The sequence below is a fragment of the Pseudomonas sp. MWU16-30322 genome (assembly GCF_020515535.1).
Taxonomy (GTDB): domain Bacteria; phylum Pseudomonadota; class Gammaproteobacteria; order Pseudomonadales; family Pseudomonadaceae; genus Aquipseudomonas; species Aquipseudomonas fluorescens_H.
In genome coordinates this window covers 453843-510705 of sequence record NZ_JAIWYL010000004.1, presented here as the reverse complement: position 1 = coordinate 510705, position 56863 = coordinate 453843, and the positions used below count along the sequence as shown (strand labels likewise).

The window sequence follows — 56863 nt, the reverse complement described above, 5'->3', positions numbered from 1 at the left end:
CCGTGGTACGAACACCTTTTGGTTGGTGAGACCGACGACACATCCATGCCTAAAGTCGGGCGTGTGGTTGTGTCGTTGACTCATAGCCCGACTGGAAGTGTGCCCCCGTGAATCCTGTTTCCCTCATATTCCTCGCTCTGGCCATGTCCACGGACGCGTTCGCCGCGGCCATCGGCAAAGGCTCCAGCCTGCACAAACCACGTCTGACCGAAGCACTGCGCACCGGCCTGATCTTCGGCGTGATCGAAGCCATCACCCCGATCATCGGCTGGCTGATCGGTCAGGCCGCCACCCGTTGGGTCGCCGAATGGGACCACTGGATCGCCTTCACCCTGCTGCTGATCCTCGGCCTGCACATGATCTACAACGGCCTGAAACACGAAGACGAGGAAGAAGAAAAACCCGGTCAGCACTCGTTCCTGATTCTGGCGGTCACCGCGTTCGCCACCAGCATTGACGCGCTCGCGGTCGGCGTCGGTCTGGCGTTTGTCGACGTGAATATCTGGGTGGCGGCAGCGGCCATCGGCGTGGCAACCATGACCATGGTGACCATCGGCGTGATGCTTGGCCGGGTACTCGGAGCGGTGGTCGGCAAGCGTGCGGAAATCGTCGGTGGTGTGGTGCTGATGATCGTCGGCGCGACCATTCTGTACGAGCACTTGTCAGCCTGATTCAGGCGCGGATAAGCGCCGCCAGTGTCATCGCGTTGCCCAACGCGGCGCCACTGGCGGTGTTGTCGAAAATGCACCAGACGCTGGCGCCTTCAGCAGCGCAGAGCCGCATGTTCTGCGCAAGCTGCTGCAGATAAGGCAGCTCATAAGCACTGTGATAAATCCGTGGCGCGCCATGCAGTCGCCAATAGCGCACACCCGCCCAGCCCTGCGCCGAGCCATCGCTACTGATTCGCGATGGATCGACCATGACCTGGGCGATACGATAAGCGTGCAGCATCGGCGCCGCCGTCACCCACGATTCATGCCGTGGCTCCAACACCACATCACCCGCGAATCGTTGGCGCAACGCCACGAAAAACGCCTCTGCGTGTGCCGGCTCAAAGGCCAGCGACGGTGGCAGTTGCACCAGCAAGCATCCCAGCCGATCGGCCAGGCCCTCGCACTGCCCGAGGAACTCATCCAGCGCCTGATCACAGTTCTGCAAACGCAATTGATGGGTGATCTGCTTAGGCACTTTCACCGAAAAACGAAACCCCGGTGGCACCGATTCCGCCCAGCGTGCATACGTCTCGCGCCGATGCGGGCGATAGAACGAGCTGTTGATTTCCACGCAGTCGAACCGTGCCGCATAACGCTGCAGATGCGTGCCCTCCTCCGGAAACTGCGGCCAATACTCACGCCCCAGACTCCAGCCTGCGCAACCAATGAACATCAAAAAAGCACCTTCGCCGCTTCACGCATGAAAATCTCCACGGTCTTCGTTCACAAATTTGGGGGATGACGAAATACCTGTGGGAGCTGGCTTGCCAGCGAAGGCGTCGACACATCCACAACTTCTGCACCTGACACAGCGCTTTCGCGAGCAAGCCCGCTCCCACAGGTTTCAGCGGCGTTCACAGAGTTGGGGGACGACGAAATACCTGTGGGAGCTGGCTTGCCAGCGAAGGCGTCGACACATCCACAATCGCGGCGCCTGACACACCGCCTTCGCGAGCAAGCCCGCTCCCACAGTTTCGGCGGCGTTCATAAATTTGGGGTACGACAAAATACCTGTGGGAGCTGGCTTGCCAGCGAAGGCGTCGACACATCCACAATCGCGGCGCCTGACACACCGCCTTCGCGAGCAAGCCCGCTCCCACAATTTCGGCGGTGTTCACAAATTTGGGGTACGACAAAATACCTGTGGGAGCTGGCTTGCCAGCGAAGGCGTCAACACATCCACAATCGCTGCGCCTGACACACCGCCTTCGCGAGCAAGCCCGCTCCCACAATTTCGGCGGCGTTCACAAATTTGGGGTACGACGAAATACCTGTGGGAGCTGGCTTGCCAGCGAAGGCGTCGACACATCCACAATCGCTGCGCCTGACACACCGCCTTCGCGAGCAAGCCCGCTCCCACAGGTTTCAGCGGCGTTCACAGATTTGGGGCACGGCGAAGCTCCTATGCGGTTATTTTTTGCCGGGGAGGACGCTGGCCAGGACCTGCTTGGCGGCTTGCACGATGACGCCCGCCTCGTCCGGGTCGCCCTTGAGCAGGGTCGTGGCAAATTTCTTCGCCTGTTGGAGCGTGATGTGCGGCGGCAACGGCGGTACGTTGGGATCAGTCTTGAACTCGATCAGCACCGGCACCTCCGAAGCCAATGCCTGTTCCCAGGCGGCGGCAACGTCCTCTTCGCGGTCGACGAAAATCCCTTTCAGGCCGATGGAAATGGCAAACAGGTGATACGGCACGTCGGGGATGCTTTGCGAGGCTTCGAACTTCGGATCGCCCTCCATCACTCGTTGCTCCCAAGTGACCTGATTCAGATCCTCGTTGTTGAACACCGCGCAGATCCACTTCGGACTGGCCCACTGGCGCCAATATTTGGCGACGGTGATCAGCTCGGCCATGTTGTTCATCTGCATCGCGCCATCCCCCACCAGGGCAATCACCGCGCGCTCGGGGTGGGCGAACTTGGCGGCAATCGCGTACGGCACGGCAGCCCCCATCGAAGCCAGTCCGCCGGACAGCGAACACTGCATGCCCCGGCGAATTTTCAGGTCACGGGCGTACCAGTTGGCGCAGGAGCCCGAATCGCTGGTGATGATTGCCTGATCCGGCAGGCGCGGTGACAGTTCATACACCACCCGCTGTGGATTGATCGGTGTGGCTTTGGCCATAGCACGCTTTTCCAGGGTCTTTTCCCAGCTGCCGCGCCAGCCTTCGATCTTTTTTCGCCACTTGCGCGAGGTCTTCTGTTCGAGCAATGGCAGCAAAGCGGCAAGGGTTTCGGCGGAGTCGCCAACCAGATTGACCTCCATCGGATAACGCAGGCTGAGCATGTCGGGTTGCAGGTCGATCTGCACGCCGCGCGCCTGACCTTCCTTGGGCAGAAATTCCGCATAGGGGAAACCCGAGCCAATCATCAGCAAGGTGTCGCATTCATTCATCATCTTGTAGCTCGGTTCGGTACCCAGCAGACCAATGCTGCCGGTGACCCACGGCAAATCGTCCGGCAGCGCAGCCTTGCCGAGCAACGCCTTGGCGACGCCAGCACCGAGTTTTTCCGCGATGGCGATCACTTCATCCGTCGCCTGCAACGCGCCAGCGCCGACCAGAATCGCAACCTTTTCACCGCTGTTCAGAACGTCGGCGGCGCGCTGCAGATCCGCCTCGTAGGGCAGCACTTTCGGCTTGGTGTAACCGACGCCAGAGTGCGCGGTGCCATGCGCCCGCGCCGGTGGCTCGTATTCAAGATCCTGCAAATCATTGGGCAGGATGATCGCTGTCACCCGCCGCTCGCCAACCGCTGTGCGCACGGCGCGGTCGAGCAGATGTCGTACTTGCGACGGCGCCGACGCCTGCTGCACAAAAGCCCCGGCCACATCCTTGAACATCGAGACCAGGTCCAGCTCCTGTTGGTAATGGCTGCCGAGTGCGGTGCGCGCCTGCTGACCAACAATCGCCAGCACCGGTTGGTGATCCATACGGGCGTCGTACAGCCCGGTAATCAAGTGCGTAGCGCCGGGGCCTGAAGTGGCGATGCACACACCTAATTCGCCGGTGAACTTGGCGTGGGCCGAAGCCATGAACGCGGCCATTTCTTCGTGCCGGGCCTGAACGAATTCGATCTTGCCATTGGCTCGGGCGAGCGCGCCGAACACGCCATTGATGCCGTCTCCCGGATAACCAAAAATCCGCGTGACGCCCCATTGACTGAGCCGCTCAACCAGAAAATCTCCCACTGTCGTCGTCATCTCGTTCCTCGCCTGTCACCGATGCATGAAGCCTTCCCGGCGAAACATCCACCGGGAAGTACAAAGGTCTGGACAGCCGGGAAGAGCGCGAAGTTTCGATTGTTTTTGCCATTAGCCAGTGGCGACGGGTACAGCCTGCGCCCACTCGACCTCATCGATTTGGGCAAGGCTCAGGTGCGCCGTCTCCTTCAGAAGAAACGAGCATAGCGCCACGATACCCAGCGCAACCGCGCCGTAAACCGCCACCCCGAACGCGTTGTGGTTGTTCGCGATCAAGATCGCCGTCGCTGCACTGGAAGCGGTCCCGCCGCCCAGCGCCGCACCGATCTGGTACGCCGCCGACATTCCCGAATAGCGCATGTGCCGCGGAAACTGTTCAGCCAGAAACGCCGGAATAGGCCCCTGCGTCGCGCCCATGAACGCACCGATGGCGATATAGGCAGCGGTAGAAATCAGCAGACTCTTGAGGCCGACCAGCGGGAAAAAAGCAAAGAAGCCGAGAGCCATGATCAGCGCGCCGAGGATCATCACCTGGCGGCGGCCGATCCGGTCGGACAGCAAGGCAAACAACGGCGCGGTGATCACGATGGCGATCGACAGCGACAAGTCGAATACCAGCGCGTCGGTACTGCCATAGCCCAATTGCGTGGCATACGACAGAAAGAACGTACTGCCGATGTAGGCGATGGTCACGTAACCGAAAGCGATGCCGGTGCACAACAGCATGGCTCTGGGCCGCGCGCGCAGCGCTTCAAGCAGCGGCATGCGCACGTGGGCCTGCGGTTCGGCAGGTTGTTCAAGCGGTTTGTGCAGGCGCGCATACAAACCGATCAGCACCAGCACGCCACCGAGCCAGAATGGAATGCGCCAGGCAAATCCGGCCAGGTCATCGTGTGACGCGACACTGACAATCGCGAACACCCCGGCCCCGAGAATCCCGCCGATACCGATGCCCATGCTGGTGAAACTGCCCCACAGACCACGACGCCCGGGCGGCGCCGACTCGATACCGAACAACGCCGCGCCACCCCACTCGCCACCGGCGGCAAAGCCCTGCACCAGCCTCAGCAGCACCAACAACACCGGTGCGCCAGCGCCGAGGGTGGCATAGCCCGGCAGGCACCCGATCAACAGCGTGCTCAAACCCATCAGCAGCAGCGTGATCACCAGCATTTTCTGCCGGCCGAGTTTGTCACCGTAATGCCCGAACACCATGCCGCCAAGGGGCCGGGCGAAGAACCCGGCGCCAAAGGCGCCGAACGCCACCAGCGTCGCGGTCAGCGGATCCATCTGCGGAAAAAACACTTGGGGAAACACCAGCGCGGCGGCGGTGCCGTATATCACGAAGTCATAGAACTCCAGGGCGGTGCCCATGCCGGAGACGAAAAACGTCCTCAGCGCTGACGGGGAACCGCTCTTGCGATCAATCTCGGTAGCCATGTGCATTGCTCGTTTTGTTTTTATTGGAGGCCGCGATTCAGAAACGCAGATAGCCGTTTCGGGCGAGCTGTTTGGGGTTGCCGGCGGCGTATTCGAGGACGCTGTTCTCGGTGTCGATGCCGATGGTCAGCAGAGTCTCCCAGCGTTCGGTCGCCGGCATGCTCAGATCCGGGTGGAAGCAGATCGGCGCGTCTTCACCCGCCTCGCCGCACATGGCGTCTGCCCGATGGCTCAGGTTGCCGCTGGCCATGTTTTGCAGCGCCGCGTTGACGTGATCGAAACGGGCGTACGTCGTCGAGGCATCCGGTGTGCGCTCGCCGAGGCTCAGTTCGGGATCGAGGAAATGGTTGGTGTGGCTGATCCAGCCCTCGGCATCGGGCCGTACCACTGCAGTGAATGCGGGCGACATTTCAATGCTCACCGCACGCGGGCTTGAGTCCTCGCGGGAGAACACGGTCAGCACCGTGGAGGCGCTGACCCGCGCTGAACGCGCCAGCGCAATCGCTTCGTCAACGCTGCTGGCTTCTTCAAGGATGCGCCGGGCAATCGCATGCACCGGCACCCCGGCAGATCCATTGTCGCTGGCGTGATGCAGAATGTTGAAGTGCAAGCCCAGCCCGGCGCTGTTGACGCCGATCTTGCCGAGCATGCCGAACTCGGTGAACAGTTTGACCGTCATGCCCTTGGCCGTGGTCAGTTGCAGAATCAACCCGTTAGGCACCAGCGAATCGTGCCAGTCCCAGGTCTGGATGCTGCGCGGCGGCAATGCGCCGTTGGGGGCGAACACGGCGGTCGAACACTCGCCTTCAGTGGACGCCGGCATCACCGCGAGAATCTCGGTACGGGCATTCAGGCTGGCGAGCTGCCAAAGCGGCACCCCGGCACCTTCAGCAGTGGCGACGAGCTCTTCGGCGAGGCTCGGGCACCAGCCTTGGAGGGTTTGCAGACTGGCTTCACCGATGGCCTGCACCTGTGCCTGGGGAACACCGACCTGATTGAAGAAATCCAGATAGAGCGCCACCGTCTGGCGGATCTGCGCGGCCCAGGTGGTGCCAATCTGCTGCCCGCGAATCTGCGGATCCCGGGTGTCGGTGACGAAGCAATGAACATTCACGAAAAGATTTCCTTGTTGTCGTTTTGAAAGGCTGCCGTCACGGTTTACGGCGGTAGATTTCGCGACCGGCGAACCAGGTGTTGAGCACCTGGGTGTCGCGCAGAGCGGCGGGCTCGACCGTGAACACATCGCGGTCGAGGACGATCATGTCGGCCTGCTTGCCGGGCTTGAGCGAACCGATCTGGTCTTCAAGGCGCAGCACCTTGGCCGCGTTGAGGGTGTAGGCCTGGAACATGACCTGACGGTCGATGTCTTCGGCGGCGTTGAGCACGCCTTTCGGGCCTTTGCGGCTGACGGCCTGATAGATCGCCTTCCACGGCTCCGGGGTGGTGATCGGCCAGTCGCTGGCACCGGCGATGGTCGCGCCGTTCTTCAACAGCGAGCGCGCCGGATAGGTGTACATGAAGGCCATCGCGCTGACGTAAGGCTTGACCAGGTCCATGCTCGACTCGTCGGCGGCAGCCCAGAACATCTGCATCGAGGCGATGACATTCAGCGCCTTGAAACGAGCGAACTCCTTGGGATTGACCATTTGCAGGTGAGTGATCGAATGGGCGATGCCACTCTGACGATCCTTGCGTGCCTGCTCGATGCCGTTAAGCGACTCACGCACCGCGCGGTCACCGATGGCGTGGATGTGCACCAGCCAGCCGCGCGCATCGGCAGCGCTGACCAGCTCGCCGAAGTGCGCCGGGTCGATCAGCAGCTCACCGGTCTTTTTCGAGTTGCGGTACGGCTCGATCATCGCCGCGCTTTGCGCCGGCACTTCGGCCACGCCGTCAGCGAAAATCTTGATCCCCGGCAAGGTCAGATTGCTGACTCCGAGGAACTGTTGGCGCACCTTGTCCAGCTCATCGAGGTCGGCCGGTCTGGCCTTGGAATCCGCCATCAACAGTGCCGCGACGTGGGCGGTGAGTTCGCCGTTTTCCGAGAGTTTTTTGTAGGTCGGCAACACGCCGAGCGAGGTGTTGGTAACGTCACTGCCCGGGACTTCGTTGGCGAGCGGGTCCATCCATCCGGTGATCCCCAGGCTCTTGTAATAGTTCAATGCCGCGCGCCCAGCGGCCAGTAAGGTGTCAGCGGTCGGCGGCGGCAGCAAGGCCTGCACCGGGTACAGTCCGGCATCGACGAGGAAGCCATCCGGGCTGCCGTCGGAGTGATGGCCGATGGTTGCCTGCTCTTCGCCCTTGAGCGTTTTAACTTTCTCTGCCGTGACGCCGGCGCGTTCAAGCATCGCCCGATTGGCCCAGCCGGTGTGCAGATCCCAGCCCAGCAGGAGGATCGGCTGGTTCGCCCATTCGCCCTGATTGAAACACTGCTCGAGGGCGGCGATGTCGCTCCAGTAGGTCGACGGCAACCCGCCGACACTGAGGAAATCCCCACGCTGCGCCTTGCCGTCCTGACGCCATTGGCGCAGGCGTTGTTCCAGTTGATCAAGCGGCAACAGTTGCCCGTCGAGGTTGGCCTGCAACATCTGCAGACCGCCCTTGATCGTGTGGGAATGCGAGTCGATGAATCCCGGCATCAGCACTTTACCGTGCAGGTCGATCACTTGCGTGGCCGGCGTCTTCAGGCGCATCACCTGCGCATCCGTGCCCACGGCGAGGATCTTGCCGTTCTCCACCGCGACCGCTTGCTGCAAGGGCTGGCCGGGTTCGGCGGTGTAGACCTTGGCGTCGTGCAGGATCAGATCGGCGGACGCCAGACTTTCCAGTGAGGCACAGGCCAGTGCCGATGACACCATCAGGCTCAGTAGCTGCTTCATGAGGCTTCTCGTTATTTTTGTTAGGCTGCGAGCAAGCCTATCCAAGCCTTGGCGATAACTGAATGCCACCTCGCGCACAACTTCTGTGCCCAGCAGGAATAGATCAATGGACAAGATGAGTGCTCTGACGATGTTCGTCGCCACCGCCGAACACGGCAATTTCAGCCGCGCCGCCGAGGTGCTCGGCAAGACTCCGTCAGCCCTGACCAAAGCCGTGGCGCAACTGGAAGAAGAGCTCGGCACGCGGCTGTTCGACCGGACGACCAGACGTATGGCGTTGACCGAGGCCGGGCGGATTTATCTGGATGGCGCGCGGCAGGCGCTGATGCAACTGCAACTGGCCTGCGAGGGTGTCGAACAGCTCAGGCACGAATTGAGCGGCGGCCTGCGCATCACCGCACCGCCCTCCTTCGCCCCGGCGTTTCTCAACGACGTCTGCTGCCGCTTTCTCGACGCCCACCCACAGGTGCATCTGGAAGTCGACTTGAGTGACAGCTATGACGATCCGGTGGATGGCGGTTACGATCTGGCGCTGCGTGACGGCCCGATCGATCTGCCGGGCGTGATCGCCCAACCCATCGTCGAGAATCAGGTGGTGCTGTGCGCCAGCCCGACGTATCTGGCGCGCAAGGGTCAAGAGGTGTCACTGGACAACTATCAGCAGCACGACTGGCTGATCTTTCGTCACCCGCTGCTCAACCGGCATTTCTGGTGGGTCAAACAAGGTGACCGGAGGATTCGCCTGACCCAGCCGAGTCCACGCGTGGCCAGCGACAATTACGACTTCCTGCTGGCCTGCCTGCTGAAGGGTCAGGGCCTGCAGTTTCTGCCGCAATGGAGCGCCGCGCCGTATCTGGCTAGCGGCGAACTGGTGGAAGTGATGCCCGAGTACTGGCGCGAGCCAAGCGCATTCGGCCCGTGGATTTACGTGTTGTATCTGGCCCACCGGCGCAACACGCGCAAGGTCAAAGTGTTTATCGAATTCTTGAAGGCGCACTGGCGCCCACTGTCACAAGGGACGAATGAAAATGGATCTGCCACAGACATGGCGCCAGCGTTTCGCTGACACCCGCTACGAACAGCAAACCATCGGCGAATCCCGAGCCGATGTGTTCCGCCTGACGCCCGCCGGATCAGCGCCGCTGTTCGTCAAATCGGAACCGCGAATCAGCTTCTCCGAATTGCCTGGCGAAGTGCAGCGCCTGCGCTGGCTGGCTGAGCAGGATCTGCCGGCGGCGCGCGTGCTCGACAGCGTCGAAGAAAGCGAGCGCTTCTGGTTGCTGATGACCGCTGTACCGGGACGCGACCTCGCCAGCAGTGAACATCTCACGCCGCAGCAAATCGTCTCGCTGGCGGCGAATGCCTTGCGCACGCTGCATGCAATCGACATTGAAGACTGCCCATTCGATCATCGCCTCGACGCGAAAATCGCCCTGGCCCGAGAGCACCTGTTGGCCGGTTTGATCGACGAAGAAGATTTCGACGACTCGCGCCTCGGCCAAAGCGCCGAAGCGGTGTTCGAGCAGATGCTGGCCGCACGCCCGGACAGCGAAGACCTGGTGGTGACTCACGGCGACGCGTGCCTGCCCAACCTGCTCGTCGACCACGGACGCTTCAGCGGTTTCGTCGACTGCGGGCGGCTGGGCGTTTCCGACCGTTTCCAGGACCTTGCACTGACAGCCCACAGCATCGCCTACAACCTCGGCGAGCAATGGGTGCCGGCATTTTTCGAGGCTTATGGGGTACAACCGGATCTGCGGAAAATCGCCTTCTATCAGTTGCTCGACGAGTTTTTCTGAGGCACGCATCAACGATGCGGATGCACCGTCAGCGCTACCAGTTTGATCACAATCGGCCGCACCACGAGGATGCACAGAAAGGCCACCGGCATTGCCAGCTTGTAAGCGTGCAACGCATTACTCAGGTAGTCGTTATCAATCCCGGAATTGGCGGCGGTGATCACCAGCGACATCAGGAACGCCATGATCGTCGCCATGTACAACGCAAACACATAGGGCGTCGCCCGCGGCGACAGCTTGCGCCGGCTGAGATACAAGGCATCGGTGGTGGTTCTTTGATTCATAGGGCTTTTCCATCCGTTGACAGGGAGTCGGCACCTTAGCAAAGCCCCCCTGCGCGCAACTAGACGGCCCGCCACAGGTACTTTATAAAGCAGAACTTACGAATCAAACCCACGCGGCGGGACACGGATGAATCTGTTGGCGGCGATTGCCAGTTTTATCAAAGTGGTCGAAGCCGGCTCCATCGTCGGCGCCGCCAAGACGCTGGGTGTCAGTGCGGCCGCGGTGAGCCAGACCCTTAATCGCCTCGAAACGCACCTCGGTGTTCGACTGCTGCAGCGCACCACCCGCCGCATGGCCCTCACCGAAAATGGTGCGCTGTATTACGAAAAGGTGCGACGCATCGCGGCTGATCTGGAGTCGGCGCAAAGTGCGATCGTCAGCGATGAAAGCGAACTGCAAGGGCGTTTGAGCATCGCCTCCACCAGCGCATTCGGCCGCCACGTCCTGGCGCCGTTACTCGCCGGTTTCGCCGCGCTGCATCCGCGCCTGCTGGTCGAGCTGTCGACCACCAACGGCAAGATCAATCACATCCAGGACGGCATCGACCTGAGCTTGCGGATCAAGCCGCAACTGGAAGACGGCATCGTCGCGCGCCGGATTGTTTCCCTGCCGTTCATCTTCTGCGCCGCCCCCGCCTACCTCGAACGCGCCGGCATGCCGCAATTACCGCAAGACCTGCAACACCATGCCTGTCTGGCGTTCCGTTATCCATTGGACGGGCGTTTTCTGCGCTGGGGTTTCCTCCGCAACGGCGAGCACTACGACGCCCCGATCAACGCCACCGCCATCAGCGACGACATCGATGTTCTGACGCAAATGGCAGTCAACGGCGCGGGCGTTACGCGCCTGGCCGAATTCGTCGCCGCGCCCTATCTTGAAAGCGGTCAACTGGTGCCGCTGTTTGAAAATCTCCCGGGTGAAAGCCACGCCTATGTCGAACCGATGGACATCTATGCATGCGTGCAGGAGCGAGCGGCGATGACGCCGAAGGTCAGAGCTTTCATGGATTATCTAACTGAACACCTGAACAGACGCTGGCCGATGCAAGCGCCTTGAGCCGCGGCGCATACCGGCGTGCCGATCTGCTTAACTGGCTCATTGCAGCCTCTCAACTCAGGAGATCGGTAATGAAGCTCACCACTCCGCTCGCAGCAATACTGATAGTAACCGCCCTTGCCGGATGCGCCGGTTCATCCGGCTCCAGCGTGAACCTGCCGTTGACCGCCACCCGTCAAAACACCGGGCAGATCGGCAATGTCACGCTGTCTGACTGGGGCCAGCAAACCAACTTCAGTTTCTTCATCAGCGGCGCGCCGAGCGGTGCCTCACTGCCCTTGCGCCTTTATGCCTTCATCAACAAGGGCAGTTGCCAGCAACCCGGAGCGGTGGCCTATGCGTTGAACGACAGGGTCAATACCGAACGACAGGCGATTCGTGGCTGGACGTTTTCCCGGAGCGCGCCGGTGGCCCTGTCGCCGTTGCTGTCCGGCGATTACTCCGTGGTAGTGCGCACGGCGGCGACCGATGGCAGCGTGGATATTTTTTGCGCGGACCTGCGTCAGGGCAGCATCACTAAATAGCGCCGGGCGAATCATCAGCCCCCTCAAACTGCCGGCTACAGGCGCTCATCTGCTGGGTGATCCACTCGCGGAAAACCATGGCATTGGAGCTCTGCTCAAAGGGTTGCGGCGATAACAGGCAATAACTCGAGCCGTCGCGAATGAAGCCGAATGGCGCGATCAATTGGCCGGATTTGAGCTCGTCCTGAACCATCAGAAACGACGCCATGGCGATCCCTTGCCCCGCTAACGCCGCTTGAATGCACAGATAGAAGTGTTCGTAGTCGACTCGACTGACCTGCACCGTGGTCATGTCGGCCAGTCGAAGCCAGTTATCCCACGCCTGTGGGCGCGTCTTGCTGCGCAGCATGCAGGCACCGCGCAAATGATCGCTTGCAGGACGACTGGACGGCACGCAGACCGGGCCGATCCACTCCTCACAAAGGGTCACCCCATGCACGGTCTCGTCCCAATGAAAATCGTCGCGCCGGATCGCCAGATCCACGCCTGAACGAGCGAAGTCGATCGGTCCGCCGGCCGTCAGCAATTGCACCTGCAACTGTGGATGCGCGCTACGGAAGTCAGGCAAACGCGGGATCAACCACTTCATGGCGATGGTTGGCTCGCAGGACACCACCAGCACGTCATCGTGGACTTCGCGTTGCAGACGATAAACAGCGCTTTCCAACTGTTCGAACATCGGCGCGGTGACATTGAACAGCAAGCGCCCGGCGTGGTTGAGAAAGATCGCCCGATTGCGCCGCTCGAACAATTCCACGCCGATCGCCTCCTCCAGCAAGCGCACCTGGCGGCTGACCGCACCGTGAGTAACGTGCAGCAGCTCGGCAGCTTTTACAAAACTCTGGGTCTGGGCGGCGGTATTGAAGAAGCGAAAGGCAGCCAATGGAGGAAGGTTCATATAGGCGATGATTTCTCACAGATTTTCGCGACTATAAATCGTTTTTTTTGCCGAAGATACTTCTCCATCATGGCGCCGCTCAAGGCCGCTAGAGCAGATTCCCATCAACCACTGTTGGTCGTTGGTACAGATCGAAGCTCGACATCTGTGAATTCGAGTAGCGCAAATATCGTCATGGGGAGAGCAGGAATGAACGAGTTGTTTTTGGTAATCGCGATCACCATCCTGGCCGTGATCAGTCCCGGGCCGGACTTTGCCATGGTCACCCGCAACAGTTACGCCTATGGCCGGCGAAGCGGTTTGCTGGCTGCGCTGGGCATTGCCTGCGGCGTGCAGGTTCATGTGTTCTACACCGTGTTCGGGGTGGCGCTGATCATTACTCAATCGCCGGTACTGTTCTGGATGATGAAGCTGCTGGGTGCCGGTTACCTGGTCTATCTGGGCATCAAATCCTTTACCAATAAATCGGTGCTGATATTTGCCGATGCGAGCGCTTCGGCACCCCGCGCCTGGAAAGTGTTCTGCTCAGGCTTTCTGACCAATGCACTGAATCCGAAAACCATGCTGTTCGTGGTGGCGGCGTACAGCCAGGTGGTGGAGCCAGGCAGTTCCCTGACAGCAAACTTCGCCTATGGCTTGTTCATGTCGTTCACGCACTGGGTGTGGTTCAGCCTGGTTGCACTGTTTTTCTCAACGGATCGATTACGCCGCCGGATGCTGGAAAAACAGCGGCTCATCGACAAGGTGATTGGTACGGCACTGATTGGTCTGGCGGCGTGTTTGATGATTCCCGGGGTTGCACAGTCCTGAGGTAGAGCGTTTATGCTGTCGAGTCTGATACCTGTCGAGGTATCCCTCGGCACACCCACGATGAGGCCCATTTCATGAGTAAAGCGCCCTACGTACCGCCCAAGGTCTGGAAACACGAAGCGCCGTCCGGCGGCCAGTTCGCCAACATCAACCGCCCGATTGCCGGGCCGACCCATGAAAAGACGTTGCCGGTGGGCAAGCATCCGCTGCAGCTGTATTCGCTGGCGACGCCCAACGGCGTGAAGGTGACCATCCTCCTGGAGGAATTGCTCGCACTGGGGCATACCGAGGCCGAGTACGACGCGTGGCTGATCCGCATCAACGAGGGGGATCAGTTCTCCAGTGGCTTCGTTGAGATCAACCCGAACTCGAAGATTCCGGCGCTGCTCGACCGCAGCGCGCAGCCACCGATTCGGGTGTTCGAGTCCGGTTCGATCCTGCTGTATCTGGCGGAAAAATTCGGCGCCTTCCTGCCGAAAGATCCCGCCGGCCGCACGGAAACCCTGAACTGGCTGTTCTGGCAAATGGGCGCGGCGCCTTATCTGGGCGGCGGCTTCGGGCACTTCTATGCGTATGCGCCGGAGAAGCTCGAATACCCGATCAACCGCTTCACCATGGAAGCCAAGCGTCAGCTTGATGTGCTTGACCGGCGCCTTGGCGAGAGCCGCTACCTGGCCGGCGACAGCTACACCATCGCCGACATCGCGGTCTGGCCGTGGTACGGGCAACTGGTGCGCAATAACGTGTATTCGGCGGCTGAATTTCTATCGGCACAGAATTACACCCACTTGCAGCGCTGGGCCGAAGACATTGCTCAACGCCCTGCGGTGATTCGTGGCCAGCGCGTCAATCGCACCTGGGGTGACGAGGCCAGCCAGGTTCCTGAACGGCATCAGGCCAGCGATCTGGATTGACGCCGCGCTCCCACAGGGATCCGGGTTGGACATGAGAATTTGAGAGCCCCAGCAATTACAGTGGGACTTGTGCTGGACTTGGGGATCCGCAATCACCCGCAATCTTTGTGGGAGCGGGCTTGCTCGCGAAGGCGCCGGGTCAGTCAACACTCACATCACAGACCTACCGCTTTCGCGAGCAAGCCCGCTCCCACAGGGGTTCGGGTTGGACATGAGGATTTGAGAGACCCAGCAATTACAGTGGGACTTGTGCTGGATTGGGCATCCGCAATCACCCGCAATCTTTGTGGGAGCGGGCTTGCTCGCGAAGGCGCCGGCTCAGTCAACACTCACATCACAGACCTACCGCTTTCGCGAGCAAGCCCGCTCCCACAGGGGTTCGGGTTGGACATGAGGATTTGAGAGCCCCAGCAATTACAGTGGGACTTGTGCTGGAATTGGGCATCCGCAATCACCCGCAATCATTGTGGGAGCGGGTTGGACATGAGGATTTGAGAGCCCCAGCAATTACAGTGGGACTTGTGCTGGATTGGGCATCCGCAATCTTTGTGGGAGCGGGCTTGCTCGCGAATGCGTCGGCTCAGTCAGCACTGGCATCACAGACCTACCGCTTTCGCGAGCAAGCCCGCTCCCACAGGGGTTCAGGTTGGACATGAGGATTTGAGAGCCCCAGCAATTACAGTGGGACTTGTGCTGGAATTGGGCATCCGCAATCACCCGCAATCTTTGTGGGAGCGGGCTTGCTCGCGAAGGCGCCGGCTCAGTCAGCACTGGCATCACAGACCTACCGCTTTCGCGAGCAAGCCCGCTCCCACAGCAACATGAGTGCGCGACGCGCAATGCCCTGTTTCGCAAGACCCACCGGATAAACCCATCTCCACACCACCACTGTCACCGAAGGATCTGCAATGCCCCCTGGAAAACGTGAACTGGCGCAAATCGAGCGGCGCTTGATTGCCACGCTCACTGACGCGTGTGAGACCGCAAAAGGCGAAATCAAAGGTTTCACCTGGCTCACCCACACCGCTGATTTGAACGCGCTGGCTCAAACCCTGAAAGTCATCTGGGTGTTCGAAACCGAGGCCGACAAAAATCTCGCCCTGACTGACGCCAAGGCACGCATCCATGAACTGACGGCCGCTGCTCTGCATGAGGCCAACATCAATGTGCCTGTTTCAGACCGCAACGTGCGTTTCGACTCCGAGGAGGCGTGTCAACGCACTCACGGTGGCAACTGGCGTCATCGTCTGGCCCGGTATTCCTAGCCCTTGCGCTGCTGCTGATACTGCGCAACCAGCTTGTCGAGGAACTCGAACAGTTTCAGGTTCATCTGCTCATAAGCATTGGTTCGTAGCATCGCCGGCTGCTGAACGAAACGCCGATCCACCGCCGCCGCCAACTCGTCGCCGGACGCGGCAATCAAGCGCTCCACGACCTCCGTCGTGAACTCCATATGGCACTGGAAGCCGTAGACCAGATCGCTGTACTCGACAATCTGACGCGGGCAGCCCTCACTGACGGCAAGGATCTTCGCCTGCGCCGTCAGCCCCGGCATATCGTTGTGCCAATGCCCCACTTCGAGCACATCGCCGAAGTGCGCAACCTTGGGGTTGCTCTTGCCCGCCTCCGTCAAGGTGATCGGAAAATTGCCGATCTCCTTTTCCGGACTATGGCCATGTGCAGCACCCAGCGCTTCGCCGAGCAATTGCGCACCCAGGCAAACGCCGACCACTGCCTTGTTCGCGTTGATCGCTCTGACGATCAGATCGCACTCGGCGGCCGCATCGAAATGCGGGCATTGCTCTTTGCTCGTCGCCGGCGATTGCGGACCGCCCAACACCACCAGCAGGTCGATGTTCTCGACGCTCGCAGGCAACGCGTCAAACGCATGGACCCGCGAATAGCTCGCTTCATGGCCACGTTCGCGAACCCAGGTTTCATAGGCGCCGGGCGATTCGAATGCTTCGTGAACCACGAAATGAACGTTCATTGGAGATCCTTGGTGAGGAGCAGGATGAGTGATGCGCGAAAGACTATATGACACTTAGTGTCATTGGCAAGTCCGTTGCTGGAGCTGAGCTGCCAACTCCACAATCACTTCTCTCAACCGGTCACGTTCGACTCGACAGGATGAACCTCAGTTGCACTGCGCCCCGCAAACCAGGCGAGCACAGACGCCACCACCAACACCGCAGCGCTCAGCTCGAAGGTGGCTTTAGAACCGCTCAGATCAAACGCCAGCCCACCGACGATGGCCCCTCCGGCGATTGCCAGTTGCACGATGGCCACGAGCAGCCCTCCGCCGGCTTCGGCATCCTCCGGAAGCGTCTGCGCCAGCCATGTCCACCAGCCAACGGGAGCCGCCGTGGCGACCAGCCCCCACAGTCCGAGCAGGACTGCGCTGAGCAATGGCGATGCGCCGAAGTTCACAAGGGCCAGTGCAATCACCGCCATAATCAGCGGAATAACCGTCAGCGTGCGGTACAGGCCGGTGCCGAGGAATCTTTCAATCACAAAGGTCCCGATGAAACCCGCAAGCCCCAGCCCCAGCAGCATCAACGACAGGGTTGCAACGCTGACCCCGGTGACGACCTCCAGAAAGGGCCGCAGGTAGGTGAACAGCATGAACTGCCCCATGAAAAATACGCTGACGGCGACCATCCCCAAGGCGACCGGCCATTGCTTCATCAACCGCAGGGCATTGCCGCTACCGGCCTGACGCTCGAGCTTGAAGGACGGCAGGCTGATCAGTAGCCACACAGCCGCCAGCGCAGCGACCGGAACCACACAGAAGAATGCGCCGCGCCAGCCTATCAACGCGCCGAGGAAACTCCCCGCCGGAGCGGCAATGACCGTCGCCAGCGCGTTACCGCCGTTGACGATGGCCAGTGCCCGAGACACTTGATCAGGCTGCACCAGACGCATTGCGGTCGCCGCCGACAACGACCAAAAACCGCCGATAGCGATACCGATCAAGGCCCGCCCGAACATGAACGAAGGGTAGCCCGGCGCGAACGCGACCACCGTACCCGAGACGATCATCAGCAAGGTCAGACCCAGCAACAGCTTCTTACGCTCGACGCGAGCAGCGACCGCTGCAATCACCAGGCTGGTCACCAGGGCGAATGCCCCGGACACGGAAATCCCCTGCCCGGCCTGGCCTTCGCTGATGTGCAGTTCTGCGGCAATGGGCGTCAGCAGGCTGACCGGCATGAATTCTGAAGCGACCAGCGCGAAGGCGGCCAACGACATGGCCAGCACGGCGCTCCAACCGCGTTGCTCTGTAGAAAGGGAAGTCATGGGAACTACCTGTATTGCGAGAGGCGTCCGGGCGATTGCCCGGACGCACTGTTTTTCACGGTGCCAGGATCGCGTTGTCGAATCGCGGCTCTCCTGTAATTGTTTGACACATTCTCCCGGTCGATTGACCTCTGCCCTAGTGCATTCCTCTTGAATGCTTGCCTGATCCTCTGAGGATGCAGGGTGATGTATAGGAAACGTCTGTTCAGCGGACTAGAGTTCGATCAACAGGAGTTGCCCGACATGATCACTACCCCGCTGCGCCACGAATCACCTTTGGCGTTGAACATTGACCCGCGCGTGAGCGTGCCGGGTGACTTCCCCACGGCCATACCCGGGCTGTCGCTGTTTCGTCGCGATCAGCCGGCGCCACCGGCCGTGTGCATGATCGAGCCGAGCCTGATTCTGGTGGGCCGTGGGGAAAAGCGCTTGTGGGTCGGGGGTGAAGGTTACAGCTATGACCCTTCGCGGTTTCTGGTCACCTCACTGGATCTGCCCGCCAACTCCGAAGTGCTGGTTGCCAGCCCCGAACAGCCCTGTGTCGGGCTGGTGCTGAAACTGGATGTGAGCATGCTCGCCGAGGTCATCACCAAGGTTGGCCTGCCGGCCAAGCGGCATTCATCCACGGGTGCAGGCGCTGGCATTGGCGACATGTCGTGCGCGCTGCAAGGCGCGCTCGAACGCCTGCTGGCATTACTCGATGAGTCTGAGGCAATCCCGCTGCTGGCGCCGCTGGTGCTGCGGGAAATCCACTATCGGCTGCTCCATACCGATCAAGGTGCGCGGCTGCGGCAGATCACTGCCGTCGATGGCCAGGGTTATCGCATCGCCAAAGCCATCGACTGGCTCAAGGTCAACTACAGCGCGGCGCTGCGCATCGATGAACTGGCGGCGCGGGTGCAGATGAGCGCACCGACCTTTCACCACCATTTCCGCCAGCTCACCGGCATGAGTCCGCTGCAGTACCAGAAGTGGCTGCGATTGAACGAGGCGCGCCGACTGATGTTGATGGAGCGTCTGGACGTTTCGCGAGCGGCGTTTGCAGTCGGGTATGAAAGTCCCTCGCAGTTCAGTCGCGAATACGCACGCCTCTACGGCACCGCACCGAGTCGTGACATGGCGCTGCTGCGGGGCGAGCCATACGCCGCAGAAGCGCTGGGCAACGCGAACAGTTGAGCAAAAGAACACGCTTTACCGGTGAGGCGCCACGCCGCGTGTCACCGCTTATAAAAATGCACGTCAACCGATGATCGAGCGGGTGAACCATGGAACTACGAATCAACCAGAAAACCTATCAGGTCGATGCCGACGCCGATACGCCCCTGCTGTGGGTGATCCGCGATGACCTGGGCATGACCGGCACCAAATACGGCTGTGGACTGGCGCAGTGCGGCGCCTGCTCCGTGCTGGTGGACGGCAATGTCGTGCGCTCGTGCGTCACGCCGGTGGCCGGTGTGGTTGGCCGTGAGGTCACCACCATTGAGGCGATCGAGGCCGATGAAGTGGGCAAACGAGTGGTCTCGACCTGGGTCGATCTGCAGGTCGCCCAGTGTGGCTACTGCCAGTCCGGGCAGGTGATGGCCGCCACGGCGCTGCTCAAGCAAAACCCCAAACCAAGTGACGCGCAGATCGAGGCGGCGATGGTCAACCTGTGCCGCTGCGGCACGTACAACGCCATTCATGCCGCCGTGCATGAGCTGGCCGGCAAGGGAGACGCCTGATGAACGTGCGTATCGATCCTGCTCAGGAAGCCTCGGCACTGACTCTGCACGAACCGATCAACGTGTCGCGCAGACGTTTCCTGGCCGGCACCGCCGTCGGCGCACTGGTGCTTGGCTTCGGTCTGCCGCTGGGTGCGACGCGCGTGCAAGCTGCCGTGGCGGCCGCGACTGCCGAGCGCGGCACGCAAGTCCCGGCGTTTCTGGAAATCCGTCCGGACAACCGCGTGCGCCTGCTCTGCCCGTTCATGGAAGGCGGACAAGGTACGTTCACCGCGATGGCGCAGATCGTCGGTGAAGAGCTGGATGCCGACCCGGCGACTTTCCTGGTGGAAGCCGCGCCGCCCGGCGAAGCCTATGTGGTGATGGAAAACGGCATGCGCATCACCGGCGGCAGCATGTCGGTGCGCATGAGTTACCCGGTGATGCGCCGCCTCGGCGCCCTCGCCCGCGCCATGCTGCTGCAGGCGGGCGCCCAGCAGTTGGGGGTGCCGGTGGGCGAACTGAGCACCGAACCCGGCAAAGTCGTGCACGCGAAGTCGGGCCGCTCGGTGGTCTACGGCGAACTGGCCGAGCACGCCATGGATCTGCCGGTTCCCGATCCGGCCTCGGTGCAGCTGCGTGATCCGAGCCAGTTCCGCTGGATCGGCAAACCGGTGAAGCGTGTCGATGCCTACGACAAGTCCACGGGCAAGGCACTCTACAGCATCGACCTGAAGGTCGACGACATGCTCCACGCCGCCGTTCAACATGCCCCGCGTCTGGGGATGACCGTGGGCAATCTGCGTAACGAAGAGCAGGTCAAGGCGATGAAAGGCGTGCATTCCGTGCATCGTCTGCCGGGTGCCGTGGCGGTGGTCGCCGAGCGCTGGTGGCACGCCAAACGTGCAGTGGAAGCGATTCAGGTCGACTGGCAGGAACCCACGGCCGACAGCAAGGTACGGCCGATGCCTGCAGACTTTTCCAGCGATGCCTGGCTCAAGCGCCTGGCTGAAGACAAAGGCCCGGCCAAGGATGATGAAAATGAAGGCGACGTGGCTGCAATTCTGGCAAGTGCCAAGACCCGGATCGACGCCACCTACCACAACCAGTACCTGAACCACGGCCAGTTGGAGCCGCCGTCGGCGCTGGCCCGATTCAATCCCGACGGTTCGCTGGAAGTCTGGCTGCCGAATCAGGCGCCGGACATGTTCCGTGCGGACATCGCCAAACGCACGGGGCTGGACCCGTCGCGGATTACCTTGCATTCGCCATTGCTCGGGGGCTTCTTCGGTCGGCATTTCCTCTACGACGCCGCCAGCCCCTACCCCCAGGCGATCGAGCTGTCCAAGGCAGTTGGCCGCCCGGTCAAACTGATCTGGAGTCGCGAGGAAGAGTTCCTGCGCGACGTGCTGCGTCCCGTAGCCGCCGTGAATTTCCGCGCCGCGCTGGATAACGACGGCTGGCCGCTGGCAATCGAAGCGATCAGCGCCACCGAAGGTCCGACCGAGGCGCTTGCCGGCAAGCAGGGTGAAAAGCTCGACCCGACGGCGCTTGAAGGCTTATCCGGCAAGTCCTACGCGATCCCCAACAAGCGCATCGCGCAGATCTACGCCAAAGGCCCGGCGATGCTCGGTTACTGGCGTTCGGTGGGCAATTCGCTCAACGACTTCTTCTATGAATCGTTCCTTGACGAACTGGCTGACAAGGGCGGCAAGGACCCGTTCGAACTGCGCCTGCATCTGCTGCGCGACAACCGTCGACTGACCACGCTGCTGCAAGCAGTGGGCGAGCTGTCGGGTGGCTGGAAGCGTGGGCCGTTTACCGCGGCGGACGGCAGCAAACGTGCGCGAGGCGTGGCGATGGCGTCGCCGTTCGGTACCCAGACCGCCGTGATCGCCGAGGTCTCCATCGAGAACGGTCAGGTCAAGGTGCACGACATCTGGCAGGCGATCGACCCCGGCAGCATCGTCAATCCGGCGATTGTCGAAGCGCAGGTCAATGGCGCGGTGGCGCTCGGATTGTCGCAGACGCTGGTGGAGGAAGCCGTGTGGATTGATGGCAAACCGCGCGCGCGCAACTACGACTTGTATCCGATCCTGCCGCCTGCGCGGATGGCTCGGGTCCACGTGCGTGTTGTCGAGAGCGGGGAAAAAATGGGCGGCATCGGCGAACCACCGCTGCCCGCCGTCGCACCCGCCGTCGCCAATGCGGTGGCAACGCTGACCGGGCAACGGGTGCGCAGCCTGCCCATGAGCCGACACACCTTCACTTGATCAGCGCCGGAGCGTCCATGAATAACCGCCGATTCGCAAGAACCGCTGGCTGGCTGGCAGTGCCGTGCCTGGTCGCGGCAGGCCTGCTGGCCTGGTATGTCACCCGCGAGCCTGTCTCGCGCCTTGAAAACACCCAAACCGCCGTGGCCGATATCGACACGGCGCTGGTAGCCCGTGGCGAATACGTCGCCCGACTCAGCGATTGCGTCGCGTGCCACAGCGTGCCGGGCGGTGCACCGTTCGCTGGCGGCCTGGAAATGGCCACACCTCTGGGCGCGATTCACGCGACCAACATCACCCCGGAGCCGGAAACCGGCATCGGTCGCTACAGCCTGGCGGACTTCGACCGTGCGGTGCGCCATGGCGTGGCACCCGACAGCCGTCGTCTGTACCCGGCGATGCCCTACCCGTCCTACGCCAAGCTCAGTGACGACGACGTGCGGGCGCTGTACGCGTTTTTCATGAAAGGCGTGGCACCGGTCAAGCAGGCGAATATCCCGAGTGCGATTCCTTTCCCGTTGAACCTGCGCTGGCCGATTGCCCTGTGGAACGGTGTGTTTGCCGATACCGGACCTTACGTGGCCAAACCGTCGCAGGATGAAGTGTGGAACCGCGGCGCCTATCTCGTTCAAGGCGCAGGACACTGTGGCAGTTGCCATACGCCACGCGGTCTGGCGTTCAACGAGAAGGCCCTGGATGAATCCGCCACGCCGTACCTCGCCGGCGCCTTGCTCGATGGCTGGTACGCGCCGAGCCTGCGGGATGACCACAACACCGGCCTGGGCCGCTGGAGCGAACCGGAGATCGTGCAGTTCCTCAAGACCGGGCGCAACAAACACGCGGTGGTTTACGGCTCGATGACCGAGGCGTTCAACAACTCCACGCAGTTCATGAGCGATGACGATCTGACCGCGATTGCCCGTTATCTCAAGTCGTTGCCGGGGGACCCACAGCGCGACGGCCAACCCTGGCAGTACCAAGCGGTTTCGGCGACGGAACGTCTGGACGCGCCCGGTGCTCATACCTACGTCACGCGCTGTGCTTCGTGCCACGGCCTCGACGGCAAGGGCCAGTCGCAATGGATGCCACCGCTGGCCGGCGCCACCTCGGCACTGGCCAAGGAAAGTGCCTCGGCGATCAACATCACCCTCAACGGTTCGCAGCGGGTGGTGGCCGCCGGAGTGCCGGACGCCTATCGCATGCCGGCCTTCCGTGAACAGTTGTCGGATCAAGAGATCGCTGAAGTGCTGACCTTCATGCGCAGCACCTGGGGCAATAAGGGCGATGCCGTTGAAGCGCAGGCAGTCAACAAGCTGCGTGAACACACCGATCCGGCCAGCAGCAGCCCGATCATCCTGCAAATGCGTTAGAGGAGCTTTGATGGAAAGCATCGACTTGCTGGTCCTGCGCACCGCGCGGGACTGGCTCGCCGCCGGCGAGCGAGTGTTGCTCGCCACGGTGGCGCGCACCTGGGGCTCTTCGCCGCGCCCGACAGGGTCGATGATGGCCTTGCGTAACGACGGTCGCGCGGTCGGCAGCGTGTCCGGCGGCTGCATCGAGGACGACCTGATCGATCGCTACACCACCGTGCATGGCGGCAGCGGCTTCAAGGACGCCGCGCCCGAGGTGGTGCGCTACGGCGTCAGCGCCGACGAGGCGCATCGTTTCGGTTTGCCCTGTGGCGGCACGCTTGAGCTGACTCTCGAGTTCAACCCGTCCTGGCAGGTGCTCGACGAACTGCTGGTGCAACTGGATGCCGGGCAACTGGTGCGCCGCTGCCTGGCACTGGATAACGGTCAGGTCACACTGCAACCCACGGCCACCCCGGAGCAATTCAGTTTCGACGGCCAACAGATGCTCAATACCCTCGGGCCGGGGTATCGGCTGCTGATGATCGGTGCCGGCGCGCTGGCCGAGTATCTGGCGACCATGGCCCTGTTCAACGGCTTCAAGGTCGCGGTGTGCGACCCACGTGCGGAATACATCGAAACCTGGGCGGTGAACGGCGTGGAGCGGATCATCGGCATGCCCGATGACGTGGTGCGCGACTTCGCGGTCGATCTGCGCACCTGCATCGTCGCCTTGAGTCATGATCCGCGACTCGACGACCTGGCACTGCTCGAAGCCCTGCACAGCCCGGCGTTTTACATCGGCGCCATCGGTTCGCGGCGCAATAGTCAGCTGCGCCGCGAACGTCTGATCGAGCATTTTGGTGAAACCCAAGCGTCACTCGAGCGCCTGCACGGGCCAATCGGCATCTACATTGGCAGCAAGACACCGGCGGAGATCGCCGTCAGCGTGATGGCCGAGATCCTTGCCGCGAAGAACGGCGCCAGCCTGCCGAAAGAGTTTTCAATCGCCAGCTCCAAGGCGCAGGAAGCCTGACTGGCTGGAACAATAACGATCAACAGCGCCGTTCGCGGCTTGCGCGTAATCAAGGAGCACCGCACAACATGGAACAAATCACTTACCGCACCGCGACGGGCGCAGACGCGTTGAGCATGTGTGAGCTGGGGCAATTGCTCAACGACGTGCATCACACTGCCCGCCCCGACATCTATGCCCCACCCACTGCGGAATTTTCCCGTGACCTGCCCCACTGGTCAGGCCTTTTCGAAAAACCCGGTCACGTTGTGTTCATCGCCCATGTGGGCGATCAACCTGCGGCGTTTATCACGGCCAGCCTTTCGGCCAGTTCAGGGCCGTTGATGCAACCGCAGAATGTCGTTCGCATCGGCTCGGTGTGTGTCGCCGAACAGTTTTCGGGACAAGGCATCGGCCGTGGGCTGATGAATCTGGTGAAAAACTGGGCGATCGAACAGGATGCCCAGGATCTGCGTTTGACCGTATGGCCGTTCAATAACCGTGCCGCGCGGATGTATGCGGAGTTCGGCTTTGAGACTCGGGCTGTCGAAATGGGCATGCGTTTGTAGTGAGTTGCCCTCGTCCAGACTTTTTCCGGCACTGCGCGCAGCGATCAGGAAATCACAGCTTTCGCCGATGGGTTGGCGGACATGTTCAGTGCCTACGTGATGACGCTGAATCAACCTTCAACGTGAGACGGCTGCTCGGGTGAACTGCTGTTCCGTCACCACGCTGCCCCACTGACTGCCCGGCTCTTCCATGGTCAATTCGAACCCGGCCGCTTCGTACAGTCGGCGCGCGGCGTCGAGGCCCTTGAAGGTCCAGAGCTGAATCGCGTCAAAACCCCGCTGATCGCAAAACTCCACCGCCGCGCTCAGCAGTTGCCGGCCGACGCCACTGCCGCGGCAGCCGTCATCGAGGATGAACCAGCGCAAATGCGCCTGATTGCTGCCCAGATCCTGGCCGTCGATTGCGATCGAGCCAACGATGCGCTCATCAAGCGTCGCCACCCAGATCTGGTTGCAGGGCTGATCGAGGCGCCCGACAAACTCCGCCACTCCACTGGCGACGCGGCTTTCAAAGATCGCGCCGAAACCGGAATGTCGCGAATAATAATCCGCATGCATTTGCGCCACGCGGCCGATCAGGCCGGGGCGATAGCCGGCGCTGATGTGCAGATTCGGCGCGAGCGGCCGGTCAGCACCCAGGCGGATGGTCTTGAGCGCATGCGCGTAGGTTGAAAGGCCCTGCGCCACACTCTGTTGTTGCGACGGATTGAGCGTGTTCAGTGCCTTGCTGACCTGGGCCTGGCCGTAGGCATGAATGTCGGCAACGGTCTGCCGGCCCTGCGGCGTCAGGTGCAGATGCTTGACCCGGGCGTCCTCGGCGGCGCGCTCTTCGATCTCCCCGGCCTTGATCAGTTTGCCGACCATGCGGCTGACACTGGACTTTTCAAGGCCAAGGCTTTGCGCCAGTTGCGCAGCGCTGACGCCGTCCCCGGCTTCGATTTCCAGCAATGCGTGCACGCCGGAGGCGGAATAGTCGGTCGCCGCCAGTGTGGCGCGCATGAAGCCCAACTCCCGCACCATCGTGCGTGACGCCGTGCGGATATCTTCGATCAAGGCTGGAGGAATAGTCATGACAAGCCACCACTGAGAACATAGTTGTACGATACAACCATATTCCGCAATCTCTGTGCAATGCGCCGACTACGCTGGGTAACGGCGAACAGTATCCGGTCGACAAACCTCCCGGCAGGTTCCACCATGGCCCCTTTCCCTGAAATGACAGCGAGGCGTCGTAATGAGCCAATCCACCATCCGCGCGTTGATCCTTGATGACTACGCTGAAAACAGCTTTCGCGAGGCGCAGATCGAACGCCCGGTGCCGCAGGACAACCAGGTTTTGGTGCGCATCATCGCCAGTGGTGTGAACCCCATCGACTACAAGATCCGCACCGGCAACGCGCCCTACGCCATGCCGGAACTGCCGGCGATTCTCGGTACTGACATGGCCGGCGTGATCGAAGCGGTGGGCGCCAACGTTACCCATCTGGCAGTGGGCGATGAGGTGTTTGGCATGGTCGGTGGCGTGCGCGGTTTGCCGGGGTCGCTGGCCGAGTACCTGGCCGTGGATGCGGATCTGGTGGCACGCAAGCCGAAAAATCTCGGCTTCCGTGAAGCTGCTGCGGTGCCGCTGGTGTTCCTGACCGCGTGGGAAGGTCTGGTCGACCGCGCACACGTCAAGGCCGGTCAGAAGGTGCTGGTGCATGGCGGCGCGGGCGGTGTCGGCCACATGGCGGTGCAAATTGCCGCCGCGTTGGGCGCTGAAGTGTTCGCCACGGTCTCGCCGGGCAAACGTTCGATTGTCGAAGGCTACGGCGCCACGGCCATCGACTACCAGAGCGTGCCAGTCGAGCAGTACGTGAATCAGTTCACCGACGGCCAGGGTTTTGACGTGATCTACGATACCGTCGGCGGCAAGAGTCTGGATGATTCGTTCGCGGCAATCCGCCTCTACGGTCACGTCACCAGTTGCGCAGCGTTCGGCACCCACAATCTGGCCACCGGCTCGCTGCGCAGTGCCACGCTGTCGGGGATTTTCGTGTTGCTGCCGATGCTCACCGGCGTCGGGCGCAAGCACCACGCAGAAATCCTCGGCTACGCCACGCGGTTGATCGAAGAAGGAAAGGTCAAGCCGTTGATGCATGCCGAACGCTTCAGCCTCAGCCAGGCTCGACAGGCACATGACGCGGTGCAACAGGGCACGGCGCTTGGCAAGGTGGTGATCGACGTCGCCTGAGCCGCATAAACTCCAGCAAAAAAAAGCCCCGCAACCGAATGAGGTGCGGGGCAAAGTATTGGTTGGTTGCGGCCAACCAAAGGAGCTCGGTTAAAACGGTTTGCGCAGCCGGGTCAGATGCAATCCTGGGCGGCGCGTTCAAAGCTGGATGGCAGGAAATTCGAGGCCAGCAAGTGGCGCTCGTAGATGAACACCTTTCCGCCACTGCCGGCCTTGTAGGCTTCCAGCACGTTGTCTGCCGACACCTTGCTCGGCACCACAATCCGGTAGCTGCGCTGGGTTTGCGAGACGGTCGGGTTCAGCGCACTGCCCTGCAGCTTCGGCACCACGCAATCGGCGTATTGCGCCGGGGTCTTGTTGGTGTGCAAAGTGAGCGTCGGGTCGTTCGGTGCGGAGGCGCAACCGCCGAGCAGCAAGGAGGCAACGGCCAGGGTCGGGGCAAACAAAGCACGCATCGGGGTAATCCTGAAAATAAAGGTCCGGTTCAACCGGCAGCGGTTCAGCGTCACGGCGCCGCCGCTGCCCTTTTGGTTTTGAGTGTTCAGCTGGAAGCCACCAGCGCCTTGAGCGAGGCGTCGAACTGCTTCAAGGCATTGAGTTGCAGGTCACGTTGTTTCTCGATCTGCGCGGCAATCTCTTGCGCCGCTTTGTCGTGGACCCAGACCGACGGGATCTGTTTCTCCACCGAGCCCTCGGCCTTGCCGATGTACTGCAGGTCGGCATCGTAGAAACGCGCGATGAAGTGCGCTTCGAACAGGCTGTTCTGCTGGGTCAGCAAGCGGTTGAAGGTGTCGAGTTTCACCACGATGTCCGGATGCGCCAGAATCAATGCATCGAGGTTGTCGTAAACGGTCACCGACATGAACTGACGCTGCAGCGAGCTGAGCAACCAGTCGATGGCCAGCTCCGGATCGGAGCTGCGGACAAAGGCTGCACGAATCCGCGAGTCCAGCGCATCCTTGGCACCGTGCAGCGCCATGTCGTGGTAACGCGTCAGGTACTGCAGGTTTTCCCGGGTGTTTTCGCTGTACAGCACACCCACGGTCTGTGAATGCTGCAAGGTCGCGCTGCTGCCGGCGATCGGTTGAAGATGACACTCACAGGCGTCGTCTGCGTAAGACGGTGCCGTGGCTACCACGCCGCTCATCAGCAGAGCGATCAGCGCCAGTCGGGTCAGTGTCTTCATCGCGCAATTTCCTTGAGCTGCGTGTTCAATGAAAGCGATTTTCCGCCTATTGAATGCAAAGCTGAACTTGCGTTTCGTGATGGTCACTATTACTTCTAGCGATAGTTACCGACGATAAAGTTTGATGCACGCTCATCCCTAATGACTAAAACAACAGTGAGGAAGCCGATTTGAGAACCTTTGACCTGATCCGCGACGCGGTTTTGCCCGACTTTCGCGAGCGGGTGGCCGAATACCTGGTGCAGTACGAAAGCGTGTTGCTGGACAAGAACATCACCAATGCGCAGCTCAAGCGCGATACTGCCAACCAGTTGCGCGGTTATCTGCGCGGGCTGAACACCACGCGCGTGCTGGGTATGGCGTACTGGGAAGAACTGGATCGGCGGATCGTCGACACCTGGCTCGCGCCACAGCGATGACCGACTAGACTTGCCGGGCTGCCAATGTCCCGTCAGTCGAACCGGAGGTGTCCCCCATGAGCAACAGCGAACCTGCAACTTTCAACGGCTGGGCCGCCACCGCCGCCCGTGCCCCGCTGGAACGCTACAGCTACGATCCCGGCCCCTTGGGCGAAGAGGACGTGGAAGTCGCGGTGGAATATTGCGGCGTCTGTCACTCCGATCAGTCGCTGATCGACAACGACTGGGGCATCAGCCGCTACCCGTTCGTGCCGGGTCACGAGGTGGTCGGCAAAATCGTGCGCATGGGCCCGCAAGTGCGCGGCCTCGAACTCGGCCAGCGCGTCGGCATCGGCTGGTACAAGGGCAGCTGCATGCATTGTTCGTCGTGCATCAGCGGCTCGCAGCAACTGTGCGGCACCGCCCAACCGACCATTATCGGCAGCAACGGCGGCTTTGCCGATCGCTTGCGTTCGCACTGGGCGTGGGCGATTCCGGTGCCGGCCAATCTTGATCCGGCGATGGTCGGCCCGTTGTTCTGCGCCGGTTCCACCGTGTTCAACCCGTTGCTGCAGTTCGGCGTCAAACCCACCGACCGGGTCGGCGTGGTCGGCATTGGCGGCCTCGGTCACCTGGCACTGCGGTTTCTCAACGCGTGGGGCTGCGAAGTCACTGCGTTTACCTCGTCCTTGAACAAACAGGATGAAGCCAGGCGTCTGGGCGCGCATAACGTGGTCGCCTCGACTGACAGCCAGGCGCTGAAAGCGATTGCCGGCAGCCTGGACTTCCTGCTGATCAGCGCCAACGCCGACCTCGACTGGACTGCGATGCTCGCCACCCTGCGCGGCAATGGGCGGCTGCATTTCGTCGGGATCGTGCCCAACGCGATTCCGGTGCATGTGTTCGATCTGATCCCCCAGCAGAAATCCCTGTCCGCTTCCCCGGTCGGCTCGCCCGGCACCATGGCGACCATGCTTGAATTCTGCGCCCGGCATCAGATTCTGCCGCAGGTCGAGATGTTTCCCATGAGCAAGGTCAACGAGGCCGTCGATCATCTGCGCAGTGGCAAGGCGCGCTATCGCGTGGTGCTGGACGCGAGTCAGTGACGATCCTGTGCGGCGCCTGCGAGGGCAGCCGCCGCACCTCCTGCCAAAACAGCCCCGAACGCTTACAATCGCCCGTCTAACCGCCCCCTCAGACAGGCGCTTCAAGAAATGCTGCTCGATCCACCAACGATGCTGACCATCTCGATCGCTCTCGCCGCCGCTGCCGCGCTGTATCTGGCGGTCGAGTGGCGCAGCATTCGTGAGCCTTCGCTGCTGTTCTGGAGCGCCGGTTTCGCCACGATTACCGTCGGTTCCACCCTGGCACTGCTACGCAGCAACGGCTTTCTGCTGGTCGGCATCTGGTTTGCCAACGGCTTGCTGGTGACCGCGCATTTCCTGTTTCTACTCGGCGTGGCGCGCTTTACCCAGATTCGCCTGTCCCGCGCCTGGTACCTGATCTTCGTCTGCTGGCTGGTGATGCTGTTGCTACCGGACGGGCCGCTGTGGTCGAAAGTCATGCTGGCGGCCAACTCGCTGCTGGTGGCCGCCTCGACGCTCAAGGCCAGTCTGCTGCTGCGCCCGCATGGCAAATCGCTGAGCGTCGGCGCGGTGCAATTGCGCTACGTGCTACTGGGCCATGGGCTGTTCTATGTGGCCAAGGCCCTGACCGTGATGATCCCGGGGACGCTGATCGACCTCGCCGCGTTCCGTGGCGTCATCATCCAGATCTCGCTGGTCGAAGGCGCGATGGCGATCATGCTGATCGCGCTGTCGATGACCGGCACCGAACGTTACCGGCGCGAAGAGCAGATCGCCCGATTGGCCGCTCGCGACCCGCTGACCGCCCTGTACAACCGGCGCGCGCTCGACGTGCGCGCGCCGCGCCTGCTGCAGGACGTCTCCCCGGCGCATCCCGGCGCCCTGCTGCTGATCGACATCGACAACTTCAAACTGGTCAACGACCAGTACGGTCACAGCGCCGGCGACCGTTTGCTCGTCGCCTTGAGCGAAATGATTCGCACCGAGACCACCGATGAGACATTGGCCGCGCGCTTGGGCGGTGACGAGTTCGTGATTTTGCTGAGCAACGCGCCCAGTGATCACATCGTCAGACTGGGCGACGCCCTGCGCGATCAGTTCCAGCGCAACGCCGCCCAGACCTTCCCCACCGCCGAACCGGTGACGCTGAGCATCGGCGCCACCCTGTTCAACCAGCCGCCGGCCAGCCTCGCGGCACTGATCGAGCAAGGCGACGCCGCGCTCTACGAATCCAAGCGCGGCGGCCGCAATCGCCTGCGCCTGACCGGGCTCACCACTTCAGGATGACCAGACCCATGACCCGTTCCGAGACGCCCCTGCAAGACCTCGCCGCCCCCGAAGGCGTCTGCTACGGCTGCGGCGGCCGCAACCCCCACGGGCTGCACGTCAAAAGCTATTGGCACGAGGACGGTGTGCACGTCATGGCCGAACATCTGCCGGACGACAAATACTGTGGCTGGCCGGACCTGGTGTACGGCGGCCTGCTGGCGATGCTGATCGACTGCCATTCCAACTGGACCGCCATGGCCTGGCACTACCGCCACGAACAACGTGAACCAGGCAGCCTGCCGCGCATCGACTGCGTGACCGGCAACCTCGGCATCAAATTCATCAAACCCACGCCGATGGGCGTCACCCTGACCTTGCGCGCCAGGGTCGAGGGCGAGGTCGGGCGCAAGACGCGGGTGATTTGCGAGGTGTACGCCGGGGAGGTGCTGACGGCGGTGGGCGATTCGGTGTTCGTGCGGGTCGATACCGGGCAACTGGCGGACGCAGCGCACGGCCGCTGACTCCACACGCTCCCCTGTAGGAGCTGTCGAGTGCAACGAGGCTGCGATCTCTTGATTCTGACCTTGATGGAGGACGCCAAAAATCAACCTCAAAAGATCGCAGCCTTCGGCAGCTCCTACAGGAATGACATTTGAGCAAACCCGGCTAGGCGCGCCTACGCCAAAATCGACGAGGCTATAGCCGACCGCACTTCCAGGAGTTTCCACCCAGTGTCCGACCTGCCGACCCAGCGCGCCTACACCCGGCGCTTCAACGCCGTACTCGCCTACATCGACGCGCATCTCGAAGGCGACCTCTCGGTGAGTACGTTGAGTCAGTTGGCGAACTTTTCGGTGTTTCACTTCCATCGGCAATTCAGCGCCTTCGTTGGCGTGCCGGTGTCGCGCTATGTGCAGCTGATGCGCTTGCGCCGGGCTGCGCATCGGCTGGCCGCGCAGCCGGAGCATTCGATACTGGATGTCGCGTCTGGCGCCGGTTTCGAAAGCCCGGAAGCGTTCAGCAGGGCGTTCCGGCGCGATTTCGGCCTGTCGCCGAGTGCCTTCAGGAAGCAACCGAACTGGCAGATCTGGAATGCGGTGTTTGCCATCCCTCATTTCTCCAGGAGCGTCATCATGCAAACACGAATCGTCGATTTCCCCACCGTGCGCGTCGCAGCGCTTGAGCACTGCGGCGCACCGGGGGAGGTTCAGCAAAGCGTGCAGAAATTCATCGCCTGGCGCATGCACAGCGGGCAGTCGCCCGTGGCGTCGAGTCGTACCTTCGGCATTCCCTACAACAACCCCGACACCACTGCGGCGCAGGATTTTCGCTTCGCCATCTGTGGCGAGATCGAAGAGCCGGTAGCACCCAATACGTTCGGCGTGGGGGAACTCGTCATTCCCGGTGGACGTTGCGTGGTGGTGCGGCACGTCGGTTCGCCGGATCATATCGGCGAAACCATCTATCCGGTCTACCGTGACTGGTTGCCGGCCAGCGGTGAGGAATTGCGCGATCATCCGCTGTTTTTCCATTACCTGAGCGTGTATCCCGAGACCCCGCAGGAGCAATGGCAGACGGACATCTATGTGCCTTTGCAATCGTAAGATTCACTTACATGTTTTTCCGCTTGTGGTGCGTAATGACAACCCTTTATAAGAGCGGCTCACTCGCGAATTGAAGGATGTAAACATGAGCAATGCCTGGAACGAAGGGTATTTCACCGACGAGGGCTACACCTACTCGTATAGCCGGGAAATCAACCCGGTGTTCCAGCGTTATTGTTTGTTGTTGCGCGGTTTTGCCACCCTCGAAGACACCGGCGGTTACCACTGCGAACTGGGCTTCGGCCAGGGTGTTTCAATCAACATCCACGCCGCCGCCAACCCGGGCAACTATGTCGGCACCGACTTCACACCGTCCCAGGCCGCGCATGCCATTGCGCTGGCGAATGACTGGAACAGTCAGGCACGACTGTATGACGACAGCTTCGAGCAGTTGCTGGCCCGTGATGACCTGCCGGCCTTCGACAGCATCAGCCTGCATGGCATCTGGACCTGGGTCAGCCGTGACAACCAGAAACTGATCGTCGAATTCGCCCGGCGCCACCTCAAGCCAGGGGGCATGTTGTACGTCAGCTACAACTGCTTCCCGGGCTGGTCACCTTCGGCACCCTTGCGCAATCTGTTCAGCCTGCACAACCGCTTTGCCAGCCAGGCCTCGACCAGCCCGGCCAAGCGCATCGATGCCGCGATGCAGTTTTCCGAAGCACTGTTGGCGGCCAATCCGAAGTACGCCAAAGCGGCGCCGGCCCTCGGTGCCCAGTTGCAGAGCATCAAGGGCCAGAATCGTCAGTACGTGGCCCATGAGTACTTCAACCGCAATTGGGACTGCATGTACTTCACTGACGTGGTCGACGCCATGACCGCAGCCAAACTCGACTACGCCACCACGGCCGTGCCGCTGGACACAGTGGCCCCGCTGAATTTGAGTGCAGAAGGCATGGACTTTCTGGAAGGTATCGAGCACCCGATCATGCGGGAACAGGCGCGCGACTATTTCATCAATCAGAATTTCCGCCGGGATCTGTATGTACGCGGCGCCAATCGGCTGTCTGCTGCCGAGCAGCGCGATGGCCTGCTGAGAACGCGTTTTGTCCTGCTGCAAGCGATTGAGAGCATTCCCGGCACGGTCACTGGTCCCGCCGGCGAGGCTGCGCTGCAAACAGAGATTTACAGCCCGGTGCTCGAAGCGCTCGCCGCCAGTGCCTACGCACCGAAAACCCTGCAGCAGTTGTCGATGGCCGTCGGCTCCGTGTCTTACGACGACCTGGTGCAGGCTGTCACCGTGCTGATCGGCATGGGCGTCGCCGCCCCGTGCCAGAGCGAAGCCGCCGAAAGGCAGGTGCAGGAGCGTTGCGACACTCTCAACCTGCAACTGTGCAAACGCGCGCTGTTCAACAACAACATTCAGGTGCTGGCCAGCCCGGTCACCGGTGGTGGCGTACCGATCAGCCGCGTGCAGCAGTTGTTCCTGATTTCGATCAAGCAAGGCATGACACAACCGAGCGAGTGGGCGCAGTTGGCATGGGCCGTCATCGGTGATCAAGGCGAAGTGCTGCTCAAGGGTGACCAGCCGCTGCTCACGCCCGAAGAAAACCTGGCCGAGATGACCGAACAGGCGCGGGCATTTGCCCAGACTCCGCTGGATATTCTCATGGCGTTGAAAATTGCCTGATCCTTCCATGCGCGTCGGCTGACGTGCAGGCAAACCGTGCGACTGGCCGTGATCGAAAGCGGCCAGCCGCCTGCATTTACGGCGTTTAATGCCGCCTCCTGAAAAATCCACGCCGCTCCTGTCATCTCGCTCCCCGGCAAAAAAAGCAAAATTGCCATGTGTTTCCATCGTTCCTTCTTGCGTCGCACTGTTCATTGCCCGTCCCTGTCTGTCTGGAGTTTCTCGATGCCGTCGCCCAAATCCCTGCCCTCTGCCCTGCTGGGCCTGGCCCTCGCCTGCCCGGTCATGGCCGAGGAACCCAAAGGCATGGAGTTGGGCCAGGTGCTGATTTCGGCTGAGGAACAAAGCGGCGCAGATGCCTCCGTCGCCGAGGCCCAAGCGCGCCTGGCGCAAGTGCCAGGCGGCAGCAACGTGGTCGACATGCGCCAACCATTGCAGGGTCGTGTGGCGAGCAATCAGGACGTGCTGGCGTATCAGCCGGGGGTTTACGCGCAATCGGCGGGCAACGAAGGGGTGAAGATTTCGATCCGTGGTTCGGGGATCAACCGGGCGCCGGGCGCGCACGCTTCGGGGCTGTACACCCTGCTCGACGGCCTGCCGCTGACCGGCCCCGGCGGCACGCCCTACGAATTGCTCGAACCGCTGTGGCTCGATCATGTGGAGGTGCTGCGCGGCGCCAACGGCTTTGATCGCGGCGCCCTGGCGCTGGGCGGCGCCGTCGATTACGTCAGCCACACCGGTTACGACGCGCCGAAACTGCAGGTGCGCTATGCCACCGGCAGCCATGGTTATCAGCAGCGGCAAGTCAGCTCCGGACAAGTGCTGGGCGACTTCGATTACTACGTGTCGCTGACCGACTCGAACGCCGACGGCTATCAGGATCACACCGCCAGCGAGAGCAAAGGCGTGATCGCCAACTTCGGCTATCGCTTCAATCCGAACCTGGAAACCCGCTTCTATATCCGCTATCGCGAGACCGACAACGACCTCGCCGGCCGCGTGACCAAGCACTCGATCGAGCACGATCCGCGGGCGGCCAACCCGGCTTATGTGTCGCGCGACGACAGCCGCAAACAACCGGGCAGCACCTTCATCGGCAACAAGACCACCTACTACATCGACGACGATTCGAGCATTCAGACCGGGCTGGTCTATCACGACTACCCGATGGACCTGCGCGAAGGCCCGAACCGTCTGAAAGTGGCCTACACCGACGTCAGCGGCACCTTCGACTACAAGCGCCGCGATACCGTGTTCGGTATGGAAAGCCGCAGCACCGTGGGCCTGCGCACCACCAAACACCTGCCCAACGACGGCGCCAGTGAATTCGTGCGCATCCCGTCCGGCAACACCGCCGCGTATGTGCCGGGCACACGCATGCGCAACTTCACCTATCAGGGTTCGGACACCGTGCTGCATGTGGGCAACGACCTGGAACTCGCCGACGACCTGTGGCTGACCACCGGCCTCGCCGCCATCTACACCCGCCGCGAAAGCGCCGTCACCTATCCGCAAAGCGGCGGCAAAACCAGCCTGAATGACTGGGATTACGCCCCGCGTCTGGGCCTGCGCTATCAGGTCACGCCGGATCTGCAACTGTTCGGCAACCTCAGCCGCTCAGTCGAGGCACCACACCCGTGGTCGCTGATCTACAGCTCGAACATCCGCTTCCCCGCCGGCAACGGTGCGGCGACCGGCACCCAGAGCGACCCGATCAAACTGCAAAACCAGACCGCAACCACCCTCGAACTCGGCGGCCGCGGCGACAGCGCACTCGGCCAGTGGAGCCTGGCGTGGTACTACGCGCAGGTGCGCCACGAATTGCTTTCGGTACTGCCGGACGCCAACGCCGTCACCCCGTACGAACTCAACGCCAGCCCCACCGTGCACCAAGGCGTGGAAGCCAGCCTGCAAAGCACACTGTGGTCAGCGGCCGACGGACGTAAATTGAGCCTGCGCCAGGCCTACACCTTCAGCGATTTCCACTACCGCGACGACCAGCGTTTCGGCGACAACCGCCTGCCCGGCCTGCCGATGCACTACTACCAGGGCGAACTGCGCCACGACTGGCCGCAGGGTTTCTTCGCGGCGGTCAATACGCAACTGGTGTCCAAGGTCGCGGTGGATTACGCCAACAGCTACTACGCCGATCCCTACGCACTGTTCGGCGCCACTGTCGGCTACAACGCGCCGAAAAACGACTGGCAGACCTGGCTGGACCTGCGCAACCTGACCAACAAACACTACGCCGCGACGGTCACGCCGGGGTATGACGACAAGGGCCTGGATGCGGCGCGGTCTACGCCGGGTGAAGGGCTGGGGGTTTATGTCGGGGTGTCGTGGAGTTTGCTCTGACGGCATGACCTGACCAGCAGCAGAAAAACGCAGTGGGTCAAAACGGCCCCTGCGTCATCACCCGCGTCTCGATGATGCTGCGCAGCGCAACGACCCGCTTCTGATACAAATCGGTCAAACAATCGAGCTTCGCGCCACAGGCCTTGCGGCTTTTGAGGAAGGCCTGTTGTTCGCCGATCAGAGCATCGCGCCCGCCCATCGGCAGCAGGCGTTTATCGAGGCTGAACAATTCGCCCATGGTGACGTCCAGGTCGTTCAAGGCGCGGTTGGCGCAGACGGCTTTTTCGTCCATGGATTTGGCCTTGTCGCAGTCGAAACTGGCGGCTTGCGTCGAATTTGCAGCGATCAGCAGCGCGCAGCCGAGGGCGGCTGCGGTCACCCGTGAAATTTCTCGAACTCCCGTCATGGCTTCGTATCCAACGTTGTAGGTCAATGGAGGTATGAGAAATGAAAAGCACCGACGATATCAAGCCTGCAACACCTCATAACGCGCCACCGCTCGACTCCTCGGGCAAACCGGTGGATGTGGTGAACCGCGATCTGCAGGACAGCGACGACGATACCCGTGTCGTGGACGAGGTGATTACTCCCACCTCCACCCGCGTCATGGAGCAGAACGCCGAGGAACTCAAGCGTAAGACCGATGCGATCGAACGCAAGGTTGCCGACGGTAACTGACGCGACGCTCCCCTCTAAGAGTGAATTTTCACCTTCCTGTCCCGGGTTTTCCTGCCCGGGACAACTCTCCCCCTGTCCTGCAAGCCGCGTTTTTACTGGCTTCACCTCTTCTGCTTCAGCAATTTGTATTCACATCCCAGCTTAATAATATTTTACCGATACCCCCCTCCTGCCTAGTCTGACCGCAAGCAAAACGGACAAGCCTGAAGCGATCCGAATCCACTTGCCTTGCCAGGAAGGATGTAGAAATGACCACTGAAATAATAAAAACAGACACGCTTGTCGTGGGGGCCGGACAGGCCGGTGTGGCGATGAGCGAGCACCTGAGCAAACTCGGCGTGCCGCACCTGGTGCTTGAGCGCAGCCGCATTGCCGAACGCTGGCGCACCGGACGCTGGGACTCGTTGGTGGCCAACGGTCCGGCGTGGCACGACCGCTTTCCGGGGCTGGAATTCGATGATGTCGATCCCGACGGTTTCGCCCATAAGGAGCGCGTAGCGGACTACTTCGAAGCCTATGCGAAGAAGTTCAACGCGCCGATCCGCACCGGCGTTGAAGTCAAAAGCGTGGTGCGCAATGTCGGGCGTCCGGGCTTCACCATTGAGACTTCCGAAGGGGTGATCGAGGCCAGCCGCGTGGTCGCGGCGACCGGCCCGTTCCAGCGCCCGGTGATCCCGCCGATTGCGCCGCAAGACCCGCGTCTGTTGCAGATCCACTCCGCCGACTATCGCAATCCGCAGCAACTGCCCGCAGGCGCAGTGCTGGTGGTTGGCGCCGGTTCGTCAGGCGTGCAGATCGCCGATGAACTGCAGCGCTCCGGCAAGCAGGTGTACCTGTCGGTAGGTGCGCATGACCGTCCGCCACGTGCCTATCGCAACCGTGATTTCTGCTGGTGGCTGGGGGTGCTCGGCGAGTGGGATCAGGCGGCGATGAAACCCGGTCGCGAGCACGTGACCATCGCGGTCAGCGGCGCGCATGGCGGGCGCACCATCGACTTCCGTGGTCTGGCCCATCGCGGCATGACGCTGGTCGGCGTGACCGAGTCGTTCAATAACGGCGTGGTGACCTTCAAGCAGGACCTGCGCGACAACCTCAAGCGCGGTGACGAGAACTATCTGGCGCTGCTGGATGCCGCCGATGCCTACATCGAGCGCAACGGTCTCGACCTGCCGGAAGAACCTGAAGCACGCGAAACCTATGCGGATCCCGAGTGCGTGAAAAATCCGCTGCTCGATCTGGATCTGGCCAAGGCCGGAATCACTTCGATCATCTGGGCCACCGGGTTCGCCGTGGATTATTCCTGGCTGCAGGTCGCCGCGTTTGACGACAAGGGCAAACCGCAGCATCAGCGTGGCGTGTCCAGCGAGCCGGGGGTGTATTTCCTTGGGCTGCCATGGCAGTCGCGGCGCGGTTCGTCGTTCATCTGGGGCGTGTGGCACGACGCCAAACACGTAGCCGATCACATCGCCACCCAGCGCAAATACCTCGACTACCAGGATGCCGAGCAGCGTGAAGCCGCCCTGCATGCGCAGATTCACAGCAAAGCCGTCGGCACCGTCGACGCTTGATTTCCCTTTTTCGCGGCGGTGCCCGGTGCGCCGCTGAACACCTAGTCTGGAGCTGTACATGAGCAAGCCAACCCACACCCGCATCCGTATGTTCAACACCAAGGACACCTACCCGAATCAGACTCTGGACAACGACCTGTGCCAGGCCGTACGCGCCGGCAACACCGTGTATGTCCGGGGTCAGGTCGGCACCGATTTCGACGGTAATCTGGTGGGCCTCGGGGATCCGCGTGCGCAGGCCGAACAGGCCATGCGCAACGTCAAGCAACTGCTGGAAGAAGCCGGCAGCGACATGAGCCATATCGTCAAGACCACCACCTACCTGATCGACCCGCGCTACCGCGAGCCGGTGTATCAGGAAGTCGGCAAGTGGCTCAAAGGCGTGTTCCCGATCTCCACCGGGCTGGTGGTGTCGGCACTGGGGCAGCCGCAGTGGCTGATGGAGATTGATGTGGTGGCGGTGATTCCCGAGTAAGTCGGCAGACCGAGTCGCGGCCATCGCGAGCAGGCTCACTCCTACAGGGGAATGCATTCCAAGGTAGGAGTGAGCCTGCTCGCGATGAGGCCAGTCAAGACACACAAGGAGTAAACAGATGACCTTTTCAATCGCAGCCCGTTGCCCCGAAACCGGCCAGTTCGGTGTCGCCATCAGTTCCTCCAGCATCGCCGTCGGCGCGCGTTGCCCGTGGCTGTTGCCGGGTGTCGGCGCGGTGTCGAGCCAGAACATCACTCTGCCCTCCCTCGGCCCGGAAGTCCTCGCATTGATGGAACAAGGTCAGGCGCCCGCCGCTGCGCTGGATCAGGTGCTGACCCGCAACGGCTACAGCCAATACCGGCAGATCACCGCGATCAACCACCTCGGCCAGACCGCGCATTTCAGCGGCGCGCAGACCCTCGGCGTGCACAACGCGGTCTCCGGCGAACAATGCGTGGCCGCCGGCAACATGCTCGCCGGGCGTGCGGTAATCGAGGCAATGGTCAGTGCCTTCGAAGACGGCGAAGGCCAGTTGGCCGACCGCTTGCTCAAGGCCTTGCACGCCGCACAAGCCCTCGGTGGCGAAGCCGGGCCGGTGCATTCGGCGGCTGTGGTGGTGGTCGGCGAACAGACCTGGCCGATCGTGAATTTGCGAGTCGACTGGGCAGACGCAGACCCGATCGGCCAGTTGCAGAAACTCTGGGACGCCTATCAGCCGCAGCTGCAGGACTACATCGACCGTGCCCTCGACCCGGCCAAAGCGCCGGGCTATGGCGTTGCCGGTGATGATCGATGAGCAGCGTCGCGTTGCTCAAAACGCTGGTGGGGTTCGACACCACCAGCCGCGAATCCAACCTGCAGTTGATCGAGTTCGTGCGTGATTACCTCGTAGGCTTCGATGTGCCGTGCGAGCTGATCTACAACGCCGAGCGCAGCAAGGCCAATCTGTTCGCGACGATTGGCCCAGCGGAGCAATCGGGCATCGTGCTTTCGGGACACACCGATGTGGTGCCGGTCGACGGCCAACCGTGGACGGTGGCGCCATTCGAACTCAGCGAGCACGATGGCAAGCTGTTCGGCCGTGGCACCGCCGACATGAAGGGCTACATCGCCTGCGTGTTGGCCTCGGTGCCGGCGCTGGTCGCTGCAGACCTGCGCATGCCGGTGCACATCGCCCTGTCCTATGACGAAGAAGTCGGTTGCCTCGGCGTGCGCTCATTGCTCGCCGAGCTGCAGCAGCGCCCGGTCAAACCGCTGCTGTGCATCATCGGCGAGCCCACCGAGCTGAAACCGGTGCTCGGCCATAAAGGCAAACTGGCGATGCGCTGCGACGTGCACGGTCATCCCTGCCATTCGGCCTACGCACCGCTGGGAGTAAACGCCATCGAATACGCCGCCGAGCTGATCGGCGAGCTGGGGCGTATCGGCCAGCAATTGAAGGCACCCGAGCATCACGACGCGCGTTTCGATCCGCCCTACAGCACGGTGCAGACCGGGGTGATCAGCGGCGGCAAGGCCTTGAACATCGTGCCTGCCGATTGCCGCTTCGACTTCGAAATCCGCGCCCTGCCCTCGCAGGATCCAACCCAGGTCGCACAACAGTTGCAGGCCTACGCCGAGCAGCAAGTGCTGCCGCGCATGCGGGCGGTCAGCGAGCACAGCGCGATTCGTTTCAGTGAATTGTCGGCCTATCCGGGCCTGGCCACCGATGCGCAGAGTCAGGCGGCCGAGCTGATTGCGGCGTTCTGCGGTTCACGGGAATTCGGCACCGTGGCGTTCGGCACCGAGGGCGGGCTGTTCGATGCGGCGGGTATTCCCACGGTGGTTTGCGGCCCCGGGAGCATGGATCAGGGGCACAAACCGGATGAGTTTGTCAGCCGTGCGCAACTCGATGCCTGCGATGCGATGCTGCAGCGGATGCTGACCTCGATCCGCGCTTGAAACACGGCTCGACGCACGCTCAGGCGTACAGTCGAGCCAACTCCTCACGGCAATGATCAACGAACAACTGCACCGGTTTGGTCAGTTGTACCCGACGCAGCCAGGCTGCCGACAAGCCCGAGCCGGTCACGGTTTCCGCCAGCGGCACGCACACCACTTTCTGCCCGTCGTAGGTGTACTCGCCGAACGGTCGAGTCACCAGAATCGAAAAGCCGAAACCGCGCCCGACCATGCCGCGCACCATCTCGATCGACGGTGAGCTGAAGACGATGTGCGGGGTCAGCCCGCGCTCTTCGAAGATGCTCACGAAGTAGGTGCGGCTGGGCACCACGTCCAGCAGGATCATCGGCTCCAGCACCAGATCGTGCAGCGAGACTTTCGCCTGTTGCGCAAAGCGATGGTCGGCCGGCAGCAACGCATAGGGCTGCTGCGGCGGCATCAGCGGCGTGGTGTCGATGGTGCTGTCGAGATCGTGTTCGAAGAGCATCGCCACATCGATGCTGCCGGCGGTCAGCGCCTGCACCAGTTCCTGTTGTTCGCCATCGCGAATGCGGATTTCCACCCCCGGCCAGCGCTGCTTGAAACCGGCGATCAGGCGCGGCAGGTACAGCGGCGCGACCGTTTCGAAACAGCCGATATCGATCTGCCCGGCGACCACGTCGTTGTCGGCCAGCGCGTTCTGCTCGAACTCATGCGCCACCCGCAGCAACTCCAGCGCCTTGCGATAGAACCGCGAGCCGCTGGGCGTCAGCGAAACGCCCTGGGCGTGATGGCGGATGAACAGCTGCACACCGAAGCTTTCTTCCAGATGCTTGATTGCGGTGGAGACCGACGGCTGGGCGATATAGAGCTTGCGCGAGGCTTCGGCGACGCTGCCGCAATCGGCGGTGGTGACGAAGTATTTGAGCTGGCGCAGGTTGTAGGCGGCCATATAAAACCTCTGCAAGTAAGACGACGCTTTTGTGGTGAGGGAGCTTGCTCCCGCTTGAGTGCGCAGCACTCACAATATCAGGGGACGTGGCGCGATATTTGGGGCCGCTGCGCTGCCCAGCGGGAGCAAGCTCCCTCGCCACAGGAAAGGGTTCGCCTCTGAAAGTTTTTGTTGTTGATCACGGTTGAACATACCGGACAGCCCCCAAACCCGGGGCATATATTTTTTAAGGTCTGAAGCAACAAACTTACTAATTTATCTATCCCGGGCCTTTGCACATGATCGCTTCAACAAGAAATGCGCCGTCCGTGTCGGCGCTTACCGAAGTACGTCCACGTACTCATCCTTGCCTTGGAGTTCGTCATGTCCACCTCTGCAACAACATCCGCCCCGCTCATTGAAAAACACACGATAGGATACGTGCCCCCCGAAGATCGCCACGGAAAGGTCAGGGATCTGTTCACGCTGTGGTTCGGCGGCAACATCGCGCCGTTGCCCATCGTTACCGGCGCGCTGGGCGTGCAGTTGTTCCACTTGAATCTGGTCTGGGGCATCGTCGCGATTCTGGTCGGCCATCTGGTCGGCGGCGTGCTGATGGCGCTGCACTCGGCGCAAGGCCCGCAGATGGGCATTCCGCAGATGATCCAGAGCCGCGCGCAGTTCGGCTCGCTGGGCGCATTACTGGTGGTGCTGATTGCCGGGGTCATGTACATCGGCTTTTTCGCCTCCAACATTGTGCTGGCCGGCAAGTCGCTGCACGGCTTGGTCGACAGCGTGCCGGTGCCGGTCGGCATCGTCATCGGCGCGTTCGGTTCGGGGATCATCGGCATCATCGGCTACCGCTTCATCCACGTGCTCAACCGCATCGGCACCTGGGTGCTGGGGATCGGCATCGTCGTCGGTTTCGGCTACATCTTCACCCATATTCAAACCGATGACTTCCTCACCCGCGGCAGCTTCAACCTCTCCGGCTGGCTCGCCACCGTGTCGCTGGCCGCGCTGTGGCAGATCGCGTTTGCGCCTTACGTGTCCGACTATTCGCGTTATCTGCCGGCCGACGTAAAAGTCTCGTCGACGTTCTGGACGACGTATCTGGGGTCGGCACTGGGCTCGAGTCTGGCGTTCATCTTCGGTGCCGTCGCCGTGCTGGCGACACCCGTGGGCATGGACACCATGGATGCGGTCAAACTCGCCACCGGCTCGATCGGGCCGCTGATGCTGGTGCTGTTCCTGCTCAGCGTGATCAGCCACAACGCCCTCAACCTGTACGGCGCCGTGCTGTCGCTGATCACCCTGGTGCAGACCTTTGCCTACCGCTGGATTCCGACCGCCAAGAGCCGTGCGGTGATCTCGGTGATCGTCCTGCTGGCCTGCTGCTTCGCCGCCGTCGGCGCGTCGAAGGACTTCATCGGTCACTTCGTCGACATGGTGCTGGTGTTGCTGGTGGTGTTGGTGCCGTGGACCGCGATCAACCTGATCGACTTCTACGCCATTCACAAGGGCAAGTACGACATCCAGTCGATCTTCCAGGTCGACGGCGGCATCTACGGACGCTACAACCCGCAGGCGCTGCTGGCTTACGCGATCGGCATCGCGGTGCAGATCCCGTTCATGAACACCCCGCTGTACGTCGGCCCGGTCTCGGCGCACATCAACGGCGCCGACCTGTCGTGGCTGGTGGGGCTGCTGGTGACCTCGCCGCTGTATTTCTGGCTGGCCAATCGTGACAGCGCTTATCGGCGGCGGATGATGGGCGGGAAACTGGTGGGCAGTCACTGAGATTGATTCGATGTAAAAAGAAGGCCCGCCATGCGCGGGCCTTCTGCGTTGTGGTGTGGTATTTCTTGATGCCCCGACAGGCACCCACGAGACAGGGAAAACTCATGCTGCGAATTCTGGGCAAGGCGTCATCGATCAACGTGCGCAAAGTGCTGTGGACCTGCGCCGAACTGCAGATCCCGTTCGAGCGTGAGGATTGGGGCTCGGGCTTCAAGCCGACTGATACGCCGGAGTTTCTAGCGCTCAACCCTTGCGCGATGGTGCCAGTGATTCAGGACGGCGATTTCACGTTGTGGGAATCGAACACGATCATTCGTTATCTGGCGGGCAACTATGGCGGCGCAGACCTCTACCCCGCCGAGCCGCGAGTTCGTGCGCGGGTCGATCAGTGGATCGACTGGCAGGCCTCGGAGTTGAACCGGTCGTGGTCGTATGCGTTCATGTCGCTGGTGCGCCAGTCAGCGAATTATCAGGACAGCGCCGCTCTGGCCAAGGGCATCGAGCAGTGGTCGCAGACCATGGGCATCCTCGATCAACAGTTGCAGAAGACTGGCGCCTACGTCAGTGGCGACCGGTTTTCCCTCGCCGATATCCCCATCGGGCTGTCAGTCAACCGCTGGTTCGAAACGCCGCTCGCGCATCCGGACTATCCCGCCGTCAGCGCGTATTACCAGCGTCTGAGCCAACGCGAAGGCTTTCGCCTGTACGGCAGAAACGGTACGCCGTGACAATCAGATCAACAGATCTTCATAAAACGCGCCGAACGGTCGCTGCGGGTGGGCGATCTGGATTTCCAGAATCCACACCCCGGCATTTGGCGTCTGGTCGAAATCGCCGAGATTGCCGCCGCGATGGATCGCGTGAGGGAAATCGCTGACGCGGTGGCCCTTGATATCGAGATTGAGTTTCCAGCCCATGGCTTCAGCCTGATCGCTGGCATAGCGATAAAGTTCGACACCGCTCACGCCTTGGCGCCACAGTGCCTCGACACGCTTGAACAGCTCCTTGGACGCCGCCGAGCAGGCGATCATTTCCGGATCGGAGCCGGTGGTGAAGGTTGCGCCGGCATCGCCTTCGTGCCCCTGCCAGACCACGCCCATGTCGATGAAGAAAATGTCGTTTTCACCGAGTACCGGATCGCCTTCGGAACGTTCCTTGAACGCCTTCAGCGTATTGGCGCCGAAGCGGATCAGCAGCGGGTGCCAGATGCGGTCCATGCCCAGTTCGGCGAGGATCTGCTTGCCCTGTTCCTGGGCTTCGGATTCACGCATGCCGGGCTTGATCACCCTGGCGATGGCATCAACGGCGTTCCAGGTCAGGCCCTGCGCATGACGCATGGTTTCCAGCACAAACCGCTCACCGACTGCTTCTTTACCGCTCAGGGCTGCACTCATGTCCTTGTCCTCATGGCTACGCTGTATAGTTTTTTATATTGCGAAACGCCGATCAAGATACAGCCATGACACAACGTGTCAATTACTCTTCTGCACGCACCACGCCGCGCTCCTCCAGCAAACGCACGAACATGCTCAAGCTGCGCGACACCGTGCCCCGGCGCCACACCAGCCACGTAGTCAGATAACGAAAATCCGCCGCCAGCGGCCACACGCTCACGGTTGCGCTGCCGGGCATGCTCTGCAGCATTTTGCGCGGCATCAACGCCAGCCCGGCCCCGGCGCTGACGCAGGCGAGCATGCCGTGATACGACTCCATCTCGAAGATCTTGCCCGGCACAGCGGCGTCGGTGCTGAACCATTTTTCGAAGTGATGACGATAGGAGCAGTTGGAGCGGAACGCATAGATGTTCTCGCCGTTCACATCCGCCGCGCGCTGCACCGGCGCATGATTGAGTGGCGCGATGATGACCATCTCTTCCTCGAATGCCGGTACGCCTTCGAGCGTTGGATGCAACACTGGGCCGTCGACAAACGCAGCGGCCAGACGCCCAGAAAGCACGCCGTCGATCATCGTCCCGGATGGCCCGGTGGACAGGTCCAGATCGACTTTAGGGTGAAGCTGGTTGTACGCCGCCAGCAGCTCAGGAATGCGCACCGCTGCGGTACTTTCCAGCGAGCCGAGGGGAAACGCGCCCTGCGGCTCTTCACCGGCGACCGTGGCCCGCGCTTCCTGCACCAGATCAAGAATGCGCCGGGCGTACTCGAGAAAACTCCAGCCGGCGGGCGACAAACGCAGACGGCTTTTCTCGCGGATGAACAGGTCAACGCCCAAGTCCTGCTCCAGCTGTTTGATCCGTGTAGTCAGGTTCGACGGCACGCGATGGATCTGCGCCGCCGCAGCGCTGATGCTGCCGTGCTCGGCAACGGCCTTGAAGATTTCCAGCTGCACCAGATCCACAGTCACTCTCCAATCGTGAAAGAAACGATCTTTATTATTCAGTTTCCAGAAAACAAACGCCACCCTACTCTAGGCCCATCCACTGAACTCGCAGGAGCCAGCCATGAGCCAGATTTCCAGCCAGACCCACGCCATCTCGATCAACCCTGCTACCGGCGAGCAGATCGGTCACTACGCCTTTGAATCCGCCGAAGCCCTCGATGCCGCGCTGACCCGCGCCGCATTCGGTTTCTCGAAATGGAAACGCAAGCCGCTGCAGGATCGCTCCCGCGCCTTGACCGCCCTTGCCGGCGCTCTACGCGAAACTGCCGAAGCCATGGCGACCATGGTCACTTTGGAAATGGGCAAGCCGATCGCCCAGGCCCGTGGCGAAATCGAGAAATGCGCCAAGCTTTGTGAGTGGTACGCCGAAAATGGCCCGGCCATGCTCGACGCCGAACCGACCCAGGTCGAAGGCGGCAAGGCGCGCATCGAATACCGACCGCTGGGCCCGATCCTCGCGGTGATGCCGTGGAACTTCCCGATCTGGCAAGTGCTGCGCGGTGCGGTACCGGCGCTGATTGCCGGCAACACCTACGTGCTCAAGCACGCGCCGAACGTGATGGGCAGCGCCTACCTGCTGCGCGACGCGTTCAAGCGCGCCGGTTTCGCTGATGGCGTGTTTGAAGTGATCAACGTCACCCCGGAAGGCGTTTCCAGCGCCATCGCCGACCCGCGCATCGCCGCTGTCACCCTGACTGGCAGCGTGCGCGCCGGTATGGCCATCGGTGCTCAGGCGGGTGCCGCGCTGAAGAAATGCGTACTGGAACTGGGCGGTTCCGATCCGTTCATCGTGCTCAATGACGCTGATCTGGACGAAGCCGTGCAGGCCGCCGTGATTGGCCGCTACCAGAACTCCGGCCAGGTCTGCGCAGCGGCCAAGCGTCTGATCATCGAAGAAGGTGTGGTCGAGGAGTTCACCCGCAAATTCGTCGAGGCGACCCGCAAGCTGAAGGTCGGCGATCCGCTGTCCGCCGACACCTACATCGGGCCGATGGCGCGTTTCGATCTGCGTGATGAACTCGACCAGCAAGTGCGCGACACCCTCGAAGAAGGCGCCACCCTGTTGCTCGGCGGCGGCAAGGCCCAAGGACCAGGCAACTACTACGACCCAACCGTGCTGGCGGATGTCACCGACCGCATGACCTCGTTCAAACAGGAACTGTTCGGCCCGGTCGCCTCGATCATTACCGCCCGCGATTGCGCTCACGCCGTGGCCCTGGCCAACGACAGCGACTTCGGCCTGACCGCGACGATCTACACCGCCAACGTGCAACTGGCCCAGCAACTGACCAGCGAACTGGAAACCGGCGGCGTGTTCATCAACGGCTACTCCGCCAGCGACCCGCGCGTGACCTTCGGCGGCGTGAAGAAAAGCGGCTTCGGTCGCGAACTGTCGCACTTCGGCGTGCGTGAGTTCTGCAACGCGCAGACGGTGTGGCTGGATCGTAAATAATCAGGACTCCAACACGCACTGGTGGGAGTGGGCTTGCTCACGAAGGGGCCGGCAAGCATTGATAGTGACTGACCTGACGCCTTCGCGAGCAAGCCCGCTCCCACACTCGAAAATTCCGCACACACCGCTATAGCAAGTCGGGCGCTGTTTTTTGCGGCTGCGCAACCGCCCGATCCTTGCTCAACAGCCCAAGCACCACTGCCGCCGAAGCTAGAGTGATCACGGTCAGGATGTGCAGCAGGTACTGAAACGCCGAGGCATAACCCTGCATCAGACGCTCTTTGGCCAGCCCCGGAACCATGTTGAGCGCATGCGCCATGTCGCCCGTGGTAACCCGGTGCGCGGTCTCGGCAATCAACGCCGTGTCGACACTGCCAGCCACCGCGCTCGACAGATCGGTGTGCAGCAGCGAAGTCAGCACTGCGGCCACCACCGCCAGCGCAATGCCCTCACCCGCCACGCGCACGGTATTGAAGATCCCCGCCGCCATCCCCGCGCGCTCTTTCGGTACGACGCTGACCGATAGACCATCCATCAACCCCCACGGCAAACCGGTGCCAATCCCGATCAACAGCATCGCAATGACCAAGGCGGCTTTCGGCTCGCCGACGTTGTACAGGCTCAACCCGTGCAAGCCCAATGCAGCGATCAGAAAACCGATTCCCGACAGGATTCCCGCCGAGACAAACCGGGCCATCGACGCCGCCAGCATCGGCACCACCAGCATGGGCGCCGACAACGCCAGCAACAGCAGGCCGGCGTCGATTTCGCTCAAGCCTTCCACGCCGATAAAGCGCAATGGCAACATCACCACCAGCACGATGTAGCAAAAACAAGTGCCGATTGGCAGCATCTGGACGCCGATGAAGCGCGGAAAACGGAACAGGCTCAGATCGAGCATCGGATGTTTGACGCGCATTTCGATGATCACGAACAACCCCAGCAACAATTCCGATGCACCGAGCAGGCCGACCACCAGCAGGCTGCCCCAACCGCTTTCCGGGGCCTGAATCACGCCGAAGGTGAACAGCGCCAGCATCGTGCTGAAGGTGATCGTGCCCGGCCAATCCAGTCCCGTGGCATCCGGGTTGCGGCTTTCGCGCATGCGGGGCAGGCCGAAGATCATGGCGATCACGCCGATCAGCGCGGTGAACACGAAAATCACCCGCCAGTTGAACGCCTCGATCAACGCACCGGCCAGCAGCGGCCCGAAAGCCAGACCAATGCCGAATGTGGTACCGAGTACGCTGTATGCACGGGTCCGCGCATGGCCTTCGAATTCCTGCGCCAGCGACGCTGAGCCGCTGGCCAACGCTGCAGCACCCGCCACGCCCTGCACCGCACGCAGCCCATCCAGCCAGTACACCGACGGTGCCAGACTCTGCGCGATCGATGCTGCGGTGAACAACAACATGCCGAAGCTGAACAGGCGTTTACGCCCATAGACGTCGGCCAACGCTCCCGCCGCCATCAGCAAACTGCCGAATGACAACATGAACGCATTGGTGATCCACGTCAGGGCAACGGGACTGCCGCCCAAATCACGGCCAATGGCGGGCGTCGCCACCGCGCCACCGGTAAAACTCAAAGGCAGTACCAGTGCCGACAGGCACACGGCCGCGAGGATCAGCAGCTTGTTACGCGCGCCTTGCTGTTGAGCGACAGTTGTCATGCATTCATCCTTTAAAGAAATTGCCAGGCAGCGACTTTAAGGCCGTGAGATTGATGCGATAATCCCGGCAATTTTTCATGCCTTTATGAAAGGTATTCACAGATGAAGTCACCCTCGGCGGCAGACCTATCAGTATTCCTCTGTACGGCGCAGCACTTGAATTTCAGCAAGGCCGCCGTCGAACTTGGCCTCACGCCCTCAGCCCTGAGCCATTCGGTAAAGGCTTTGGAGAATCGCCTCGGTGTTCGCCTGTTCAATCGCACCACCCGCAGCGTGGCGTTGACCGAGGCCGGAGAGCGCCTGTTCGCGCGCCTGAAACCGGCGTTCCGCGACATTGACGACGCACTGGAAGACCTCAACCATTTTCGCGACAAACCCACCGGCAACCTGCGTATCACCTGCGGACGCCAAGCGTGCGAACTGGTATTGCTGCCGATTGCCAGCGAGTTCTTGCAGACGTACCCGGACATTCGCATGGAGGTAGTCGAGAGCGAAGCATTGCTGGATATCGTCGCTGGCGGATTTGATGCGGGCGTGCGCTTTGGCGATCGACTGGAGGCCGACATGGTCTCACTGCCGATTGGCCCGGCGATGCGTTCGGTGGTGGTCGCTTCGCCGGCATTCCTCGAACGCCATCCTGCGCCGCAAAAACCCGAAGATCTGCACCACTTGCCGTGCCTGCGCCACCGCTACCCCAGTGGCACGCTGTATCGCTGGGAGTTCGAACGCGATGGCATTGCCCAGGAAATCGAGGTCAACGGCCCGTTGACTCTGGGTGACGTCAGCTTGATGGTCGGCCCTGCACTGCAAGGCCTGGGATTGGCGTATGTGTTCGATGACATGGTCAGCGAACACCTGGCATCGGGGCGTCTGATTCAGGTGTTGGCCGACTGGTGCCCTTACTATCCGGGCCTGCATCTGTATTACCCGAGCCGGCGCCACGTACCGGCGCCGCTCAAGGCTTTTATCGACTTCGCGCGCGAGCGCAGCGGCCACTAGGGCTTACAGATACTTCAGCCAGGCAATATCGCGGCGCCGCGATTTCAGCGCGGAAAACCAGCGCACCGCCGGATACAGCGCAACCGCCAGCAGCACTGATACCAGCCAGATTGCCGGCACCGAGTCGAATCCGAAATGGCTACCCTGATTCAGTCCGAACAGCGCCAGCGCCATCAGGTACAGCACCTTCAGCACGTACAGGTGCAGCAGATAGAAGAACATCGGTGCCGAACCGAGGACCGTCAGCCAGCGAATCCAGCGACGCGTCTGCAGCCGTTCGAACAGCAGCAACAACAGCAATCCGACGCTCACCGTCAGGGTGATGAATAGCAGCGATGGCGGGTACTTGGTGATGTTGAAAAACGCCATCAGCGTTTGCACGGTCGTGTCTTCAACCGCCCAAGGCTTTTCGCCGTATCCATTGAGCAGCCGCAGCCCGACGAAACCCAGCAGTCCGGCAATACCAGCCAGCAACAGACACTGCTGACGAACTCCGGCGTCGGCCGCACGGGCAAACCACGGGCCCAGCGCATAACCCAGACCGATCACGCCGATCCACGGCAACAGCGGATACGAAGTGCGCAAGCGCAGGCTGTCGCCGGCTTCGATCCAGCCGCGGTCATGCAGAATCGCCCATGGCACATGCAGTGCCGACTCCGATGCGAAATGCAGCCCATCGAGCAGGTTGTGCCCGGCAATGATCGCCAGGCTCAATGTCAGCAGCAGCCCGCGCGGCAGCCAGACCAGCAGCGACAACGCGATCATGCTCAGGCCAATCGCCCAGATCACCTGCAGATAGATCACGCTCGGCGGCAACTGAAACGTCCAGGCGAAGTTCACCAAGCTGAATTCCAGCGCCACCAGAAACAGCCCACGCTTGAACAGAAAGGCACTGACATCGGCCTTGCCCGCGTACTTCTCGCCGAACAGCCACGCAGACAATCCGGTCAGCAACACGAACACCGGTGCACACAGATGCGCCAACGTGCGACTGAAAAACAACGCCGGCTCGGTGCTGGCGATGTCCATCGGGTCGGACACCTGGCGGTGCAACAGAAACGTTTCACGCACGTGATCCAGCAGCATGAACAGGATGACCAGACCGCGTAACGCATCAATGGACAGCAACCGGCCGGTCGGCAGCGGGTTGGAACGGGCACACACAATCGTCATGTAGATTTCGCCAACGAGTAAATGAATCAGGGGATCGCAACCGCACGCCCCGCCAAAAATTCGCGTTACTCTATAACATTAAAAGTCGATTCCCAACCCAAACGACATTTGCCCAATCACGTCAGGCTTCTATAGTGATCAGGCGCCCTGTGCCCTTTGCGCCTGCCGTCGAGCGTTGCCCATGACCTCAACCGAACAGCTGATCATCTGCGAGCATTGCGATTGCGTGTACGAAAAAATCGCGCTCGGCAAACACCAGAAAACCCTCTGCGTACGTTGCGGCGGCGTGCTGCAGCGCTATAACGGCTTGACCGTCGAGCAGCGCCTGGCCTTGAGTTTCACCGCGGCGATGCTGTGGCTGTTCGCCAATTTCTACCCGGTAATGAGCATCAGCATGAAGGGTTTGAAAAACAGCGCGACGCTGTGGGATTCGGTGCTGGCGCTGAGTCAGGGGCCGATCACGTTCATGGCGATGGTCGCGGCGATTTCGATCATCATCGCCCCAGCGTTTCAACTGGTGCTGCTGATCTGGGTGCTGAGTTTCGCCCTGTCATCGCGCCGCGCGCCGGGCTTCAAGCTGTGCATGCGCTGGCTGGAAACCCTGCGCCCGTGGAGCATGCTCGAGGTGTGTCTGCTGGGGGCAATGGTGGCGGTGTTCAAACTGGCCGGGCTGCTCGACGTGCTGCCGGGTATCGGCCTGTTTGCCCTGGCCGTGTTGAGCCTGATGATGATCCGCATTGCCGGCCGCGATATTCGTGACCTGTGGGACATTCTATGAAGCGTCCAGCGACCGCCAGCGAACTGAATCTGTGCCTGTGCCACAGCTGCGGGCTGGCCTGCGATATGACCGATGAGCCGCAACAATGCCCGCGTTGCGACGCGCCGTTGCATCGGCGCAAGACCAATTCCCTGGCGCGTACCTGGGCCTTCCTGTTTGCCGCGCTGGCGTTTTACGTGCCGGCCAATCTGCTGCCGGTGATGAACACCATGATGCTCGGCAACGGCGCCGACAGCACGATCATGAGCGGCGTGCTGGAATTCTGGGAGGGCGGCGCGTGGGACATCGCGCTGATCATTTTCATCGCCAGCATCGCGGTGCCGGGCATCAAGTTCGTGGCCCTGTCGCTGCTGCTGATCACCGTGCAGCGCGACAGCAACTGGGCGCGCCGTGAGCGTTCGAAGCTGTACCGTTTTGTCGAGCTGATCGGCTACTGGTCGATGCTCGACGTGCTGGTGGTCGCGCTGGTCGCGGCGCTGGTGAAGTTCCAGGCGCTGGGCGATATCGAACCACGCCCGGGCATCCTGTTTTTCGGCATGGTGGTGGTGTTCACCATGCTCTCGGCGATGAGTTTCGACCCACGGCTGATCTGGGACAACGCCCCGGACGACGAACCGCTCAGCGACGTACCACCTCAAGCAGCACCTGCAACGGATGGCGCAGCGCCCGATCCGACTGGCGCTTGACCTGACTGCGGCACGAATAGCCGGTGGCCAGTGCTTCGCCCTGCTCCGCCGGTGCCTCGACCTGCCGCGCCCACGATTGCTCGTAGATCACCGCCGAAGTTTCGCGGTTGCGCGCTTCATGGCCGTAGGTGCCGGACATGCCGCAGCAACCGGTGGCCTGCGTCGCCAGTTTCAAGCCGACCCGTTCGAACACTTGCTCCCACTGACGGGTGGCGGCCGGCGCGTTGGTTTTCTCGGTGCAATGCGCCAGGAGCCGGAATGCACTTGCCGATGTGTTATTCGCCTGCTCCGGCATCACCTTTAGCAGCCATTCCTGTACCAGCGCGACTTCCGGGCATTGCTCCATACCCGGCACTTTCAAGTATTCCTGGCGATAGACCAGGGTCATCGCCGGATCCAGCCCCAGCAACGGTACGCCAACATCCGCCAGCTCTCGAAGTTGCCGCGCATTGCGCAGTGCCGCGCGGTTGAACGCCGACAGAAAGCCCTGCACATGCAGCGGCTTGCCGTTGGCGCTGAACGGCGCCAGATACACCTGATAGCCCAGCCGCGAAATCAGCTCCACCAGATCCGCCAGCAGCGGCGCTTCGAAGTAACGGGTGAAGGCATCCTGCACCAGTACCACACTGCGCTCGCGCTGGGCCTGGGTCAGCGTCGACAGCGTGGAAACCGTCGCCGGCTGCACCTTCCAGCGGCGCATCGCCGCGTGGAAATCAAAGCGGCTGAGCAACGGCACATCGACCATTCCACCGAGACGCTCCAACTGTTGGCGCACGAATGAAGCGCCCATCAAACCGTTGTACAGCGCCGGAATCCGCGCCATGTACGGAATGCTGTACTCCAGCGAAGCAATCAGATAATCCCGCGCCGGGCGCAGATAACGGCTGTGATACAGCTCAAGGAAACGCGATCGGAACTCCGGCACGTTGACCTTGACCGGGCATTGCCCCGCGCAGGATTTACACGCCAGGCATCCGGCCATGGCGTCATACACCTCATGGGAAAAGTCTGCGGCCTGCCCGCGGCTATTGCGCCAGCGCGTCCACAGGTTGCGGAAAAACGCCGGGCGGCGGATCGCATCCGACAGCACATCCACCCCTGCCTCGCCCTGCAAACGCAGCCATTCACGGATCAGTGAGGCGCGGCCCTTGGGCGATTGCGCACGCTCGCGGGTGGCTTTCCACGACGGACACATGGCGTCGTCGGGATCAAAGTTGTAGCAGGCGCCGTTGCCGTTGCAATGCATGGCGGCGCCGTAGCTCTGCCAGACCTTTTCGTCGATCTGCCGGTCGAGTTCGCCGCGCAGTGTCACTTCGTCGATCTTCAGCAATGCCGCAGCGGTGTTGGCCGGGGTGGCGATCTTGCCCGGGTTGAACTGGTTGAACGGGTCGAACGCGGCTTTCAGTGCCTGCAACGCCGGGTACAGCTCGCCGAAAAAGGCCGGCGCGTATTCCGAGCGCAGACCTTTGCCGTGTTCACCCCACAACAGGCCGCCGTAGCGTTGGGTCAGCGCGGCGACACCGTCGGACACCGGACGCACCAGCGCCGCTTGCTGCGGGTCCTTCATGTCGAGAATCGGCCGCACGTGCAGCACACCGGCATCGACGTGGCCGAACATGCCGTACTGCAAACCGTGGCTGTCGAGCAGTTCGCGCAACTCGGCGATGTACTCGGCCAGATGCTGCGGCGGCACCGCGGTGTCTTCAACAAACGGCTGCGGCCGCGCTTCGCCGGCAACGTTGCCGAGCAGGCCGACGGCGCGCTTGCGCATGCCATAGACCTTGTTCACCGCCGCTTGGCCAACCGCCAGCGTATGGCCAAGGCGTTCGACCGTGGTGTCACTGCTCAAGTGTTCAAGGAAAGCTTCGACCCGGCGCTGCAGATCTTCAGGATCGTCGCCACAGAACTCCACCAGGTTGATCCCCAGCGTTGGCCGCTCGGCACTTTCCGGGAAGTATTCGGCGACGCCGTGCCAGACGATGTCCTGCATCGCCAGCAGCAACACCTTGGAATCCACGGTTTCAATCGACAGCGGCTTGAGCGCCATCAGCGCCCGAGCATCGCGCAGCGCATCCATGAACCCGGCGTAGCGGATATTCACCAGCATCGTGTGTTTGGGGATCGGCAGTACGTTGAGCTTCGCCTCGACCACAAACCCCAGCGAGCCTTCAGCGCCGCACAACACGCTGTTGAGGTTGAAACGCTTGTCGGCCTCGCGCAGGTGCGCCAGGTCGTAGCCGGTCAGGCAGCGGTTGAGATCGGGGAAGCGCTGTTTGATCAGCTCGCCCTGCTCGTCAATGATCTGCCGCGCACAGCGATAGACTTCACCCACCCGATCTTCACGGGCGCACAGCGCTGTCAGGTCGTCTTCCGCCAGCGCGGCGCCGTGCAGGCGTTCACCGCCGCGCAGGACCATGTCGAGTTCCAGCACATGGTCGCGGGTCTTGCCGTAGGTGCAACTGCCCTGGCCGCTGGCGTCGGTGTTGATCATGCCGCCGACGGTGGCGCGGTTGGAGGTCGACAGTTCCGGGGCGAAAAACAGCCCGGCGGATTTCAGCGCGGCGTTGAGCTGATCCTTGACCACCCCGGCCTGCACTCGCACCCAGCGCTGCTCGACGTTGATTTCCAGAATGCGGTTCATGTGCCGCGACAGGTCGACGACGATGCCGTCGGTCAGCGACTGGCCGTTGGTGCCGGTACCACCGCCACGCGGGGTAATCACCACTTGCTGATACGCCGGTTCGGCGATCAGCCGTGCCACCCGCGCCACATCCTCCGCATCCATTGGAAACACCGCCGCTTGCGGCAGACGCTGGTAGATCGAGTTGTCGGTGGCGAGCACTACGCGGCTGACGTAATCGGCACTGATCTCGCCACGAAAACCACTGGCTTTCAGGGCGCTGAGGAACAGTTGGTAATCAGTAGTCAATGCAGCGGCGGGTGACAGCTGGGCAATCATCGGTGAGGAAATCTCGGTCAAAATCGGGCCGTGTGGCGGTGAACAGTTGTGCGCAATGAATGATTGCGTCACGCTCCCGCCATCTCATGGTGCTTATGTTCATTGCTTGGCGCCGTCGGGACAAACGTAAAATCGACCCGCAATCCATGACTAAAACGAATGAATCCGCGAACCCTCACCCCTTCCATGTCGTTATTGCTGGCCTTCGAGGCTGCCGCACGCCATGAAAGCTACACCCGCGCCGCCCACGAACTGTCGCTGACGCAAAGCGCGGTCAGCCGTCAGGTGCAGATTCTGGAAAAGATGCTCGGCATGCGCCTGTTCAGCCGCGAAGGTCGGCAAGTGGTGCTGACCGATGTCGGGCGCATGTACCAGCGTGAACTGGCCGAAGCCCTCGGGCAGATCCGCAGCGCGACCCTGCAGGCCATGGCGTTCGGTTCAGGCATCCACAGTTTGCGTCTGGCGACGCTGCCGACCTTCGGCTCCAAATGGCTGCTGCCGCGACTCAAGGACTTCTACACCGCGCACCCCGGCATGACCGTGCACTTGCATTCACGGATCGAAGCGATTGACTTCGACACCAGCGAGATCGATGCGGCGATCTGTGTCGGTGCGGGAGACTGGCCGGGCTTGAGCGCCCTGCCCCTGCACACTGAAGAACTGGTGGTGATTGCCAGTGCGCAGTTGTCATTGGCCGAACGCGACGAAGCGGAACAACACATCGCCGGGCAGTTACTGCTCAATGTCAGCAGCAACGCCCAGGCCTGGGCGGAATGGTTCACCCATCATGCTTTGCCACACCGCAGCATGCGCATCGGCCCGAGCTTTGAAATGACTTCGCACCTGATCCAGGCGGTGCGGGCGAATATTGGCGTCGGGCTGGTGCCGCGGA

The 56863-nt window shown here is 61.7% G+C and carries 53 protein-coding genes (1 of these 53 running past the window's edge); 34 read left to right on the top strand and 19 right to left on the bottom strand.

Annotated features, from left to right (window positions below; all coding sequences use genetic code 11):
* Nucleotides 1-107: 107 nt before the first annotated feature.
* Complete coding sequence (mntP, locus tag LCH64_RS11035) at nt 108-671, top strand: manganese efflux pump MntP (protein WP_045122500.1); 564 nt, start codon at nt 108-110, stop codon at nt 669-671.
* A gap of 1 nt (nt 672) precedes the next feature.
* Here the strand turns inward: mntP and LCH64_RS11030 are convergent, their stop codons facing one another.
* The 5 genes from LCH64_RS11030 to LCH64_RS11010 form a co-directional block, all read right to left on the bottom strand.
* Complete coding sequence (locus LCH64_RS11030; protein WP_226500263.1) at nt 673-1386, bottom strand: DUF72 domain-containing protein; 714 nt, start codon at nt 1384-1386, stop codon at nt 673-675.
* A 737-nt stretch (nt 1387-2123) separates the two neighbouring features.
* Nucleotides 2124-3911: a thiamine pyrophosphate-requiring protein gene (locus LCH64_RS11025; RefSeq protein ID WP_226500262.1), complete on the bottom strand. Its 1788-nt coding sequence runs from the start codon at nt 3909-3911 to the stop codon at nt 2124-2126.
* A gap of 111 nt (nt 3912-4022) precedes the next feature.
* Complete coding sequence (locus tag LCH64_RS11020) at nt 4023-5351, bottom strand: MFS transporter (protein WP_226500261.1); 1329 nt, start codon at nt 5349-5351, stop codon at nt 4023-4025.
* Nucleotides 5352-5388: 37 nt separating this feature from the next.
* Entirely contained in the window at nt 5389-6465 is a 1077-nt protein-coding gene (locus tag LCH64_RS11015) for a C45 family peptidase (RefSeq protein WP_226500260.1), read from the bottom strand.
* A 37-nt stretch (nt 6466-6502) separates the two neighbouring features.
* Entirely contained in the window at nt 6503-8230 is a 1728-nt protein-coding gene (locus tag LCH64_RS11010; RefSeq protein WP_226500259.1) for an amidohydrolase, read from the bottom strand.
* Nucleotides 8231-8336: 106 nt separating this feature from the next.
* On the opposite strand from LCH64_RS11010, the gene LCH64_RS11005 reads away from it, so the two are divergent.
* Together LCH64_RS11005 and LCH64_RS11000 are read left to right on the top strand one after the other, a co-directional pair.
* On the top strand, nt 8337-9296 hold the full coding sequence (locus tag LCH64_RS11005) for a LysR family transcriptional regulator (protein WP_226500258.1): 960 nt from the start codon (nt 8337-8339) through the stop codon (nt 9294-9296).
* Entirely contained in the window at nt 9259-10029 is a 771-nt protein-coding gene (locus tag LCH64_RS11000) for an APH(3')-II family aminoglycoside O-phosphotransferase (protein ID WP_226500257.1), read from the top strand. Before LCH64_RS11005 ends, LCH64_RS11000 begins: the two co-directional genes overlap by 38 nt.
* Nucleotides 10030-10037: 8 nt before the next feature.
* Here the strand turns inward: LCH64_RS11000 and LCH64_RS10995 are convergent, their stop codons facing one another.
* On the bottom strand, nt 10038-10313 hold the full coding sequence (locus LCH64_RS10995) for a DUF2798 domain-containing protein (RefSeq protein ID WP_003225824.1): 276 nt from the start codon (nt 10311-10313) through the stop codon (nt 10038-10040).
* Nucleotides 10314-10440: 127 nt separating this feature from the next.
* Between LCH64_RS10995 and LCH64_RS10990 the strand changes: the two genes are divergently transcribed.
* Nucleotides 10441-11370, top strand: a complete 930-nt coding sequence (locus LCH64_RS10990; RefSeq protein WP_226500256.1) for a LysR family transcriptional regulator — start codon at nt 10441-10443, stop codon at nt 11368-11370.
* Between the two features lie 71 nt (nt 11371-11441).
* Nucleotides 11442-11894: a hypothetical protein gene (locus LCH64_RS10985; protein WP_226500255.1), complete on the top strand. Its 453-nt coding sequence runs from the start codon at nt 11442-11444 to the stop codon at nt 11892-11894.
* Here LCH64_RS10985 and LCH64_RS10980 read toward each other — a convergent pair.
* Entirely contained in the window at nt 11887-12792 is a 906-nt protein-coding gene (locus LCH64_RS10980) for a LysR substrate-binding domain-containing protein (protein ID WP_226500254.1), read from the bottom strand. The two genes, LCH64_RS10985 and LCH64_RS10980, sit on opposite strands and share 8 nt — an antisense overlap.
* A gap of 189 nt (nt 12793-12981) precedes the next feature.
* On the opposite strand from LCH64_RS10980, the gene LCH64_RS10975 reads away from it, so the two are divergent.
* The 3 genes from LCH64_RS10975 (at nt 12982) to LCH64_RS10965 (ending at nt 15781) form a co-directional block, all read left to right on the top strand.
* Nucleotides 12982-13602, top strand: coding sequence for a LysE family transporter (locus LCH64_RS10975; RefSeq protein WP_226500253.1), 621 nt, complete (start codon nt 12982-12984; stop codon nt 13600-13602).
* Between the two features lie 74 nt (nt 13603-13676).
* Nucleotides 13677-14516 (top strand): glutathione-dependent disulfide-bond oxidoreductase, encoded by an 840-nt coding sequence (gene yghU, locus LCH64_RS10970; RefSeq protein ID WP_226500252.1) that lies wholly within the window; start codon nt 13677-13679, stop codon nt 14514-14516.
* 908 nt (nt 14517-15424) lie between these two features.
* Nucleotides 15425-15781, top strand: coding sequence for a hypothetical protein (locus LCH64_RS10965; RefSeq protein ID WP_003225830.1), 357 nt, complete (start codon nt 15425-15427; stop codon nt 15779-15781).
* Here the strand turns inward: LCH64_RS10965 and LCH64_RS10960 are convergent.
* Nucleotides 15778-16506, bottom strand: coding sequence for a type 1 glutamine amidotransferase (locus LCH64_RS10960; protein ID WP_226500251.1), 729 nt, complete (start codon nt 16504-16506; stop codon nt 15778-15780). The genes LCH64_RS10965 and LCH64_RS10960 overlap by 4 nt on opposite strands.
* A 113-nt stretch (nt 16507-16619) precedes the next feature.
* Nucleotides 16620-17816, bottom strand: coding sequence for an MFS transporter (locus tag LCH64_RS10955; RefSeq protein ID WP_226500250.1), 1197 nt, complete (start codon nt 17814-17816; stop codon nt 16620-16622).
* A gap of 243 nt (nt 17817-18059) precedes the next feature.
* Between LCH64_RS10955 and LCH64_RS10950 the strand changes: the two genes are divergently transcribed.
* From LCH64_RS10950 to LCH64_RS10925, 6 genes are all read left to right on the top strand, one after another.
* Nucleotides 18060-18992 carry an AraC family transcriptional regulator gene (locus LCH64_RS10950; RefSeq protein WP_226500249.1) on the top strand — a complete coding sequence of 311 codons (933 nt, stop codon included), beginning with the start codon at nt 18060-18062 and terminating at the stop codon, nt 18990-18992.
* Nucleotides 18993-19081: 89 nt separating this feature from the next.
* Nucleotides 19082-19537: a (2Fe-2S)-binding protein gene (locus LCH64_RS10945; protein WP_011333895.1), complete on the top strand. Its 456-nt coding sequence runs from the start codon at nt 19082-19084 to the stop codon at nt 19535-19537.
* Complete coding sequence (locus tag LCH64_RS10940) at nt 19537-21789, top strand: molybdopterin cofactor-binding domain-containing protein (protein WP_226500248.1); 2253 nt, start codon at nt 19537-19539, stop codon at nt 21787-21789. Before LCH64_RS10945 ends, LCH64_RS10940 begins: the two co-directional genes overlap by 1 nt.
* A 17-nt stretch (nt 21790-21806) precedes the next feature.
* Entirely contained in the window at nt 21807-23159 is a 1353-nt protein-coding gene (locus LCH64_RS10935) for a cytochrome c (protein WP_226500247.1), read from the top strand.
* Between the two features lie 10 nt (nt 23160-23169).
* Nucleotides 23170-24174 carry an XdhC family protein gene (locus LCH64_RS10930; protein ID WP_226500246.1) on the top strand — a complete coding sequence of 335 codons (1005 nt, stop codon included), beginning with the start codon at nt 23170-23172 and terminating at the stop codon, nt 24172-24174.
* A 68-nt stretch (nt 24175-24242) separates the two neighbouring features.
* Nucleotides 24243-24722 carry a GNAT family N-acetyltransferase gene (locus LCH64_RS10925; protein WP_226500245.1) on the top strand — a complete coding sequence of 160 codons (480 nt, stop codon included), beginning with the start codon at nt 24243-24245 and terminating at the stop codon, nt 24720-24722.
* Between the two features lie 117 nt (nt 24723-24839).
* Here LCH64_RS10925 and LCH64_RS10920 read toward each other — a convergent pair whose 3' ends face one another.
* Nucleotides 24840-25793 carry a helix-turn-helix domain-containing GNAT family N-acetyltransferase gene (locus tag LCH64_RS10920; RefSeq protein ID WP_226500244.1) on the bottom strand — a complete coding sequence of 318 codons (954 nt, stop codon included), beginning with the start codon at nt 25791-25793 and terminating at the stop codon, nt 24840-24842.
* 163 nt (nt 25794-25956) lie between these two features.
* Here LCH64_RS10920 and LCH64_RS10915 point away from each other — a divergent pair, with 163 nt between their 5' ends.
* Nucleotides 25957-26955, top strand: coding sequence for a zinc-dependent alcohol dehydrogenase family protein (locus LCH64_RS10915; protein ID WP_226500243.1), 999 nt, complete (start codon nt 25957-25959; stop codon nt 26953-26955).
* Between the two features lie 113 nt (nt 26956-27068).
* Here LCH64_RS10915 and LCH64_RS10910 read toward each other — a convergent pair whose 3' ends face one another.
* Nucleotides 27069-27410, bottom strand: a complete 342-nt coding sequence (locus LCH64_RS10910; RefSeq protein ID WP_103484147.1) for a hypothetical protein — start codon at nt 27408-27410, stop codon at nt 27069-27071.
* An 86-nt stretch (nt 27411-27496) separates the two neighbouring features.
* Nucleotides 27497-28141, bottom strand: coding sequence for a hypothetical protein (locus LCH64_RS10905; protein WP_003225851.1), 645 nt, complete (start codon nt 28139-28141; stop codon nt 27497-27499).
* Nucleotides 28142-28311: 170 nt separating this feature from the next.
* On the opposite strand from LCH64_RS10905, the gene LCH64_RS10900 reads away from it, so the two are divergent.
* From LCH64_RS10900 to LCH64_RS10870, 7 genes are all read left to right on the top strand, one after another.
* On the top strand, nt 28312-28560 hold the full coding sequence (locus LCH64_RS10900) for a hypothetical protein (protein WP_103521989.1): 249 nt from the start codon (nt 28312-28314) through the stop codon (nt 28558-28560).
* A gap of 56 nt (nt 28561-28616) precedes the next feature.
* Nucleotides 28617-29645, top strand: a complete 1029-nt coding sequence (locus LCH64_RS10895; protein WP_103521990.1) for an NAD(P)-dependent alcohol dehydrogenase — start codon at nt 28617-28619, stop codon at nt 29643-29645.
* 108 nt (nt 29646-29753) lie between these two features.
* The gene (locus LCH64_RS10890; RefSeq protein ID WP_226500242.1) at nt 29754-30911 is read left to right on the top strand and encodes a GGDEF domain-containing protein; all 1158 of its coding nucleotides are present in this window, start codon (nt 29754-29756) and stop codon (nt 30909-30911) included.
* A gap of 8 nt (nt 30912-30919) precedes the next feature.
* Entirely contained in the window at nt 30920-31414 is a 495-nt protein-coding gene (locus LCH64_RS10885; RefSeq protein ID WP_003225858.1) for a hotdog domain-containing protein, read from the top strand.
* A 210-nt stretch (nt 31415-31624) separates the two neighbouring features.
* Nucleotides 31625-32497, top strand: a complete 873-nt coding sequence (locus tag LCH64_RS10880) for an AraC family transcriptional regulator (RefSeq protein ID WP_226500241.1) — start codon at nt 31625-31627, stop codon at nt 32495-32497.
* A gap of 85 nt (nt 32498-32582) precedes the next feature.
* Complete coding sequence (locus LCH64_RS10875; RefSeq protein ID WP_226500240.1) at nt 32583-34127, top strand: class I SAM-dependent methyltransferase; 1545 nt, start codon at nt 32583-32585, stop codon at nt 34125-34127.
* Between the two features lie 225 nt (nt 34128-34352).
* Nucleotides 34353-36482: a TonB-dependent receptor gene (locus tag LCH64_RS10870; protein ID WP_226500239.1), complete on the top strand. Its 2130-nt coding sequence runs from the start codon at nt 34353-34355 to the stop codon at nt 36480-36482.
* Nucleotides 36483-36519: 37 nt separating this feature from the next.
* Here the strand turns inward: LCH64_RS10870 and LCH64_RS10865 are convergent, their stop codons facing one another.
* On the bottom strand, nt 36520-36888 hold the full coding sequence (locus LCH64_RS10865) for a hypothetical protein (RefSeq protein ID WP_003225866.1): 369 nt from the start codon (nt 36886-36888) through the stop codon (nt 36520-36522).
* A 41-nt stretch (nt 36889-36929) separates the two neighbouring features.
* Between LCH64_RS10865 and LCH64_RS10860 the strand changes: the two genes are divergently transcribed.
* The 5 genes from LCH64_RS10860 to argE all read left to right on the top strand — a co-directional run bounded on the left by LCH64_RS10860 (nt 36930) and on the right by argE (nt 41144).
* Nucleotides 36930-37160, top strand: coding sequence for a hypothetical protein (locus LCH64_RS10860; protein ID WP_226500238.1), 231 nt, complete (start codon nt 36930-36932; stop codon nt 37158-37160).
* Between the two features lie 248 nt (nt 37161-37408).
* Nucleotides 37409-38728, top strand: a complete 1320-nt coding sequence (locus LCH64_RS10855) for an NAD(P)/FAD-dependent oxidoreductase (protein ID WP_226500237.1) — start codon at nt 37409-37411, stop codon at nt 38726-38728.
* 58 nt (nt 38729-38786) lie between these two features.
* On the top strand, nt 38787-39203 hold the full coding sequence (locus tag LCH64_RS10850) for a RidA family protein (protein WP_003225869.1): 417 nt from the start codon (nt 38787-38789) through the stop codon (nt 39201-39203).
* A 118-nt stretch (nt 39204-39321) separates the two neighbouring features.
* Complete coding sequence (locus LCH64_RS10845; RefSeq protein ID WP_226500236.1) at nt 39322-39999, top strand: DUF1028 domain-containing protein; 678 nt, start codon at nt 39322-39324, stop codon at nt 39997-39999.
* Entirely contained in the window at nt 39996-41144 is a 1149-nt protein-coding gene (gene argE / locus LCH64_RS10840; protein WP_226500235.1) for an acetylornithine deacetylase, read from the top strand. Before LCH64_RS10845 ends, argE begins: the two co-directional genes overlap by 4 nt.
* Nucleotides 41145-41163: 19 nt before the next feature.
* Here the strand turns inward: argE and LCH64_RS10835 are convergent, their stop codons facing one another.
* Nucleotides 41164-42075 carry a LysR family transcriptional regulator gene (locus tag LCH64_RS10835; protein WP_226500234.1) on the bottom strand — a complete coding sequence of 304 codons (912 nt, stop codon included), beginning with the start codon at nt 42073-42075 and terminating at the stop codon, nt 41164-41166.
* Between the two features lie 363 nt (nt 42076-42438).
* Here LCH64_RS10835 and LCH64_RS10830 point away from each other — a divergent pair, with 363 nt between their 5' ends.
* Complete coding sequence (locus LCH64_RS10830; RefSeq protein WP_226500233.1) at nt 42439-43854, top strand: cytosine permease; 1416 nt, start codon at nt 42439-42441, stop codon at nt 43852-43854.
* A 104-nt stretch (nt 43855-43958) separates the two neighbouring features.
* On the top strand, nt 43959-44582 hold the full coding sequence (locus tag LCH64_RS10825; protein ID WP_226500232.1) for a glutathione S-transferase: 624 nt from the start codon (nt 43959-43961) through the stop codon (nt 44580-44582).
* Between the two features lie 3 nt (nt 44583-44585).
* Here LCH64_RS10825 and LCH64_RS10820 read toward each other — a convergent pair whose 3' ends face one another.
* Both LCH64_RS10820 and LCH64_RS10815 read right to left on the bottom strand, forming a co-directional pair.
* The gene (locus tag LCH64_RS10820; protein ID WP_226500231.1) at nt 44586-45248 is read right to left on the bottom strand and encodes a M24 family metallopeptidase; all 663 of its coding nucleotides are present in this window, start codon (nt 45246-45248) and stop codon (nt 44586-44588) included.
* An 82-nt stretch (nt 45249-45330) separates the two neighbouring features.
* Nucleotides 45331-46209, bottom strand: a complete 879-nt coding sequence (locus tag LCH64_RS10815; protein ID WP_045122799.1) for a LysR family transcriptional regulator — start codon at nt 46207-46209, stop codon at nt 45331-45333.
* A 103-nt stretch (nt 46210-46312) separates the two neighbouring features.
* Between LCH64_RS10815 and LCH64_RS10810 the strand changes: the two genes are divergently transcribed.
* A complete protein-coding gene (locus tag LCH64_RS10810; protein ID WP_226500230.1) occupies nt 46313-47704 on the top strand; it encodes an aldehyde dehydrogenase family protein in 1392 nt (463 codons plus the stop codon).
* 127 nt (nt 47705-47831) lie between these two features.
* Here the strand turns inward: LCH64_RS10810 and LCH64_RS10805 are convergent, their stop codons facing one another.
* Nucleotides 47832-49376, bottom strand: a complete 1545-nt coding sequence (locus LCH64_RS10805) for an MFS transporter (protein ID WP_226500229.1) — start codon at nt 49374-49376, stop codon at nt 47832-47834.
* Nucleotides 49377-49478: 102 nt separating this feature from the next.
* Here LCH64_RS10805 and LCH64_RS10800 point away from each other — a divergent pair, with 102 nt between their 5' ends.
* Nucleotides 49479-50375 carry a LysR family transcriptional regulator gene (locus LCH64_RS10800; protein WP_226500228.1) on the top strand — a complete coding sequence of 299 codons (897 nt, stop codon included), beginning with the start codon at nt 49479-49481 and terminating at the stop codon, nt 50373-50375.
* 3 nt (nt 50376-50378) lie between these two features.
* Here the strand turns inward: LCH64_RS10800 and LCH64_RS10795 are convergent, their stop codons facing one another.
* Nucleotides 50379-51548, bottom strand: coding sequence for a DUF1624 domain-containing protein (locus tag LCH64_RS10795; RefSeq protein WP_226500227.1), 1170 nt, complete (start codon nt 51546-51548; stop codon nt 50379-50381).
* Between the two features lie 181 nt (nt 51549-51729).
* Between LCH64_RS10795 and LCH64_RS10790 the strand changes: the two genes are divergently transcribed.
* Nucleotides 51730-52326, top strand: coding sequence for a paraquat-inducible protein A (locus LCH64_RS10790; protein WP_226500226.1), 597 nt, complete (start codon nt 51730-51732; stop codon nt 52324-52326).
* Complete coding sequence (locus LCH64_RS10785; protein ID WP_226500225.1) at nt 52323-53012, top strand: paraquat-inducible protein A; 690 nt, start codon at nt 52323-52325, stop codon at nt 53010-53012. Before LCH64_RS10790 ends, LCH64_RS10785 begins: the two co-directional genes overlap by 4 nt.
* On the opposite strand, the gene LCH64_RS10780 is transcribed toward LCH64_RS10785, so the two are convergent.
* Nucleotides 52945-55971: an FAD-binding and (Fe-S)-binding domain-containing protein gene (locus LCH64_RS10780; RefSeq protein ID WP_226500224.1), complete on the bottom strand. Its 3027-nt coding sequence runs from the start codon at nt 55969-55971 to the stop codon at nt 52945-52947. The two genes, LCH64_RS10785 and LCH64_RS10780, sit on opposite strands and share 68 nt — an antisense overlap.
* 159 nt (nt 55972-56130) lie before the next feature.
* On the opposite strand from LCH64_RS10780, the gene LCH64_RS10775 reads away from it, so the two are divergent.
* Nucleotides 56131-56863: the 5' portion of a LysR substrate-binding domain-containing protein gene (locus LCH64_RS10775; protein ID WP_226500223.1), read on the top strand. Its footprint extends 152 nt past the window's final position; the window shows 733 of its 885 coding nt (coding positions 1-733); it begins with the start codon at nt 56131-56133; the stop codon falls past the right edge of the window.

Bases quoted from the DNA above. Each gene is read 5' to 3' on its own strand.
- LCH64_RS11030 (WP_226500263.1), bottom strand. From the start codon at position 1,386: ATGTTCATTGGTTGCGCAGGCTGGAGTCTGGGGCGTGAGTATTGGCCG.
- LCH64_RS11025 (WP_226500262.1), bottom strand. From the start codon at position 3,911: ATGACGACGACAGTGGGAGATTTTCTGGTTGAGCGGCTCAGTCAATGG.
- LCH64_RS11020 (WP_226500261.1), bottom strand. From the start codon at position 5,351: ATGGCTACCGAGATTGATCGCAAGAGCGGTTCCCCGTCAGCGCTGAGG.
- LCH64_RS11010 (WP_226500259.1), bottom strand. From the start codon at position 8,230: ATGAAGCAGCTACTGAGCCTGATGGTGTCATCGGCACTGGCCTGTGCC.
- LCH64_RS11005 (WP_226500258.1), top strand. From the start codon at position 8,337: ATGGACAAGATGAGTGCTCTGACGATGTTCGTCGCCACCGCCGAACAC.
- LCH64_RS11000 (WP_226500257.1), top strand. From the start codon at position 9,259: ATGGATCTGCCACAGACATGGCGCCAGCGTTTCGCTGACACCCGCTAC.
- LCH64_RS10995 (WP_003225824.1), bottom strand. From the start codon at position 10,313: ATGAATCAAAGAACCACCACCGATGCCTTGTATCTCAGCCGGCGCAAG.
- LCH64_RS10990 (WP_226500256.1), top strand. From the start codon at position 10,441: ATGAATCTGTTGGCGGCGATTGCCAGTTTTATCAAAGTGGTCGAAGCC.
- LCH64_RS10985 (WP_226500255.1), top strand. From the start codon at position 11,442: ATGAAGCTCACCACTCCGCTCGCAGCAATACTGATAGTAACCGCCCTT.
- LCH64_RS10980 (WP_226500254.1), bottom strand. From the start codon at position 12,792: ATGAACCTTCCTCCATTGGCTGCCTTTCGCTTCTTCAATACCGCCGCC.
- LCH64_RS10975 (WP_226500253.1), top strand. From the start codon at position 12,982: ATGAACGAGTTGTTTTTGGTAATCGCGATCACCATCCTGGCCGTGATC.
- yghU (WP_226500252.1), top strand. From the start codon at position 13,677: ATGAGTAAAGCGCCCTACGTACCGCCCAAGGTCTGGAAACACGAAGCG.
- LCH64_RS10965 (WP_003225830.1), top strand. From the start codon at position 15,425: ATGCCCCCTGGAAAACGTGAACTGGCGCAAATCGAGCGGCGCTTGATT.
- LCH64_RS10960 (WP_226500251.1), bottom strand. From the start codon at position 16,506: ATGAACGTTCATTTCGTGGTTCACGAAGCATTCGAATCGCCCGGCGCC.
- LCH64_RS10955 (WP_226500250.1), bottom strand. From the start codon at position 17,816: ATGACTTCCCTTTCTACAGAGCAACGCGGTTGGAGCGCCGTGCTGGCC.
- LCH64_RS10950 (WP_226500249.1), top strand. From the start codon at position 18,060: ATGATCACTACCCCGCTGCGCCACGAATCACCTTTGGCGTTGAACATT.
- LCH64_RS10945 (WP_011333895.1), top strand. From the start codon at position 19,082: ATGGAACTACGAATCAACCAGAAAACCTATCAGGTCGATGCCGACGCC.
- LCH64_RS10940 (WP_226500248.1), top strand. From the start codon at position 19,537: ATGAACGTGCGTATCGATCCTGCTCAGGAAGCCTCGGCACTGACTCTG.
- LCH64_RS10935 (WP_226500247.1), top strand. From the start codon at position 21,807: ATGAATAACCGCCGATTCGCAAGAACCGCTGGCTGGCTGGCAGTGCCG.
- LCH64_RS10930 (WP_226500246.1), top strand. From the start codon at position 23,170: ATGGAAAGCATCGACTTGCTGGTCCTGCGCACCGCGCGGGACTGGCTC.
- LCH64_RS10925 (WP_226500245.1), top strand. From the start codon at position 24,243: ATGGAACAAATCACTTACCGCACCGCGACGGGCGCAGACGCGTTGAGC.
- LCH64_RS10920 (WP_226500244.1), bottom strand. From the start codon at position 25,793: ATGACTATTCCTCCAGCCTTGATCGAAGATATCCGCACGGCGTCACGC.
- LCH64_RS10915 (WP_226500243.1), top strand. From the start codon at position 25,957: ATGAGCCAATCCACCATCCGCGCGTTGATCCTTGATGACTACGCTGAA.
- LCH64_RS10910 (WP_103484147.1), bottom strand. From the start codon at position 27,410: ATGCGTGCTTTGTTTGCCCCGACCCTGGCCGTTGCCTCCTTGCTGCTC.
- LCH64_RS10905 (WP_003225851.1), bottom strand. From the start codon at position 28,141: ATGAAGACACTGACCCGACTGGCGCTGATCGCTCTGCTGATGAGCGGC.
- LCH64_RS10895 (WP_103521990.1), top strand. From the start codon at position 28,617: ATGAGCAACAGCGAACCTGCAACTTTCAACGGCTGGGCCGCCACCGCC.
- LCH64_RS10890 (WP_226500242.1), top strand. From the start codon at position 29,754: ATGCTGCTCGATCCACCAACGATGCTGACCATCTCGATCGCTCTCGCC.
- LCH64_RS10885 (WP_003225858.1), top strand. From the start codon at position 30,920: ATGACCCGTTCCGAGACGCCCCTGCAAGACCTCGCCGCCCCCGAAGGC.
- LCH64_RS10875 (WP_226500240.1), top strand. From the start codon at position 32,583: ATGAGCAATGCCTGGAACGAAGGGTATTTCACCGACGAGGGCTACACC.
- LCH64_RS10870 (WP_226500239.1), top strand. From the start codon at position 34,353: ATGCCGTCGCCCAAATCCCTGCCCTCTGCCCTGCTGGGCCTGGCCCTC.
- LCH64_RS10865 (WP_003225866.1), bottom strand. From the start codon at position 36,888: ATGACGGGAGTTCGAGAAATTTCACGGGTGACCGCAGCCGCCCTCGGC.
- LCH64_RS10860 (WP_226500238.1), top strand. From the start codon at position 36,930: ATGAAAAGCACCGACGATATCAAGCCTGCAACACCTCATAACGCGCCA.
- LCH64_RS10855 (WP_226500237.1), top strand. From the start codon at position 37,409: ATGACCACTGAAATAATAAAAACAGACACGCTTGTCGTGGGGGCCGGA.
- LCH64_RS10850 (WP_003225869.1), top strand. From the start codon at position 38,787: ATGAGCAAGCCAACCCACACCCGCATCCGTATGTTCAACACCAAGGAC.
- LCH64_RS10845 (WP_226500236.1), top strand. From the start codon at position 39,322: ATGACCTTTTCAATCGCAGCCCGTTGCCCCGAAACCGGCCAGTTCGGT.
- argE (WP_226500235.1), top strand. From the start codon at position 39,996: ATGAGCAGCGTCGCGTTGCTCAAAACGCTGGTGGGGTTCGACACCACC.
- LCH64_RS10835 (WP_226500234.1), bottom strand. From the start codon at position 42,075: ATGGCCGCCTACAACCTGCGCCAGCTCAAATACTTCGTCACCACCGCC.
- LCH64_RS10830 (WP_226500233.1), top strand. From the start codon at position 42,439: ATGTCCACCTCTGCAACAACATCCGCCCCGCTCATTGAAAAACACACG.
- LCH64_RS10825 (WP_226500232.1), top strand. From the start codon at position 43,959: ATGCTGCGAATTCTGGGCAAGGCGTCATCGATCAACGTGCGCAAAGTG.
- LCH64_RS10820 (WP_226500231.1), bottom strand. From the start codon at position 45,248: ATGAGTGCAGCCCTGAGCGGTAAAGAAGCAGTCGGTGAGCGGTTTGTG.
- LCH64_RS10810 (WP_226500230.1), top strand. From the start codon at position 46,313: ATGAGCCAGATTTCCAGCCAGACCCACGCCATCTCGATCAACCCTGCT.
- LCH64_RS10805 (WP_226500229.1), bottom strand. From the start codon at position 49,376: ATGACAACTGTCGCTCAACAGCAAGGCGCGCGTAACAAGCTGCTGATC.
- LCH64_RS10800 (WP_226500228.1), top strand. From the start codon at position 49,479: ATGAAGTCACCCTCGGCGGCAGACCTATCAGTATTCCTCTGTACGGCG.
- LCH64_RS10795 (WP_226500227.1), bottom strand. From the start codon at position 51,548: ATGACGATTGTGTGTGCCCGTTCCAACCCGCTGCCGACCGGCCGGTTG.
- LCH64_RS10790 (WP_226500226.1), top strand. From the start codon at position 51,730: ATGACCTCAACCGAACAGCTGATCATCTGCGAGCATTGCGATTGCGTG.
- LCH64_RS10785 (WP_226500225.1), top strand. From the start codon at position 52,323: ATGAAGCGTCCAGCGACCGCCAGCGAACTGAATCTGTGCCTGTGCCAC.
- LCH64_RS10780 (WP_226500224.1), bottom strand. From the start codon at position 55,971: ATGATTGCCCAGCTGTCACCCGCCGCTGCATTGACTACTGATTACCAA.